At 45.7% G+C, this 57,671-nt stretch carries 46 protein-coding genes and 1 pseudogene (2 of these 47 running past the window's edge); 17 read left to right on the forward strand and 30 right to left on the reverse strand.

The window, feature by feature from the left end:
• From G9G57_RS18045 to G9G57_RS18065, 5 genes are all read right to left on the reverse strand, one after another.
• Window positions 1–691 carry the 5' portion of an ABC transporter substrate-binding protein gene (locus G9G57_RS18045; protein ID WP_016819394.1) on the reverse strand. The gene continues 590 nt to the left of window position 1, outside the view, so 691 of the gene's 1,281 nt are visible here — the first part of the coding sequence; it begins with the start codon at window positions 689–691; its stop codon lies off the left edge, out of view.
• Window positions 692–801: 110 nt separating this feature from the next.
• Window positions 802–1,869 carry a response regulator transcription factor gene (locus tag G9G57_RS18050; protein WP_038978264.1) on the reverse strand — a complete coding sequence of 356 codons (1,068 nt, stop codon included), beginning with the start codon at window positions 1,867–1,869 and terminating at the stop codon, window positions 802–804.
• Window positions 1,866–3,665, reverse strand: coding sequence for a sensor histidine kinase (locus G9G57_RS18055; RefSeq protein WP_017425738.1), 1,800 nt, complete (start codon window positions 3,663–3,665; stop codon window positions 1,866–1,868). The genes G9G57_RS18050 and G9G57_RS18055 overlap by 4 nt, the downstream gene beginning before the upstream one ends.
• 132 nt (window positions 3,666–3,797) lie before the next feature.
• Complete coding sequence (locus tag G9G57_RS18060) at window positions 3,798–5,804, reverse strand: beta-galactosidase (RefSeq protein ID WP_017425739.1); 2,007 nt, start codon at window positions 5,802–5,804, stop codon at window positions 3,798–3,800.
• A 100-nt stretch (window positions 5,805–5,904) separates the two neighbouring features.
• Window positions 5,905–7,299 (reverse strand): MFS transporter, encoded by a 1,395-nt coding sequence (locus G9G57_RS18065; protein ID WP_107734945.1) that lies wholly within the window; start codon window positions 7,297–7,299, stop codon window positions 5,905–5,907.
• A 173-nt stretch (window positions 7,300–7,472) separates the two neighbouring features.
• Here G9G57_RS18065 and G9G57_RS18070 point away from each other — a divergent pair, with 173 nt between their 5' ends.
• On the forward strand, window positions 7,473–8,387 hold the full coding sequence (locus G9G57_RS18070; protein ID WP_017425741.1) for an AraC family transcriptional regulator: 915 nt from the start codon (window positions 7,473–7,475) through the stop codon (window positions 8,385–8,387).
• Between the two features lie 153 nt (window positions 8,388–8,540).
• Here G9G57_RS18070 and G9G57_RS18075 read toward each other — a convergent pair whose 3' ends face one another.
• Window positions 8,541–9,629 (reverse strand): site-2 protease family protein, encoded by a 1,089-nt coding sequence (locus G9G57_RS18075; protein WP_025363980.1) that lies wholly within the window; start codon window positions 9,627–9,629, stop codon window positions 8,541–8,543.
• A 333-nt stretch (window positions 9,630–9,962) separates the two neighbouring features.
• On the opposite strand from G9G57_RS18075, the gene G9G57_RS18080 reads away from it, so the two are divergent.
• Together G9G57_RS18080 and G9G57_RS18085 are read left to right on the forward strand one after the other, a co-directional pair.
• Window positions 9,963–10,913 (forward strand): macrolide 2'-phosphotransferase, encoded by a 951-nt coding sequence (locus G9G57_RS18080; RefSeq protein WP_031462840.1) that lies wholly within the window; start codon window positions 9,963–9,965, stop codon window positions 10,911–10,913.
• A 165-nt stretch (window positions 10,914–11,078) separates the two neighbouring features.
• Window positions 11,079–14,444: a DEAD/DEAH box helicase gene (locus tag G9G57_RS18085; protein ID WP_164965351.1), complete on the forward strand. Its 3,366-nt coding sequence runs from the start codon at window positions 11,079–11,081 to the stop codon at window positions 14,442–14,444.
• A 114-nt stretch (window positions 14,445–14,558) separates the two neighbouring features.
• Here G9G57_RS18085 and G9G57_RS18090 read toward each other — a convergent pair whose 3' ends face one another.
• The 3 genes from G9G57_RS18090 to G9G57_RS18100 form a co-directional block, all read right to left on the reverse strand.
• Complete coding sequence (locus tag G9G57_RS18090; RefSeq protein ID WP_164965352.1) at window positions 14,559–15,518, reverse strand: ring-cleaving dioxygenase; 960 nt, start codon at window positions 15,516–15,518, stop codon at window positions 14,559–14,561.
• Between the two features lie 38 nt (window positions 15,519–15,556).
• Window positions 15,557–16,183 (reverse strand): nitroreductase family protein, encoded by a 627-nt coding sequence (locus G9G57_RS18095; RefSeq protein WP_019686089.1) that lies wholly within the window; start codon window positions 16,181–16,183, stop codon window positions 15,557–15,559.
• A 120-nt stretch (window positions 16,184–16,303) separates the two neighbouring features.
• On the reverse strand, window positions 16,304–16,675 hold the full coding sequence (locus G9G57_RS18100) for an MmcQ/YjbR family DNA-binding protein (RefSeq protein ID WP_016819405.1): 372 nt from the start codon (window positions 16,673–16,675) through the stop codon (window positions 16,304–16,306).
• 512 nt (window positions 16,676–17,187) lie between these two features.
• Here G9G57_RS18100 and G9G57_RS18105 point away from each other — a divergent pair.
• Window positions 17,188–18,117, forward strand: a complete 930-nt coding sequence (locus tag G9G57_RS18105; RefSeq protein WP_107734953.1) for a ketopantoate reductase family protein — start codon at window positions 17,188–17,190, stop codon at window positions 18,115–18,117.
• 91 nt (window positions 18,118–18,208) lie between these two features.
• Here G9G57_RS18105 and G9G57_RS18110 read toward each other — a convergent pair.
• Window positions 18,209–18,769, reverse strand: a pseudogene (locus tag G9G57_RS18110) (NADPH-dependent FMN reductase).
• A 129-nt stretch (window positions 18,770–18,898) separates the two neighbouring features.
• Here G9G57_RS18110 and G9G57_RS18115 point away from each other — a divergent pair.
• Window positions 18,899–19,435: a VOC family protein gene (locus G9G57_RS18115; RefSeq protein ID WP_107734954.1), complete on the forward strand. Its 537-nt coding sequence runs from the start codon at window positions 18,899–18,901 to the stop codon at window positions 19,433–19,435.
• Window positions 19,436–19,564: 129 nt separating this feature from the next.
• Here G9G57_RS18115 and G9G57_RS18120 read toward each other — a convergent pair whose 3' ends face one another.
• From G9G57_RS18120 to G9G57_RS18145, 6 genes are all read right to left on the reverse strand, one after another.
• Window positions 19,565–20,572 carry an AI-2E family transporter gene (locus G9G57_RS18120; protein ID WP_013369319.1) on the reverse strand — a complete coding sequence of 336 codons (1,008 nt, stop codon included), beginning with the start codon at window positions 20,570–20,572 and terminating at the stop codon, window positions 19,565–19,567.
• A 55-nt stretch (window positions 20,573–20,627) separates the two neighbouring features.
• Window positions 20,628–21,044, reverse strand: a complete 417-nt coding sequence (gene psiE / locus G9G57_RS18125) for a phosphate-starvation-inducible protein PsiE (RefSeq protein WP_016819410.1) — start codon at window positions 21,042–21,044, stop codon at window positions 20,628–20,630.
• An 88-nt stretch (window positions 21,045–21,132) separates the two neighbouring features.
• The gene (locus tag G9G57_RS18130; RefSeq protein WP_016819411.1) at window positions 21,133–21,627 is read right to left on the reverse strand and encodes a DedA family protein; all 495 of its coding nucleotides are present in this window, start codon (window positions 21,625–21,627) and stop codon (window positions 21,133–21,135) included.
• Between the two features lie 22 nt (window positions 21,628–21,649).
• Complete coding sequence (gene pssA / locus G9G57_RS18135) at window positions 21,650–22,159, reverse strand: CDP-diacylglycerol--serine O-phosphatidyltransferase (RefSeq protein ID WP_044787879.1); 510 nt, start codon at window positions 22,157–22,159, stop codon at window positions 21,650–21,652.
• A gap of 24 nt (window positions 22,160–22,183) precedes the next feature.
• Window positions 22,184–23,953 carry a sensor histidine kinase gene (locus tag G9G57_RS18140; protein WP_044787848.1) on the reverse strand — a complete coding sequence of 590 codons (1,770 nt, stop codon included), beginning with the start codon at window positions 23,951–23,953 and terminating at the stop codon, window positions 22,184–22,186.
• Complete coding sequence (locus tag G9G57_RS18145) at window positions 23,950–24,630, reverse strand: response regulator transcription factor (protein ID WP_016819414.1); 681 nt, start codon at window positions 24,628–24,630, stop codon at window positions 23,950–23,952. Before G9G57_RS18145 ends, G9G57_RS18140 begins: the two co-directional genes overlap by 4 nt.
• Window positions 24,631–24,843: 213 nt before the next feature.
• Between G9G57_RS18145 and G9G57_RS18150 the strand changes: the two genes are divergently transcribed.
• The 3 genes from G9G57_RS18150 to G9G57_RS18160 all read left to right on the forward strand — a co-directional run bounded on the left by G9G57_RS18150 (window position 24,844) and on the right by G9G57_RS18160 (window position 27,463).
• Entirely contained in the window at window positions 24,844–26,187 is a 1,344-nt protein-coding gene (locus G9G57_RS18150) for a glycoside hydrolase family 30 protein (RefSeq protein ID WP_017425752.1), read from the forward strand.
• 163 nt (window positions 26,188–26,350) lie between these two features.
• A complete protein-coding gene (locus G9G57_RS18155; protein WP_016819416.1) occupies window positions 26,351–26,746 on the forward strand; it encodes a winged helix-turn-helix transcriptional regulator in 396 nt (131 codons plus the stop codon).
• Between the two features lie 270 nt (window positions 26,747–27,016).
• Window positions 27,017–27,463, forward strand: a complete 447-nt coding sequence (locus G9G57_RS18160) for a hypothetical protein (RefSeq protein WP_044787847.1) — start codon at window positions 27,017–27,019, stop codon at window positions 27,461–27,463.
• A gap of 108 nt (window positions 27,464–27,571) precedes the next feature.
• On the opposite strand, the gene G9G57_RS18165 is transcribed toward G9G57_RS18160, so the two are convergent.
• Entirely contained in the window at window positions 27,572–28,063 is a 492-nt protein-coding gene (locus G9G57_RS18165; RefSeq protein WP_016819418.1) for a phenolic acid decarboxylase, read from the reverse strand.
• Between the two features lie 161 nt (window positions 28,064–28,224).
• Here G9G57_RS18165 and G9G57_RS18170 point away from each other — a divergent pair, with 161 nt between their 5' ends.
• Complete coding sequence (locus tag G9G57_RS18170; protein ID WP_016819419.1) at window positions 28,225–28,773, forward strand: PadR family transcriptional regulator; 549 nt, start codon at window positions 28,225–28,227, stop codon at window positions 28,771–28,773.
• A 75-nt stretch (window positions 28,774–28,848) separates the two neighbouring features.
• Here G9G57_RS18170 and G9G57_RS18175 read toward each other — a convergent pair whose 3' ends face one another.
• Genes G9G57_RS18175 through G9G57_RS18185 form a run of 3 tightly spaced genes read right to left on the reverse strand, consistent with a single transcriptional unit; the run spans window position 28,849 to window position 32,862 of the window.
• The gene (locus G9G57_RS18175) at window positions 28,849–30,048 is read right to left on the reverse strand and encodes a Ger(x)C family spore germination protein (RefSeq protein WP_017425754.1); all 1,200 of its coding nucleotides are present in this window, start codon (window positions 30,046–30,048) and stop codon (window positions 28,849–28,851) included.
• On the reverse strand, window positions 30,045–31,139 hold the full coding sequence (locus tag G9G57_RS18180) for a GerAB/ArcD/ProY family transporter (RefSeq protein WP_017425755.1): 1,095 nt from the start codon (window positions 31,137–31,139) through the stop codon (window positions 30,045–30,047). Before G9G57_RS18180 ends, G9G57_RS18175 begins: the two co-directional genes overlap by 4 nt.
• Window positions 31,140–31,161: 22 nt before the next feature.
• On the reverse strand, window positions 31,162–32,862 hold the full coding sequence (locus tag G9G57_RS18185; RefSeq protein WP_019686083.1) for a spore germination protein: 1,701 nt from the start codon (window positions 32,860–32,862) through the stop codon (window positions 31,162–31,164).
• Window positions 32,863–33,107: 245 nt separating this feature from the next.
• On the opposite strand from G9G57_RS18185, the gene G9G57_RS18190 reads away from it, so the two are divergent.
• The 3 genes from G9G57_RS18190 (at window position 33,108) to G9G57_RS18200 (ending at window position 39,301) form a co-directional block, all read left to right on the forward strand.
• Window positions 33,108–33,449: a phage tail protein gene (locus tag G9G57_RS18190; protein ID WP_016819423.1), complete on the forward strand. Its 342-nt coding sequence runs from the start codon at window positions 33,108–33,110 to the stop codon at window positions 33,447–33,449.
• Between the two features lie 49 nt (window positions 33,450–33,498).
• The gene (locus tag G9G57_RS18195; protein WP_019686082.1) at window positions 33,499–37,389 is read left to right on the forward strand and encodes an immunoglobulin-like domain-containing protein; all 3,891 of its coding nucleotides are present in this window, start codon (window positions 33,499–33,501) and stop codon (window positions 37,387–37,389) included.
• 211 nt (window positions 37,390–37,600) lie between these two features.
• Window positions 37,601–39,301: an exosporium glycoprotein BclB-related protein gene (locus G9G57_RS18200; protein WP_164965353.1), complete on the forward strand. Its 1,701-nt coding sequence runs from the start codon at window positions 37,601–37,603 to the stop codon at window positions 39,299–39,301.
• Between the two features lie 68 nt (window positions 39,302–39,369).
• Here the strand turns inward: G9G57_RS18200 and nirD are convergent, their stop codons facing one another.
• Both nirD and nirB read right to left on the reverse strand, forming a co-directional pair.
• A complete protein-coding gene (gene nirD, locus G9G57_RS18205) occupies window positions 39,370–39,699 on the reverse strand; it encodes a nitrite reductase small subunit NirD (protein ID WP_017428677.1) in 330 nt (109 codons plus the stop codon).
• Between the two features lie 39 nt (window positions 39,700–39,738).
• Entirely contained in the window at window positions 39,739–42,168 is a 2,430-nt protein-coding gene (gene nirB, locus G9G57_RS18210; RefSeq protein ID WP_016818403.1) for a nitrite reductase large subunit NirB, read from the reverse strand.
• Between the two features lie 318 nt (window positions 42,169–42,486).
• Here nirB and G9G57_RS18215 point away from each other — a divergent pair, with 318 nt between their 5' ends.
• The 3 genes from G9G57_RS18215 to G9G57_RS18225 are packed head-to-tail and all read left to right on the forward strand — an operon-like array spanning window position 42,487 to window position 46,464.
• Complete coding sequence (locus G9G57_RS18215; RefSeq protein ID WP_019686080.1) at window positions 42,487–44,142, forward strand: spore germination protein; 1,656 nt, start codon at window positions 42,487–42,489, stop codon at window positions 44,140–44,142.
• Window positions 44,143–44,168: 26 nt separating this feature from the next.
• The gene (locus G9G57_RS18220; RefSeq protein WP_016818401.1) at window positions 44,169–45,272 is read left to right on the forward strand and encodes a GerAB/ArcD/ProY family transporter; all 1,104 of its coding nucleotides are present in this window, start codon (window positions 44,169–44,171) and stop codon (window positions 45,270–45,272) included.
• Complete coding sequence (locus tag G9G57_RS18225; protein ID WP_164965354.1) at window positions 45,265–46,464, forward strand: Ger(x)C family spore germination protein; 1,200 nt, start codon at window positions 45,265–45,267, stop codon at window positions 46,462–46,464. Before G9G57_RS18220 ends, G9G57_RS18225 begins: the two co-directional genes overlap by 8 nt.
• Window positions 46,465–46,585: 121 nt before the next feature.
• On the opposite strand, the gene treR is transcribed toward G9G57_RS18225, so the two are convergent.
• The 4 genes from treR to G9G57_RS18245 form a co-directional block, all read right to left on the reverse strand.
• Window positions 46,586–47,335 (reverse strand): trehalose operon repressor, encoded by a 750-nt coding sequence (gene treR / locus G9G57_RS18230; protein ID WP_019686078.1) that lies wholly within the window; start codon window positions 47,333–47,335, stop codon window positions 46,586–46,588.
• A 75-nt stretch (window positions 47,336–47,410) separates the two neighbouring features.
• Window positions 47,411–49,375 (reverse strand): PTS system trehalose-specific EIIBC component, encoded by a 1,965-nt coding sequence (treP, locus tag G9G57_RS18235; RefSeq protein WP_102999254.1) that lies wholly within the window; start codon window positions 49,373–49,375, stop codon window positions 47,411–47,413.
• A 105-nt stretch (window positions 49,376–49,480) separates the two neighbouring features.
• Window positions 49,481–51,208, reverse strand: a complete 1,728-nt coding sequence (gene treC, locus G9G57_RS18240; protein ID WP_164965355.1) for an alpha,alpha-phosphotrehalase — start codon at window positions 51,206–51,208, stop codon at window positions 49,481–49,483.
• 277 nt (window positions 51,209–51,485) lie between these two features.
• Window positions 51,486–52,067, reverse strand: a complete 582-nt coding sequence (locus G9G57_RS18245) for a LysE family transporter (RefSeq protein ID WP_016818396.1) — start codon at window positions 52,065–52,067, stop codon at window positions 51,486–51,488.
• A 112-nt stretch (window positions 52,068–52,179) separates the two neighbouring features.
• On the opposite strand from G9G57_RS18245, the gene G9G57_RS18250 reads away from it, so the two are divergent.
• Window positions 52,180–52,734: a helix-turn-helix domain-containing protein gene (locus tag G9G57_RS18250; RefSeq protein ID WP_019686075.1), complete on the forward strand. Its 555-nt coding sequence runs from the start codon at window positions 52,180–52,182 to the stop codon at window positions 52,732–52,734.
• Window positions 52,735–52,855: 121 nt separating this feature from the next.
• Here G9G57_RS18250 and G9G57_RS18255 read toward each other — a convergent pair whose 3' ends face one another.
• The 4 genes from G9G57_RS18255 to G9G57_RS18270 all read right to left on the reverse strand — a co-directional run bounded on the left by G9G57_RS18255 (window position 52,856) and on the right by G9G57_RS18270 (window position 57,117).
• Window positions 52,856–53,425: a sugar O-acetyltransferase gene (locus G9G57_RS18255; protein ID WP_019686074.1), complete on the reverse strand. Its 570-nt coding sequence runs from the start codon at window positions 53,423–53,425 to the stop codon at window positions 52,856–52,858.
• Window positions 53,426–53,438: 13 nt separating this feature from the next.
• The gene (locus tag G9G57_RS18260) at window positions 53,439–54,635 is read right to left on the reverse strand and encodes an MFS transporter (RefSeq protein WP_019686073.1); all 1,197 of its coding nucleotides are present in this window, start codon (window positions 54,633–54,635) and stop codon (window positions 53,439–53,441) included.
• Window positions 54,636–54,932: 297 nt separating this feature from the next.
• Window positions 54,933–56,618, reverse strand: a complete 1,686-nt coding sequence (gene lpdA / locus G9G57_RS18265; RefSeq protein ID WP_164965356.1) for a dihydrolipoyl dehydrogenase — start codon at window positions 56,616–56,618, stop codon at window positions 54,933–54,935.
• Between the two features lie 58 nt (window positions 56,619–56,676).
• The gene (locus tag G9G57_RS18270; RefSeq protein WP_016818391.1) at window positions 56,677–57,117 is read right to left on the reverse strand and encodes an OsmC family protein; all 441 of its coding nucleotides are present in this window, start codon (window positions 57,115–57,117) and stop codon (window positions 56,677–56,679) included.
• Window positions 57,118–57,320: 203 nt separating this feature from the next.
• On the opposite strand from G9G57_RS18270, the gene G9G57_RS18275 reads away from it, so the two are divergent.
• Window positions 57,321–57,671, forward strand: the 5' portion of a protein-coding gene (locus tag G9G57_RS18275; RefSeq protein ID WP_164965357.1) for a MarR family winged helix-turn-helix transcriptional regulator. It continues 75 nt past the right edge of the window; the window shows 351 of its 426 coding nt (coding positions 1–351); it begins with the start codon at window positions 57,321–57,323; its stop codon lies beyond the right edge, outside the window.

Genomic DNA, 57,671 nt, shown 5'->3' on the forward strand with positions numbered 1-57,671 from the left:
TGTCCTGATTCATCCGTTCGATAAAATCCTTATTCTGTGTGTTCATCATTGCACCTGCAGTGAGCGGCACGAACAACTGTGGAATCCAGGATTCCTTGTAGGACAACAGGAACGGTTTCACATGATTCGCTTTCAGCTTCTCGACGACAGCCTTCATTTCGGTCAACGTTCCCGGCGGCTTCAAATCCAAATCCTTAAATATCTTTTTATTGTACAAATAGCCCCAGGAGATCGTTTCCAAAGGAACCGCTACAACCTTGCCGTCTTGAGTTGTCACCGAGGGCTTAACGCTGTCCATCAATTTGCTGACAAATGGCTGACCGGACAAATCCTCCAAGTATCCCGCTTTGTAAAACGGTGGAATTTCATTCACCGCATGCAGTGCGAATACGTCCGGTGCATCGTTGGATGCGAGCCTTGTCTTCAAAATTTGTGCGGCATTGTCAGCAGGCGGCATCTCCAGTTGAACGGTAACGTCGATATTTTTATCTTTCTTCTCTTTGGCTACAAACGCATTAATGTATTTATCGTAGTGTTCTTTCAAACGGGGCTGGGCAATAAACATTTTGAGATTTACGGTTTTGCCGTCTCCACCGGAACCGCTGCTGTCACTGCCTGAAGAATTCGCTCCACATCCGGCCAACAACGTGCCAACCAGCATCGTACTCAATACACCTTTCCACATCTTCATGCAAAATGACCTCCCCTAAGTTGAAAATAACGATTTTGTATACGCTTTCATTATAGGATGGGAAGCCACTTCTGCCATTGGACACCGTTAGCATATTGAATTGGATTTTTTTAAACTTCCTTTCTCATTTCACCGGGGGCCATGCCAAAATGCTTTTTAAATACCCGATAAAAATAAGACACATCCTCGTACCCAGCCATCTCTGCAACGGCTTTAATTGAAATCTGTTTATTGGCCAGCCATTCCCGCGCCTTTTCCATTCTCCGTTCTACAATGTAGTCCGTTACATTCTGACCGTACTCCTGCTTAAATACCTTGCTCATATACTCTTTGCTCACAAAAAAGTTTTTCGCCAACTGCTCCAGTGTGATCGGCCCAGCATAGTAACTATCGATATACCGCCGTACCTCCTCCAAATTCAGCTTGTTTTTGTATTTCCGCTGCCGAATCAGCTGATCCAGTTCCTGAACATAGCATGACGATACGAATTCCAGCGCATGTTCTACAGAGGATAGAACAGCCTGCGAAAGCGGAAATCCACCCTTTGCCGTAGAAGTATTCAGCCCGTTATCCGCTGACAGCTCTTTCAGCAGAGAAAGCAGCTCCTGCACCAGCCTGCCCAGCATATGTGGAGTTGGTGCTCCATAACTCTCCAACTCCTGCACAACCTGTCTGCATGTTAAGTTCACCCCGTCACGATTCAGCTCATTAAAATAAAGACGCAGCAGTTGCTTATACCGGGTTAACTTGTGAAAAAACTCATAATCCAGTTCTGTTGCTTCTGGTTGCTGTTCGGCCAACTTGACCTCCAGATCGTTTTTGCATTTGAGCAGCACCGCATTCAGCTCGACAGGATTGACAGGCTTTAGCAAATAATCAACAGCCTTATAACGGATCGCATGTTTGGCATACGCGAAGTCATCATATCCGCTCACGACAATGATTTTCACATCAGGACATTGGTTATTTAGCGCTTGCAGCAGCTCCACTCCGTCCGCACCTGGCATGTGCATGTCCGTAATCACAATGTGGGGAGCTAACTCCCCGACCAGCCTGAATGCTTCATCTCCGTCCTCTGCCTCACCCACCACCACCATTCCAAGCTTTTCCCATGTGCCAAATGTCTTCAAAATATCGCGGTTCCACGGCTCATCGTCAACGATTAATACCTTGATCATACTTTGCCCTCCTCTGCTGAGGTGAATGGAATACGAATAGTGACACATGTACCGACTCCCTGCTCACTATCTATCGTCACTCCGTAATGCACTCCAAAATTCATCCGTATACGTGAAGACACATTGCTTAATCCAATATGACTGCCCTGCGCCCAAATTGGTTCCTCCGATGCGTTTTCCAGCCTAGCTCGAACTTTTTCCAGCTTGTCGGGGGGCATACCGTTACCATTATCGCTGACCGTAATGCACACATCTTCTTTCATAATCTCCACGCGGATTGCCATTTTCCACGCCCCTGCCTTGCGATCAAGACCATGCTGAAATGCGTTTTCCAACAATGGTTGAAGCGATAGCTTCGGCAAACGAATATCCATTGCCTGCTCTTCTGTCTCCACCTGAAATACCAATCTTTGCGGAAAACGACGCTGCTGGATGCGCATATAATGTCCCACATGATCGAGCTCTGCGCGCAGAGAGGCCATATCCTGAGGCTCCCGTACCACGTAACGGAACATCTCACTCAGCGAACGAATGACTTCATAGGTATCCTCCGGCTTTTGGGAAAACACCATACTTCCAATCATTTGCAACGTATTTTGCAGAAAATGAGGATGAATCTGCGCCTGGAGCGCTTTCAATTCAGCCGTCTTTTTTTGCAAATTGATACTGTATTCTGTCTGGATATGTTCGCGTATTCGGCCTGCCATCCCATGCAAACTTCTTTCCAGCAACCCAATCTCATCCGGTCGTATACTTGGTTCTCCAACCGGTCCCTTGATCATATCCAGTTCCTGCACCGAACGCGCCAAACGGACAATCGGGCGTGCGGTCCGCCATGCGATGAAAATAGCGATGCAGATGGAAACCAGGATTGAAATTACACCTACGACAATACCATACAGCATGGTTGAAAAGGCACTGTGGTTAATGGAGGAAGTCGGTATGATTTTGACCAGTTTCAGTCCAACCACATCCAGATCATTGTAGAACACATAATGCTCGGCAGTTTGAAGCATCCCGGGACCCGGTTTAACGTCACGAAGAGCAGCCAGCACTCCTGCAGGAGGAGGCGATTGCCGAGCCTGCACTGGATACATAACTCTGCCATCCCTATCTGTAATCAACACTTGATGCTGATCCCCTCGTCCCAGCAGACCCAGCGTCTGATCGAATTGTGACCACAGCACCTCCAATGAAATAGCCCCCGTCTGCTTCTGGTCTTCAAAACGCCGAATACTGCGTGTCAGTGTAAAGCGTTCCGGGTCAGCGGAGCTTGGTCGAATCGAATAATCCTTATTCGCTTGCCACATCTCAGCATACTGCGGGGGAATACCGCCCACTGTCGTAATTTCATTTTGCATACTATTGAAGGTAAACAGGGTTTGCGATTGCTTCAAATACAACTGAATACCGATGACATGACTCCCGGCTGAATAATACACATTCGCCAGCGTATTCAGCATTTTTCGCTGGGCATTAAATTGGCTTGAAAGATTGTCGGGTTCTCGTTCATTTAAATAATCGCTTAGATCAGGGCTGATCTGAATGCTGTAAATCAGATGATTCAGACGATCTAACTGGTCGCTGGTATAAATGCCCGTCCATTTCATATTGGACATGTTCGTCTCGACCACTTCGGTTTCCATAGACGATCTGCTTTTCTCCGCAGCCAGCACCGTGACAGCAATGACCGGCAGCACAGATAGAACAATCATCGTCAAGACTAGCTTGAGCTGAATGCTACGTCGATACGGGGCCATCAGCGCCTGGAACCAGCGGATTGCTCGGGTTGGCATAGCGATGCACTCCTCTATTCAGCCATATGCGAAAACGCCCCGCAATTCGCAGGGGCGCTTCACTTGCCGGATACTCCCGGCCGATACTATATAAAATGATTCGTACGTCGGTTTCAGCTCACTATTCATCATTTACGCTTCTTCGATAATTATAACACCCCAAGGCTCCAACTGGAGCATTTGTCCTTGGATAACCCTCTGCTCTCCGATCAGCTCCTTGCCGTCTCCGTGCGGATATATCACCGAGCCTGCTTGTTCGGAATAGTTAAAATAGTACCGGATCGTTCGCCCCAAATCATTCGTACCGGATTTGACAATGATCGGATAAGAAGCTTCCTGATCTAGTCCCCATACGCCTGCCTTTTTGGCTACAGAGCTTAATAATTCGCGGATGACCGCCGAACTGACAATACAGCCGATATAGGTCGCCGTTCCCTGACCATAGCGATTTTGCGTAATCGCGGCATATTTGCCCCAATGCGGGTGATCATAATAAGCCAATACTTCCGCTGTCGTCGGCGTAATCAGCTCCATCCACGTATCTACCTGATTGTCCTCTGCTGCCACTTTAAAAGGATTATCCTTAAGCGTCACGTTCTTTGGCTCCACAAACAAGCTGTAATGAATGCCGCAGGCTTCGCTAATCACACCCGGCTGACGGGATGTTCTCACCTGTACATGCTCGTCGGTAAATCCACTGCGGGATGTGTAAACTACATGACCGCCTTGTTCGACATAGCGGTTCAGCTTCTCCAGCAGTGTATCTGGCGCAGAATAGAGGCTCGGGACGATCAAGAGATCGTAGTCATCAAACGATTCCGTACCCGGATGGATGATATCCGTCCCGATATTCAGCTTGTACAGCTCGTCATACAAACGGCGTACGATATCGTTGTAATTCAATGGACTGTTCATATTAAACTTGAACCAGCTAATGGATGTCAACGCTTCGTTGCTGATCAGGATGGCTGTTTTATTTTTCTTTTTCAAATTGACCAGATGTGGGGATAATCTCGCAAAATCCTTCCCTATCGTCTGTGCTTCCTCATACACAGGATTCGGTTCAAAATCATGGCTGAGCAGACCTTTCCAGTAGGTTTCGAAGGAATTATGAATGGAATGCCAGTGCCAGTAAGCTACCATATTGGCCCCGGAAGCCAGATGGCTGAACGCTTGCAGTCGCAATTGTCCCGGATAAGGAACCCAGTGTGTAAACGCCTGCGCCTCCGTTTCCAGCACCAGGTAATTATTCTGTTTTGTTGAACGCGCCACATCACCACCAAAGGAAATCTCAATTCCAGTCAGATCATCTTGGGATGGATGATAAATATCTACACCTGTCACATCAAACGCTTGAGATGCAGCAAAGTGATCCACATCCGGCTGAATCCCAAAGGAATGACCTCTCCACTCAAAATCAAAATTTTGCGTAACAAATTGGTCTGCCCGCTTATATTCATTGACAAGCGCAACCTGCCAGGCTAGGAAATCCGTTACCAGCTTGCGCTGGAATTGGGAAAAGGCTGCACCCAAGCTTCCATTAATCGTTCCGACCACCGAAGGGAAGTCCTCCCAGCTATTGATGCGATTGCTCCAGTAATCCAAGCCAAATTTGCGGTTTAGCTCATCCAGTGATTCAAACCGCTCCCGCAAATACTTCACAAATTGTAATTGCACATTGGGACCGCTCGTATGGTAATGCTTCGTCTCATTGTCTGTCTGAAAGCCGATGACCGCCGGATGCTGACTCACCCGTCCAATCAGCTTGCGTATGATTCGCTCAGCATGGAACAGGTACACCGGGTTCGTAATGTCCATAATCTGGCGAGCTCCGTATTTGCCCGGCCCCTGAGGCGTTGTCGCCAATACATCGGGATGCTCCTTCACCAGCCAGGTGGGCACAGCATAGGTCGGCGTGCCCACTATGACCTCAATACCGGCTTTATGCATAGCGTCCAGCACCCGATCCACGGAGGTGAAATCAAACACGCCATTTTGCGGTTCATGTGTACTCCAAGTAGATTCGGCTATCCGCACCACGTTAATTCCCGCATCCTTCATCATTTGGATATCCTGGTCCAAACGGTCATAAGGCATATATTCATCATAATAGGCAACACCGTACAGCAGCTTTTTCATCGAGTCGTCCTCCTATAAGTTCATGGTAATTGTCATATCCCATTTCGCCTACTCCGTTTTCCATGGGATTTTTTTCGTGTTCAACTTATATAGCTTTGTTTCAAATACCGTGGCTGTTATGCGGCTTTTTCAGGGATGGAACAGATATCGTATTACCAGCAACTTCCTGCTTCGTGAGATCCGTCTGCTGTTGATTTTTTTTCGCACTTGCCAGCCAGCCCTCTACGTCTTTTTCCTTAATCTTGTACAGCCATGCGAACAGCCCTGCCGTAATTAAGGCCCCCACACCAGGCACTACCGCATAAAGCGCAAATATCCACGTAAGCACCTGTCCGGTCTGCGGTACATTCGGAATGTAGCCGGCAAAGGCAAGCGCATAGGCCACAATTCCACTGGCTGCTGCTCCCCCCAGTTTTCCTGCAAACGTTTGGGTAGCAAAGGCGGTTCCGCTGGCACGCACCCCTTTTTTGAATGCGCCATATTCCACGCAATCGGCGGTAAACATCGGTACCATAAGCTGCGGCGCGGAACTGAACAGGCCAAAAAGAACTGCGAATACACACACAACAATAGGGTTGCTGTAACCGATTGCAAATAAGGACAGGCCTGTAGTAAACAATCCAAGCAAGCTGATAACATTCACTTTCCACTTGCCAAATCTTTTAATAATCGGCGGTAAAATTAATGCGGTGAGCAGCTGCACACCTAAGGAAATGAACATGAGAATTGAAATATAGATAGGATTTTTCAAGTTATATAAGGCAAAATAGCTGACGACAATCCCTTGCAGATTGGTCATGGACAGTGTCATAAACGACATCAGGTAAAATAAAAGCTGCTTGTTTTGCATGGGATACGTCATAATCTGCTTGAGCGTAACCTTCTCTGCCTTGTTGGAATAACGCTCTTTGACATTAAAGCGAGTAAAGTTCATTAAAATCAAACCTGCTACAGCAACGATTAGCGCCAAAATTGGCCAGGAGATCTGATTGGCTACGGCTACCGAAGAGGAGGAGATGACCATAAATGCCAAGAAAACCATCGTTCGGCCTCTGGACATTAATAGATCACGTTCATGCGTATTTTTCGTCATCAGTGTAGCCAAGCCAAACCCAGGCGCATCGCTGATCGTGTAACACATTTCCCATACCAGATACGTGACAGCAATATATATCACCTTGACGGTGAGTGACGCGTCACTCGGAACGAGAAAAATAAGTACAGTAAGTATTGGCAAAATAATAGAAGCCAGATTCGTCCAGGGTTTGAACAAGCCACCCCTTAGGTTGGCCCGGTCTATGATCACACCGAAGATCGGAGCACTAAGCGCATCCCATATACGGGCTAGTACGAATAAAGTACCAATAATAGAAACAGATATGCCAACATAATCCGTATAAAATAGCATTGCAAAAGAGGCAACCAGACAGAGAATTGCGTTACTCCCCAAAAAGTAAACGTAATATGACACACGTTCTTTCGATGTTGTTTCCATAGCTCCTCCTAATTACAATATGGCATCGCTTTCAAAATCGCTACATATAAGCGATTTTTTTATGTAAAGGCTTATACTAGAACACTTGTAAGCGCTCTTTTATTATAGATAAATGTTAGGTACAATGAGATTGTCTAAGCGGTGTAAAATTTGCCCTAATCGAAGGTGATCTGATGATATTAAATCCAGATGTTGATCCAGCTCTATTCCATGGTTGCCAATGGTTGCCCATTATTGATTGGAATGTGAAGTTTTTTGGTGCCCATATTCACCGGGTCAAAGCGGATTGGTGCATGCCTGAGGAGTCCCATATCGGTTTTGAAATTGCACTCATTCTAGAAGGTCGTCAGGAAACGATGATGGAGAATAACGTATACTCGGTGGGGGAAGGCGATATTTTAATTATTCCGCCGGGGTTCAAGCATGTGAGCCAGTGTGTATCCCCTGATGGAATGTATTATTTTAGTACCCATTTTAATGTCGATGATCCATTGTTCCGTCAAGAGATGATTAAAAGCAATCAGCTCTTTTTCCCGGCAGGCACTGAAACCAATACCAAGCTGCAGAAAGTTGTCCATAGCTGGATCAGCATGGTGCGGGAGAACGGAGAATATACGACAGCGGACCGCTTTCGCATGCAGATTGCTTTGTTCGAGCTATTCGGAATATTCTCGCAAATGATTTCTACGGGATTGGAGCCGAGAATTGCACCTTCATCCGTTCAATATGCCAAGGCCATTATGGAAGCTATTCAATCGAGGTTCAAACCTTATCGAGAGGATGAATCTGGCGAGCAGACGTTCCGGCTTGAAGATGTGGCGGCTTCCCTTGGAATCAGTCCGGGCTATGCCCAGGAAGTGTTCCGCAAGGTTTACGGCTATTCACCACGTCACTATCTATCGGAAACCAAGCTACATGAGGCTAAGGTGCTGATCCAGCAGCCCAATCTACCGCTAAACAAGGTAGCTTCCCTACTGGGATACTCCAGTCTGGCTCATTTCAGCAGACAGTTCAAGCGCTGGACAGGCACCAGCCCACTTAAGTACCGCCAGACGTTAAAACCGATTACTGATGAGCAGAGGAGCTAGAATAAGGAAGGATAGCAATGGCTCCACTGCGTTAATCATATGAAAAAGAGCGCGACACCGTATATTCGGCTGTCGCGCTCTTTCTATTTTATTTTCTAATGAGTTTCATTGCCTTAATAATCTAAATTGATGGTGAAGTTCCTATCCTGCGAATCATAGCCTGATATCTCCTATGTGCTGGTGTACAACATACATCATCCCTATCAGGAATAAGGCCAAGCCCATATAACCGATACCGAATTTCCAGCGTGATGATGCGGGTACTTCGTAATATTTATCATTTTCAAATGGAATGTAGTCAATCCCACATAGCAATCTGAGCTGATACGCATCTGGGGTAGGTATATGTTCTACACCGTTCAGCCATACATGCTGGACAAGACACTGCTGTGGCAGCAGAAGCGTATGCTCCACATCCAAACTCTCCATATATACCGTTACATATTGCTGCCCTTCCAGATCCGAGTAGGTATTAAAGGATAATCTGCGCGTATGCTCCGGTCCAGGCAGCGGATATCCTTGCTCATATAAATGCTGTACGTTAACCAGCGGCTTCTGTAATAACGACTGAACTTTGACGCCTTCTTTATTGCGTTTGACATATTTTTTGTATAAATCATAGGCAAATAGTGCCCAAATAAAGAAAAATAGAATGGATTTCAAATACACGATCACTACAATCCCACCCAGTAGACCCACCAGCCATAACCAGCGTGTCACTGCTGTAGAAATCCGTCCTCCATCAAGCGGATGAATCGGCAGCAAATTGATCAGGTTCAGGAAAAAACCGATATATGCTAGTGCATACAAAAGTGGACTGTCTGTTGCATACGCTCCTGCGTATACGGCCATAGCCCCAACTGTCCCCAATAACGGGCCGCCCATGGCCACGTAAGCCTCTGTCTGGGCATCCAAAGGCTGTCGTTTCATGGTGATTAACGCACCGAGAAATGGAATAAATAACGGTGTCGACACCGGAAGCCCCTTGCGTTTGGCAGCCAATACATGCCCCAACTCATGCACGAATAACAACAACACGAACCCAACCGCAAATCCCCACGGGTATATAATCGCATACGTGCCAATCGTAAACGCCATAGATATCAGCGCACCGCCAAATTTACTGAATTTTAAAAGGGCAAGTAACGATTTGCCTTTCAGCAGGAGCAATGCTGCTGCACTACCAAGATACCATTTGGATGAGCCGGATTTGGAATCGGTCTTATTGTCTTCTTTTTGCAAACGTATCCGTCTCCTTTCTCTAATACTTCCATTGTATCCTGCAATGTGCAGCTTGTAAAAACTTCTCTAGTCCACAGATAAGCGAACTGGGGAAGCTATGTACATTATCCCGTATATTGTAGACATCCTCGAATGTCGGATGGTATATTAGGGCTGGGTTAGATACCCTATTTTGTAAAAGGAGGTTTGCTCATTCATGTGTACTCACTACATGCGTCTCAGATAAAAGGCTAGGCTTCTCAATGAAGCTCAACCCGTTTTTCACATGAAGGGTTGAAGCTTGTTTAAGTTACCTTTTTTAAGACCAAATCTGAACAATGAGGTGTGTTTCATATGACTGAAAAGCGTCCCTTGACTAACCCGAATGACGTTAGCGATATATTGGCCCTTGCCCAAAACAATGGGCTTCACATACAACATGAAGGATTGGAACTCAATGAATCCGGGCTGGATTTCCGAGCCGTATTCGCCAAAGACATCCACGATACCCCTTGGGTTCTACGTACACCGCGACGAGCAGATGTGATTCAATCTGCCGCTTACGAGCATAAGGTGCTTCGGATGATTCGTGATACTCTTCCTATAGCGGTACCTGATTGGCAAATATATAGTCCGAAGCTCATCGCCTATCCTCAGTTGGGGGGAACTCCCGCTGCTACTATTGATATGGAAACAAAAAGCTATGTATGGTTCATCAACCCTGACGCTCTGACGGATAGATTCGTTGCTTCACTCGCTAAAGCCTTAGCCGCGTTGCACCGGATAGATTACCAACGGGCAGCTGATTTCGGTGTTCGCGTAAAGCAGCACGACGAAGTTCGGCAATTAATGGCTCAGCGAATGGAAGAAACACGGCGCGTCTTTGGTGTATCTGAGGAGCTGTGGCAACGATGGCAGACGTGGCTAGCTGACGATAGCTACTGGCCGGCATATTCCGCATTTGTGCACGGCGATCTGCACCCAGGTCATATTCTGGTCTCTTCGAATACAGAGGTTACTGGAATACTAGACTGGACTGAGGCCGAAGTAGCTGATCCGGCAATTGATTTTACGAGTTACTATACTTTATTCGGAGAAGTAGAGCTTGCTCGTTTATTGAAGCTTTATGAGACAGCAGGCGGACGTGTGTGGCCGCGTATGAGCGATCATATCGTCGAATTAACTTCAGCTTACCCTGTGCTTATCGCCGAATTCGCCCTTAAGTCTGGTCTGGAAGAGTATATGGATATGGCACGTAATGCGCTGGGAGTTCATGAGCAAGGAGAAGGGTTGCCCGACATATAATATAGCTGTAGCCACCTGGCAGACTTTGGTTCAATGACGGACCAAGGCCTGCTTTTTTTCTTCTCTTCTTTTTCCTAAAGTTACGTTCCGCACTCAAGTGTCCTTCACCCGGTCTGTTCTGTTATCATGTAGAAAACGGAATAACTCAGGAAAGGATTACGAACCATGAGTTTTGAACTTACCCGGCGAGCGATCAGACAACTATGCAGTCAATCTGCTTATGACGACGGGGATGCCTATTATCGGGCCAAAAAGGTGGCCTTTACACAAATAGATCATAATGAAGGTGTGTATGAAGCTACAGTCAAAGGAAACGGCTTTTATGCCGTTGCTGCAATGATCCGGCCCAACGGCAGTATCCGCGCGGAATGTACCTGTAGCTCATTTCAGACCACCGGACGTTATTGCAAACATATTGCTGCTGTTCTCCTTAACGCCTATGATATACGACGTGGAAAAAGTCTATCCGTACGCTCCTATGTCTCCAGACTTCATCCCGGCACTGCCCCAGATCCAGCGGGGAGCATGGGTTCAGACGGGATGTACACATCTACAGATACCCCCAATGAACACACTGCTAGAATTTCACGATCCTCTGGCATCACACAAGGGGATCTCCAGTTGACCGACAGTATGTTAAAACTATTCGGCCGCAAGAGACCGCTTCGCAGCACTCCTACGCTGCTGGATACTCGTGCGATCTTGGATTTTCAATTCGTCATCCGGCCTTTTGCCTACGGTTACCAAAAATATATGTTTGGATTGGAAATGAAGGCTGGACCCAAACGATTATACATCGTTCAGAAAATCCGTCCGTTTCTGGACAGTATCGACCGTGGGAATAGCTACATGTTCACGAAGAGCTTCTCTTACGAGCCTGAGCTGTACCGCTTCCGAGCTGAACATGATGCGATCCTACAGCAATTATCCCAGGTATGCCATCAGGAGCGCATGATTCGGGAAACCTCAGGCACGTATTCAGCCTCCGGCAGTCATATGAGTGGCGAGCGAATGCTTCTCATCCCGCCTGCCGCTTGGGATAGGCTGTTCCCCTTGCTGACAGCAGCACAGGGCGTCTATTTTGAAATTCACGGTAACATGAGCGAAGGTATTCCTCAGTCCGACCTGATGCTTCCGCTGCAATTTGAATTTGATGAGGCCGAATCCACAAGCGAAGGCTACCAGTTAAGCATTCAAGGATTAGATGACTTGACCATCATGGAGGACTACGGTGTCGTCATTGCCGATGGCAAGCTTGTCAAGCAGAAGGATGATTCCTTACGGCGTTTGTCCGAGCTAAAACGAATGGTCGAGGTACATCACAGACGAGCAGTCCAGATCGCACCAGAACAGATGGAAGCTTTTATGGATAAGGTCGTGCCCGGGTTAATGAAGCTCGGACGTGTCCATATGACCCGTTCTGTCTCAGAGCGGGTCGCCCAGCATCCGTTGAAGGCCAAGCTGTATCTGGACAGGGTAAGAGACAAACTACTGGCAGGATTGGAATTCCAATATGGAGACATCATCATCAACCCGTTGGAAACAGATGCACGAACGCCAGGTAACGACCGGATTCTGATACGTGATGGGGAACAGGAGCAACGGATTTTGGAACTGATGGAGCATAGCTCCTTTGCCAGAACAGACAGCGGATATTTTATGGAAGATGAAGATGCAGAGTATGACTTTTTGTACCATACGGTTCCACAACTGGAAAAGTTGCTGGACGTCTATGCCACGGGTGCAGTCAAATCGAAAATCAATAATACCCTGCCTGTCCCAAGAATACGGGCGGAGTGGGATGAACGTACGGATTGGCTTGAATTTAAATTTGATATTGAGGGTATACCGGAATCGGAAATTCGCAAGCTGCTCCAATCATTGGAAGAAAAACAGAAATATCACCGTCTGCCGAATGGTGCCCTGCTGCCACTGGAAACAGAGGAGTACAAGGAATTAATTCGGTTCATGAACGAAACAGGTATCCGCAAAAGCAATCTGGATGCAGCGCAGATTCGAATCCCGGTCACGCAGGGTCTGTATTTAATTGATCCTCACGATCATGTAAAAAGCCTGACCTTGGGTAAAACCTTTCGCCAGCTGCTAGAAAATATACGCAATCCTGACCATCTCGACTTTCCAGTACCCGTCACGCTTGCTCCAATCTTGAGAGATTATCAGGTCTATGGTTTTCAATGGCTTAAGACCTTAGCACATTACCGTTTTGGAGGTATTTTGGCAGATGATATGGGGCTGGGCAAAACACTGCAAAGCATTGCCTTCCTCGTCTCTGTATTGCCGGAAATTCGCAGTCAGCAGCTTCCAGCCATGATCGTGTCCCCTGCATCACTGGTGTACAATTGGCGGAATGAACTGGAGAAATTCGCCCCGCATATCCGCGTCATTATTGCTGATGGCAGCCCGGAGGAACGGAGCCGAATTATACGGGATGCTGCCAGCTATGACGTTATTATTACTTCCTATCCGCTGCTGCGACGCGATGCGGATGTGTACAGCAAGCCATCGTTTCATACGCTCATTTTGGACGAAGCGCAGGCGTTCAAGAATCATGCTACCCAGACGGCACAGGCCGTTAAGGATGTACAAGCCCGTTACCGTTTTGCCCTGACAGGAACGCCAATCGAGAATACATTGGAAGAACTTTGGTCCATCTTCGACGTTGTATTTCCTGAGCTATTTCCCGGCGGAAAAAGAGCGTTTCACAACCTGCCTCGAAATGTGATTGCCAAGCGGGTTCGTCCGTTCCTGCTGCGCCGTCTGAAGAGTGATGTTCTTAAGGAACTGCCGGAGAAAATCGAATCCGTGCAGGTATCACGCCTCCTGCCAGAGCAAAAAAAGCTGTACACGGCTTATCTGGCCAAGCTCCAGCATGAAACGTTGAAGCATCTTAACGAAGAAGGATTTCAGAAAAACCGGATCAAAATCCTCGCAGGTCTGACCCGACTTCGGCAGCTCTGCTGTCATCCGGGCTTATTCATCGAAGGATATACGGGAAGCTCGGCCAAATTTGAACAACTGCTGGAGATTATTACGGAATGTCTCAGCTCCGGGAAGCGGATGCTCATTTTTTCACAGTTCACTACGATGCTTCAAATGGTCGGACGCGAGCTTTCCCGTGAAGGGGTTCCCTACTTTTACCTGGATGGACAGACTCCTGCCCCCGAACGAGTCGAGCTGTGCAGTCGCTTCAACGAAGGAGAACGCGAGCTGTTCCTGATTTCCCTCAAGGCAGGAGGTACGGGTCTGAACCTCACCGGCGCAGATACCGTCATCCTATATGACCTGTGGTGGAATCCCGCTGTAGAGGAGCAGGCTACCAACCGCGCACACCGAATGGGCCAGAAAAAAGTTGTGCAGGTTATTCGGCTCGTCGCCCAAGGTACGGTAGAGGACAAAATGTATGAGCTACAGCAAAAAAAGAAAAACCTGATCGACCAGGTCATTCAGCCGGGGCAAGAAAGCCTTTCAGCACTGACCGAGCTGGAGATTCGTGAGCTGCTCATGATCTAACCAGCTCTTCCACGCTTATTTTTACACTTATGACATTTAGAACCCAAAAGGTCCAATGAGGGTGGAAATCTTCCCGCATTGGACCTTTTAATGTTCTATATGTGATTGTCCTGCTCAAACCGATTCATCCTGTTTGAGCACTCTAGGCTCAATGGGAACCAGATTAGATTCAATCTGGGCGCGCTGAGGCTCATACCATTCAGGCAGCATCAGCTTGTGCCCCAACTCATTCAATTCCTCATCCACCGTAAATCCGGGCGGATCGGTTGCGATCTCGAATAATATACCGCCTTGCTCGCGGAAGTATACGGCATTGAAGTATTGGCGATCTACAATGCCACTGGTCCCAAAACCATGCTGACGAACCCATTCGTTCCACGCCTGATGTTCGGTATCATCCTGCGCGCGCCACGCAATATGGTGAACCGTACCGGCGCCGCCGTTCCCCCACGGTACATCCTTGACTGGAATGTCGATCAGGTTGCCCAAATCCCCAGTCGTCTGATAACGGATATAGCCCGCATCTGCGTCTTCACCGATGGGAGTCATGCCCAGAACATTCTCCAGCACGCCTTGGGTGTGCTTGGAATCCGCACTGTAGAGCACTGCTCCTCCAAAGCCCTTGATCGCTTTATCTGTAGGTACGCCTCCAGCTGTCCACGTGTTCACCGGGCCTTCCTCGCGCTCCACCAATTCCAGATGCAAGCCCTCATTGTCTCGGAACTGGATGAATGACTCGCCAAAGCGAGTAGCCTTTGTGAAGGATACCTTCAAGCTGTGCAGACGGTTTTCCCAGTAATCTAGCGAGCCCGGCGGCACAACATACGTCGTAATCCCGACCTGTCCGCCTCCAATTTTACCCTTGCGTGTACCCGGAGCCGGAAAAAAGGTAATGATCGTGCCCGGGCTGCCTTTTTCATTCCCAAAATACAAGTGATATACTTCTGGAGCGTCAAATTTAATTGTCTTTTTGATCAATCTTAAACCAAGCACACCTGCGTAAAAGTCAACATTGCCCTGTGGATCGCCTGCAAAGGACGTAATATGGTGAATTCCAGCGGTTTTCAAAGACATCTCAATCACTCCTTAATGAACATGAAGATTTACAAATTTCAAAATCCATTGTAGCTAACAAACTGTCCAACCGGCTTGCGATATCCTCTTGCCCGTTGCCCCGATTCGTCCTCTTTCCCCAAGGTGATCATCATCACAGGCACAAATTGCTCGGGGATATTCAATACTTCCTGCACCTTCGCCGGGTCAAAACCGATCATTGGGCAAGTATCCCAGCCTTTGTCCTTGGCAATCAACATAAATTGCATAGCCGACAGGCTGGCATTACGAATCGCTTCTTCCCTCTGGAAGACAGGTCCTCGCTCGCGATAAAACTGAGTTACTGATTCTACGGTGCTATCATATTCCTGCTTGCTCAGAACACCCAAATTCAGGAACCCTTCGTTAAGGTCAGCTACCTTGGTATAAGCCTCTGTATCACCCAGCACTACAATGGTAGCCGAAGCGGTTAATATTTTATACTGCTTACTTGCCTCATCATGCAGCCTTTGTTTGATCTCTGCATCCTGCACTACGATATAACGCGCATGCTGTAAATTAAAAGCCGATGGAGCAAACTTCACCAGCTGAAATATCTCTTCCAGTTCTTTTGCATCTATAGTAACATCAGGAATAAATTTAGAAGCCGATCTTCTCTCTTGAATAACATTCACCAGTTCGCTCATATTCAGTTCCACTCCTTGATATTATTTTCAAATAAATTATCTTTAAATTAAGAATATATCTTTAGTGGTTTTCTGTCAAGTAAAACTATAAAAGTGTTACTAAGGGCTTCACCAGCCCTTTTACAGATCTGTTGCCCGTATCCTCATCGTAATCGCTTCGCGTTGCGCTTTGGTTAAGCTTTTGAAGACCAGCTCATACGAATGGTCGATCATGCTGTACAAATCCTCCAACGGAAAGCTATTATCAACCTCTACCGTATTCCAATGCTTTTTATTCAAATGATAGCCTGGCTTAATTGCCTTATTCTGCTGACGCAGGTTTTCTGCAATGACCGGATCACATTTCAGGGATACGTGGCTAATGCCATCTTTTTCAGTCAGGAGAGCAAACATCTTGCCCCCTACCTTTAGTACCAGGGGATCAGCTCCAAATGGATAATCCTTAACGGCCTCTTTTTGGCTCAGACCATACGCTACAATTTGCTCAAACACCAGCCTTCTCTCCTCTGCTCCAAGTTATTTGTTCTATGAACCTACCTATTTGCGCCCTATTATATCACCTTCATTACGCTACATATACACTAAGTCCGTGCTACATTTAGGGGAACTGTGCTAAAGGTAAATCATTATGGATACCGTCACACACTGTTCGGATTGGCTTTATATGGGACAGGAACCTGATATTCTGGTATACTTCCCTGAGAGGCTGTATCGATATATTCGAACGGTACTCTGGTAAGGTGTAATTTAATAAGTATAAGCGTGACCCTATGGAGGTGAACTCGTTGGATTTTGCTCTGATCCGAAAGGACCGAGACAAAAGAACGGTCGCAAATTGACTCTTTTTTTTGCCTTTCGGACCTTTTCAGCAATGTGCTGGAAGGTTTTTTGTTTTTCCAAAACCAAGGTAGGAAAGGATTTGAATGTATCATGACAAACTCGAAGGCGCTTAATGTTTTGCAACTAAAGGAAATGAAACAAAAAGTAAAGGCAGGTACCCTAGGATGCGGTTTCTAGTTGTGGGTGCAGGAGCTATTGGAGGCTATTTTGGGGGACGCCTGGTTCAAAAGGGGGAAGATGTAACCTTTCTCGTGCGCCCTTCCAAAAAGCTTCATTTGGCAGAAAACGGTCTGACGATTCAAAGTGTGCACGGAGATTTTCAGACACCGATCCAGGCTATTACCTACGGTGAAGCTGCTGAGCCATTTGACTGTATTATTCTCGCGGTCAAAGCGTACCATCTGCCTCTATTGCAGCCCGACCTTGCGCCTTATATCGGCAAAGATACCATGATTCTTCCTTTACTTAACGGTTATGAACATTTTGAATCTTTGCGCGAATATTTCGGAGCTGAAAAAGTGCTGGGTGGGCTTTGTTATATCGAAACGACGTTAAATCACAAAGGCTCTATCGTTCAGACAAGCCCGTTTCACCGCATTGTTTTTGGGGAATGGGATGGAGCAAATTCAGAGCGTGCGCAACTACTATGTAGCCATCTTGATCATGCAGGCTTCACCGTCACACACAGTCATGACATTCAGCGTGAAATTTGGCAGAAGTATATATTTATTGCCAGCATGAGCGGAATCACAACCCTCATGGGTAGCTCCGTCGGAGCTATACTCGCCACGCCCGAATCGCGTGCAATCTATGAAAGGCTACTGCATGAGATCGTCACACTCGCACGCAACGCCGATATGCCTATTCATTCAGAAATGGAAGCACATACACTAAAAACGATGGATTCCTTAAAGCCTGAGATGATGTCATCCATGCAACGTGATATGCAGAAAAATCTACCGGTTGAAGCAAGTCATCTGCACGGTGCACTTCTGGCATTGGCTTCTGGCAGTAATGTCTCATATCCGATACTTGAAACGGTGTATGCCCGTTTAAAGGTCTATGAGAGCTTATTGAACACTTCTAACATTTAGATAACTGATGAATACCTGCCGTTGAATACATAGTAGGTGGCCATCCGAAAAAGCAGATCCTTCTATGATGAAGGATCTGCTTTGAATTTTTCTATGCCTGTCCTCTGCATGCTTGCTCAAGCCCTTGAAGTAATGCTTCCAGCTCCTGTCTAGTTTCAGCATTTGTTATGGTGCCCTCTTGATTCAACTTCAATGTGATATGCGGAATAATGACCTTTCCATTTTCCACAATCTCTGCATTGATCATTTGCAATGTGAGCAGCAGCGAAGCATGAGCCAGGTTACCGCCCATAGGGGACGGCGAAGCGCTAATGACCGCTGTAGGCTTATTTACAAATTCACCTGAAGATACGAGCCAGTCCAAGGCATTTTTCAAAGCACCCGGCACACCATTCCCATATTCCGGCGTACAGATCAGCACTCCATCGGCTTGTTTCAATTGCTCCCGTAGCTCTCTTACGGAAGCTGGCCCCTCCTCTACATCCAAGTCAGGATTAAAATGGGGCAGATCCCCCAATCCATCATAAACTATGAATGATATATTTTCAGAAGCCAATTAAATAGTAGCCTTCATAAGCGCGGTGTTGGAAGACTTTTGACGAAGGCTCCCCGATATAGCCAATACCTTAATCTTTTGTTCCATCCATCTCATCTCATTTCTTTTCACTTGATCTAATCTTGATACTCAGTGTACTACAGTTAACTAGAGAATTAAAAATTTGGTGGGTAAACATTAGATTATGGGTAAAAACAATAGATACGAGAAGGAGGAGACGTATACATGACCCCAAAACAACATCCCGTACGCGGAATAGATCATATTGGAATTACGGTACCTGACGTGGAACAGGCAACGACCTTTTTACAGAACGCCTTCGGGGCTGACATCTGCTATGATGCCCTCAACAAGCCGCAGCCTCCACAAAAAGGAGAACAAACAGAACAGCAATTAGGACTAAAACGAGGCGCACGTATCATTCATATTCGTCTGCTTCGCATCCATGAAGGACCTGGAATTGAGCTATTTCAGTTGGAAAACACCCCGCAAAACTTCGCTATCCAATTAGCAGACTATGGCCTACAGCATTTTGCTGTCTATGTGGATGACATGAACGCGGCGACGGCACGTTTTCAACAAGCAGGAGGAACACTCTTGTCCCCTCCGCATGCGCTATCCGGTATTGAAGCAGGTGCAGGCAACCAGTTTGTATATGGAAGATCACCCTGGGGAACGATTATCGAGCTGATAAGCTACCCTGACGGTATCCGATACCCCCAAGAAAGTGAAGCGTACCGTTGGACTCCTCCTGAACGGTGATGAGCGTCAGCCAGCTTTTCCATGAATAAAATGAGGAATACCAGGAAATCAAAAAATGCCTGCGGCTTCGCAGGCATTCGTCATGAAAAATCAATGGTCACTACTATGTTCGTATCTGTCGTAAATAGATTAGGTATCCTTCTCTTGCTTGCGTTGTACCCCGATCAGGTCAAGGAAGAAAACAAACAACGGAATACCTACAATCAAGCCCCACACCCCAATCAGATGCTCAGAGAAGATCAATACAACAAAGGTAAAGAAGATCGGTAAATTAGTTTTGGATGACATCAGCTTCGGGTTCAGGAAATAGGCTTCAATCGCATGAATAACTACGATTAGAATAACCAAGTAAATCACATAATTGATTCCCCCGACGCTAAAAGCAATCAGACCGAGCGGGATCAGGGAAATGAATACACCCGCCACTGGCACCAACCCCAACAAGAATATAATGAGCGCGAGGCCGAGCAGATTGGGAAAACCCATAATCCAAAGAGCCGTCGTCGTCAATATACAGTTGATGAGTGAAATCAATAATTGGGCTTCCAGCACCTTCCCGAATGTACCCAGAAACATTCGTCCAAAATGGCCTACTTCCTTGAAGAACCAACCCAGCTTACTATCCACAAATGTAGCTGTAAAGCGTGTAATATAGGATTTTTCCATCAGGAAGAACAAGCTCAGAATAATTGATACCAGCAGTTGTGTTCCCAGCTGGCTAATTTTCATTACCGCATTCCAGCCAGGCTCAAATAACCGCTGAACATTGAGCGTGTCCATAAATTCAATAATCGTTTCATTCCATTGGTTACGATCAGGATACATGTAGGCTTGCTGAATCATGAGATATACCTGCTTGACCTGTACGCTGATTAGCGGCACCATTCGGTAAACTCCCCACACAATAATCAGAATCAGCAACCCGTATACCAGTAGCAGCACAATCATAGGCGGCACATTGGCGAACCGCTTGATCAGCTTATTCACACCGTTATATATGCTGCCAATCAAAATCGTAAGCAGCAGTGTTAACAAAATAATATTCATCATGCTTCTTAACATGAAGAGCAGTAAAACGATTATCGCAAGGACGGCTGCCCGCCTGACGCCCGCATGATTCATCCAGTTTCTTACCATTCGTCTTTATTCCCTCTCTCCCACTTGACTGTCACCCTTGCAATCTTCCTCGGCATCAACTTTCTCTCTTTAACAACTTACTGTTAGCAATCAATAGAGAACCTACCATGACTAGGATAGCAATGGACCACCAGAATGTATTTTTAGCATCATCATGGTCCACAATAATGAGCCTGATGACGGCCGTAATCCCAATATAGATGAAATAACGTAATGGAAAATGAAAATTGGTTTTAAAGTACTTAACGATTAATGCAATGAATTCAAAATACAAAAAGAATACAAGCAGTTCTTCCGTGAATTCATAGTAATTTTTGTCGTCTTCTGTAGACAAGAACACATATGAAAATATGGCCCATGTTTCTTTTAGAAGTAAGAAGCTTAAAATCAGCCCGACCAGAAACAGCGAGATATTCAAGATCATTTGCAGAAAACCAGGTAACTTTTCAATATACTTCATTAATGCATTCAATACAGATCCCCTCACTGGTTGTACAGGTTCTTTTATTTATATTATCGGTGCAATACGTGAAAAATGCTACATTACTTTTGCGGTTACCTTAATGAAAGTTTATATTGGCCCCAGCAATGTAACCAATGGAGATAAAGATCAGTGTCCATACCAGAGAACCGGCGCTGGCCACCAGCATATATTTTCGTACAGGCATCGCGCTAATCCCCGACAAATAGCTTGTCGCATGTCTGACTCCTGGAATAAAATAACCGAACAAAATGGTCCACAATCCAAAGCGCGCAAACCACCCTTTTACCTTTGCAAACCGCTTTGGTGTCAGTCCCACCCACTTGCCGTGCTTATCTACCAGCGGCTGACCCAGCTTTTTGCCTAACGTGTAGCTGATCATCATCCCTGTCATCGCCCCAATGAAACTGACTAATATAGACACGGAATAATTCAGTACCATGATAGAGGATAGGTAGCCGACAAACACCATAATAATTTCATCAGGAACGGGTAGCCCTATAATTCCAAGGGCAAGCAGTGCAAAAATAGCAATATATCCGTATTGTGTAATCATGCTGATGGCCCATTCCATAGAGGCGCCACCTCCTGACCGATTATTTTTTGAAGGACGGGAAGGGAATACGGCTAACCATCAGGAACGACAGCACCACCATGAGTGCCAGCAACAACCCCGGCTTCAAATGCTCACTCCATAAAAACATAAAGGACAAAACCACACCCGCAGCTGTAATGGGCATGCCCACAAAGCCTTTGCTAAAAGCCATTAGGTTGAATCTCGCCAACCTTACCGCACCGCATATCACAAACAACACGGCTACAAGCGGTCCTATCCAGTGGGTATCCCCCAGCCTGTACTGCAAGATTAGAAAAGCAGGAGCAACACCAAATGAGACCACATCCGCCAGTGAATCAAGTTGCTTGCCAAAATCACTGGAGCAATGCAGCAGCCTTGCCAGCAAACCGTCCAGTACATCCCATAAAGCAGCCACTACCACGAGGGTAAAGGCGGTCATATATTGCTCATGAATCGTGAAGTATAGGGATAGGACCCCTGCCCCCAGGTTTGCAAGTGTGCAAAGTGAGGGCAACCAATTCCATTTCATACTTGTTAACTCCTTTGCCATAGCTTAGCCTCCGAATATAACGACAAAACGGACGCCGTCCTTGGTATTCTCCGCCATATAGCGGAATTCGTGTAAATCCAGAATTCGTTTAACGATCGATAGCCCGAGTCCTGTCCCACCTGTCTGGCGGCTGCGGGAGAGCTCGGCCCGGTAAAAACGATTCCATATCAGCTCCAACTGATCGTCTGGGATGGTCTCCCCCTTATTTTCAATGGAAAACGTATTGACTTCCCCAGAGCCTTCGATACGAATCGTGATCGAGCTTCCTTCCTCGGCATGCCGTATGGCGTTGACAACAAAGTTGATAATCACCTGTTCCATCCATCCTATATCGGCATGAATCGGCAGCTCATTGGCAGGAATAATGACCACTTCCAGCTGCTTCTCCTTCAACAGATGGAATAGCTTATCCACAACCTCCTCCACCAGCTCGCTCAAAATAAAGGTCGTTTTGCGAAGCTTGAGGGTTCCAGATTCCAATTTGGCAAGGTCCAGCATATCCTTGACCAATCGCTCCATTTTGTCCGCTTCCTCTACAATGACTTTCATATAATGATCCTGCTTCCCGGCGCTGACTCCATCTTGCAATCCTTCTGCAAACCCTTTGATAATACTTAGCGGGGTTTTCAGCTCATGAGAAGCATTGGCAAAAAAGTCTTGTTGCACAGCCTCCATTCTCTGCTTCTGTTCCATGTCCTCAACCAATTGCTGATTGGCCTCCTGAAGCTCGCGCAAAGCTGTGTCCAGGTTCTGGGACAGGGTATACATGCTGTAGGACAGGCTACCCAGCTCATCATTCTGCCGGATTGGCGTATGGGCTGTAAAATCGAGCTTGGCCATCCGCTTGGCGGTATTATTCAAAGTAATAAGCGGGCGGGTTACCATTCGGGAATAGAACAGGGACAAAATCAGAATAAGTGCAAATCCGCCGATCCCCAGATACAGATAAAACCAGCGTAGAGCCTCATTCGTCTCACTGATTTCCTGCAACGATGTCACAGTGAACAAGAGGTCGATCTCGCCTGTGCTCTGACGAACAGGATGGACGATAACGGCATTTCGTACCCCTGTCCAAGGTTCCGTCCACTCTTCCTCCAACACCTCGAAATTTTTAAGTTTCTCCAGATGATCCTGGGATAAAGGAAACCATTCCTCCAGCGCACTATACAGCAGACCTTGGCGCTGACTCCATGTTTTCAGATCCGGCAGCACAATCTCTGTCACCGTACCGGACAGTCGTACACTGTCATCTGTGCTTGTCTCATCTGAAATTGATCCTATATTTTTGAACCCAAGCTTCTGTATGCCTGATGGATAAATTAAATAGGCAGAGGAGATGCCGTCAGTTCCCAACACCTCACCTTCAACGGTCACCGTGTCACCAGGCTGAATCCGGGCAGATCTCAGTTCATCTCCGTATTCGCTCATAAACAGAGACAACGATATTTTAACGATTTTACCATCTGCTTTTCTGAGATTGATATGAAACGCATCATCCAGCTTTACTTTGCCGTCCAGCGTTACAATCGCCAGCTGGTTTTTATTCTGGAGCATAAAACGAGCTGCCTCACGCGAAACCCTTCCCGATCCCCAAGCCTCCTGGACATAACTTTGACCGAAGCTTTGCAAACGGCTTTCCACACGCCCAATCTTCTGTTTCTGATAAAAATTTTCAAAAAACAGCAATTGACTTAAAATCACCATTCCGTAAAAACACAGGAAAAACACAACCGTCATAATGAACAACTTAAAGGTAACTCCCCGTTTGTTCATTCTTCCTCCTCGAACCTGTAGCCTGTACCAAAAACCGTGCGGATATGGCGTGATTCACGGCCCAGCTTACTTCTCAGCTTTTTGATATGCGTATCAACAACTCGTGTGTCCCCTTCAAAGTCGATACCCCACACCCGGTTCAGTATCGCCTCCCGTGAAACAACTATGCCTTTGTTATGTATAAGCAGCCGCAGCAGCTCATACTCCTTGGGCGTCAGCTCAACTTCCGCCTGATCCACTTCAAGCCGATGAGCCATCGTGTTGAGCATAGCACTGCCGAACCGCAAAATATGCGACTCGGGCTGCACATGTCCCTCTACCCGTTTCATCAGCGCGTTCGCGCGGGCAATCAGCACCTTGGGGCTGAAAGGCTTGGTCACGTAGTCATCTGCCCCCAGCTCAAAGCCCAATATTTTATCATCATCACCGGATTTGGCCGTCAGCAAAATAATCGGTACACCTGAATGGCTGCGTACCTGACGGCATACTTCCCAACCATCCAGCTCAGGCATCATAATATCGAGTATAATGAGTTCCGGCTGCACCGAATCAAACCAGAGGAGTGCATCTTTTCCATTGCCTGCTTCATAGACTTCCCAATTATTTTGTTTAAAATAATCCGCAATCACTTCACGAATACGTATTTCATCCTCCACGAGAAGAACTCTTTTATTCAAATCGACTTCCCTCTTTCGGTCATTCTAGGACAACAGCATATCAAAGAGATGTGTACTTTATGTGTTCTCGCCACTTCTTATTTACGGAAACTTCTCATCCGCAAATTTCACCTTGGATAAGGGCAAATTTGTCTTCGCTCAGACCATCTCTTCCCCTACGATCCTACCCTATAATAAGTAGAGATACAAAAAGATTGAACAGGAGGGGTACACATGAGCAATCAAACCATTCAGTGGTTTTCCACTTCCAAAGCTAATGCTTGGCAATCCCAAGCTCATCATTTGACCCAAACCCAAGAGAGTGCCAACCTAACCTTTACAGGAGAAACATATCAGCTTGTAGAAGGCTTTGGCGGCTGTTTTAATGAATTGGGTTATGTGGCCCTGAATCATTTGGACAGCGAAGAGCGGGATCAGGTGCTTCATGCTCTCTTTCACCCGGAGGGCGAGCACAAATTCACGATATGCCGACTTCCTATTGGAGCGAGTGACTACGCGCTGGAATGGTACAGCCATAATGAAACGGACGGCGACATAGAGATGAAGCACTTTTCCATTGAGCGCGATCAGCAATATCTCATTCCTTTTATTCGGGAAGCGTTACAACTCAATCCAGACTTGAAGCTGTTCGCCTCACCCTGGAGTCCGCCGACATGGATGAAATCACCGAAAGCCTACAATTACGGAACGCTGCGCTGGGAAAAGGATATCTTGAAAGCGTATGCATTGTACTTTGTCAAATTTGTTCAGGCATACCGCGAGGCAGGCATTACGATTCATCAGGTTCATGTTCAAAATGAAGTCATTGCTGATCAGAAATTCCCTTCCTGCGTATGGACCGGAGAACAACTACGTGAATTTATTCGCGACTATTTGGGGCCTGCTTTTGAAGAACACGGACTGGATACGGAAATTTGGCTGGGTACTATTAACGCCCCCGATCCGTGGGAGGAATTAATGAAGAAAACTTCAACTGGCTTCGATGAGTATGCCCATACCGTATTGAGTGACCCCGAGGCCTATAAATATATTAAAGGTGTAGGCTATCAGTGGGCAGGTAAAAATGCCATTCAGCGTACCGTAGCCAGCTATCCTGAGCTTCGTTATATGCAGACCGAAAATGAATGCGGAAACGGAGAAAACTCATGGGACTACGCCAAATATGTATATAATCTGTACCAACACTACTTCACCAATGGCGTGAATGCTTATATTTACTGGAATATGGTTTTGGAACCGCGAGGCAAGAGCACATGGGGCTGGGAGCAAAATTCGATGATCACCGTTGATCCAGCAGATCGAAAACCTATGCTGAACCCGGAATATTACGTTATGAAGCACTTTTCTCATTTTGTATTGCCAGGGGCCAGACGCATTGGAATTCAAGGTTCATGGGCTGGAAATGCGGTTGCTTTTCAAAATACAGACGGACAAAGGGCTTTGGTCATCGCCAACCCGTTCAAGGAATCTCGCGTGCTGAATCTGTCTGTCGGAGAAATAACACACCGTTTGGGGCTGGAGCCGGAGTCCTTTAACACCATCGTTATTCCTTCTTAAACGTCGTAGATTTCTGGAAGCTTCCAGCCTGGCACACATCATCAGATTGTGATTTCAGTCTATTCGTATCCCATCGTATGCATAGTTTCCAAAATGGATGTATCTCCTTTTGCGTACTGTAGTTATACATAGTATACTTGGAATAACTACGGACAGGAGGTCGATGAACATCACAACTGTAAAAGACCGGATTGATTTGAAGCTGATTAATTGTGATAAGGAATTGACTCTCGCGGTCATCGGTGGCAAATGGAAGCTGATTATTTTGTGGCATCTTGGTATGGAAGGCACCAAGCGGTTCGGTGAATTGAAGAAGCTGATCCCCCACATTACGCAAAAAATGCTGACCAACCAATTGCGCGAGCTGGAAGAAGATCAACTCATTCTGCGTAAAGTCTATCCTGTCGTCCCTCCACATGTGGAATATTCACTAACGGAGCATGGCGAAAGCCTGATTCCGGTACTGCGAGCGATGTACGATTGGGGATCTAACTATCGCGAGAACGTGATCTGGAAAGAGGAAAAAGAAGAAGCAATTCAGGATGTAACACCCGTGTGATTCAGCTAAACAAGCATTTTGCATAATGCAGATATATATTTCTCGTAAAGACGACCCTGGGGTGACCTGGGGTTGTTTTATGTAATATACAGACCATCGTCAAGATAATGAAAGAGACGGATACAAGTATCCGTTTCCATTGCCATTAAAATCCGTTTTCCGCTACATATTCTTGTTTTACGCTTATATTCATGATTTACATTACATCCGCTGTGACGTATGATTCTTCCATCCCTATTACAATGATCCCGAGAAGGAGGCCTTTCCAGTATGAGCCTGACGCTTGCCCAGCCCTCAACGCTGCAAACGACGCAATTATGCATTGGTTCCATAGCAATTATCCAATACGACCATCGTCAATTTCCTGATTCTGAACAGTATCAACACCATTGCTGCGGCTTGCTTACTATATCGTGTAACGGCGCTCAAGGCCTGGCGGAATATAAGCTGCCTGAAATTAAAGGCACCTTTGATCTCGTCCGCTGGGCTTCCGTATTTACTTTGCTCAAAGGTCTCTCCTTGACCGAGGCTGAACAATATATTAAGCACCGCGCTGATCACTGGGGACCTGTTAAAACAGAGCTGGCACTATCTGCCCTATCCGATCTGACTGCCCATGCGAATTCGTACATTCTCTCCCCAACAGCGACCATCCTCCCCCCTCGGATTAGTCGTTCATATCTTATCGAGCATGGACTGGTCTACTATTCATTCTAGATATCGTCCACCACTCCCATTAAGCAATCCACTCTCCAGTTTACGTAAAAAAGCCTGAGACTGCTTACCACAGGCTCAGGCTGCACAACTTCTATTAACCATGTTGGATTATGCTTGCAGCTTCCCTGCGCGAATGTCGTCTGTCATTCCAGCGTAAGGCGCTTGGGAGATTAATTGTTCGTTGTTCACACCTGCATTTTCGATGAACGTAATATCCGCAAATTCAGGAACCACATACTTCGGATAGGTTTCATACTTTTCACGCGATTCTTCCATCAGCGGAATAAAATCGTTTTGGTAGCGTACCGTGATTTCTGGATGCTCATGAACCCATTTAGGGAAGAAAATAATGCCATGCATCCGTTTTTCCTCAGGCATAAAGTTCAGGGAAACGTCTGTCCCTGTCGGTTCGGTCCACGATACTTTATACACATTCTCTACCAGCTTCACCAGATTGACCTTCTGATCACGTACCCAGCGTCCGCCTACCATACCACTATGAATGCGATAATCAATCGTATCCTCATTTTTAATATATATTTCGTACTCCCAACCATTCTCATAGGTGTAAATCATGTGACTGCCGATAAACTTGTCCATCTTGCATCCTTCTTTCCTTATTATGAGTTTATGAATTGAACAAGACACCAAAATAATAAACAATCATTCAAACATGTAAATATAAACATGTTTTAAGATACATATAAATTGTAGCGCTGTGATATACTATTGTCAAATACCCCATTGCGAGGAGAGCTACGTTGAAACGCACATTAAAATATGCCATTTTGGGTCTGGTTCACAAAGAGGAAATGAGCGGCTACGATATTACGAGCCAATTCAAGCAGGAAATTGGACAATTTTGGAGTGCTAAGCACAGTCAGATTTATCCCGAGCTCAAAAGACTGACCGAAGAGGGACTCATTGAATATCGCACCTCCATTACAGGAGCCAAGCTGGAAAAGAAGCTGTACTGTATTACCCCCAAAGGGACCCAAGAGCTGACCGAATGGCTGCTAAGCGCCAAAGAGTTACCGGAAACAGAAAAGGATGAGTTTATGCTCATGCTGTATTTCTCAGCAGCCATCCCCAAGGAAGAAAGTAAGCGCTTGTTCGAGGATCAGATTGCCAAACGTGAAGAAAAGCTGGAATACCTGTACGAAAGTAAAAATTCTCTCCAGCGGCTGGACGAGAACTTTCAAGTACCCGGCTCTAGTCAATTCGGTCATTATTTGGTGCTGAGCCGTGCCATTAATCGGGAAGAAAGCTATATTACGTGGCTGAAAGAAACACTGTCTCTGTTTAAATAGACTAAAAAACCTTCAATTCCACTTAGGTTCGTGGTATTGAAGGTTTTTCTATAACAGATACAAACGAAATTCCTTTTAGTCTGCCGTCGTAATCGAAGAGCCGTAATCTTCAATATGAATATCTGTGCTGAACCGTACAGGAATGGTGCTAAAAGTGGTATCCCAATCCTTTTTGACCTTATGCCAAACTTTAGGATGTTGAATCCTCAAGGCTTCTCCGAAACCTCCGACATCAACCTTCAGCTTTTGCATCTTAGCTACGGTTTGTTCAGCTAATGAATTCACTTTCTCCTGAAAGAGACTCTCTTCCTGTCCAAGCACATTGTTGTTGCGCAAATCTTCATTCTTTATATGCACCTCCGAAACACGTCCCTCTGAGGTCATTTTTACCTGAAAGAAAATGTCGTCCCCCTGGACGATGGCCTTGATCTTGCTTTTACCCGCTTTGATCTCATATGCTATGTTTTTACCGCTTTTCGGATCGCGGCTTTTCAGCACGCCTCCCTTCAGCTCGCCTTTGATCCACATAAGACCCTCAACCTCTGACTCATTCAGATAACCACCGTATGTTTGCGTCTTTCCCTTGATGATTCCCGCACCTGCGAGCTTGATTTCATTCTCCGCCGTAATGACATTAGGTAATATAAAGCTTCTTCCCCCCTTCATGGGTCCGATCACTTTAACCAAGGCCATAGGCTTTATCAACCGTGCGTTCCGTTTCCGGTTTTGGAAAATATCCTTTAAAATATAGGCAGGAATCTGACCAGGGATTTTCTCCTGGAGTGTATTTCCCGCCTTTTCTGTACTAATCAGCAGCAGTACACTCGGCCGAATGTCATTATCCCCCAAGAAAAAGTCCAGCAGCTCATACAACGGAATCTTGCGAAGCAGACTGGAGCTGATAATAACCGTTTTCAAATGTTGCCCAATGGGAGGTCGATTGGTCCGCAATGAAATTTCTCTTATCATTTCAAAAACGGAATCGCCTGTTTCCGTAACATTAAAAAATTTCTTTGCTTGTGGAGAGGAGGTGTTGGAGCCGCCGCTTTCCTCTGGAATGACAAATTGAAAGGTTCCTGTAATTAACTCCTTTTTTGGATAATCTCCCCCTTCCTGATTAATTTCCTTTTCTTGCGAGGATTCTTCCGCTACATCTAAAGCAATGCCTGTCTCCAGATTTAGATCCTCTACTGGGGAGCTGCTCCAGCAACCTGAAAGTGTGCTGCATATCAGGAAAACCATCAATCCGAGTAATCCTGACTGGACTCTTTTCATGACCCCACCCCTCTCCAGCGAGAAATAAGCAGCAGGGGCAGTGGAAGTAGCACGAATAAAGCGAACGCTACATTTCCGATAACCGTTCCAAAAGAAAATAGCTCATTCAGGTTTTTCGGTATTTGGGATAAGAGGTAGATAAACGGAAGCAAAATGAACAACATCTTGGAATAAGAGCTATTCAAAATTTGAGATACTCCGAGCGAAGCACAATAAAAAGCAATACTGAATGTGGCAAAAATCTGCATGATCCAAATGGTCAGCAATAAGGACTCGAACCGTTCCAACAACAGATACTCCACTTCAAAGCTGCGGGCCAAATCTAAAAATGGCCAGGTTCTGCTCAACACCCCTTCCATTGAAAAGGCGCCAATGCACAGGATCAACGTAGCTGTATAAAAAACGACCGCGATCCCAATCGCCAATCCGATTGCCTTGGTTGCTTTCTCCGGTTTTTCCATCCGACAAAGAATAAACAGCAAGGACTCTGTCCCCGTTAATGTCAGGATTGTAGTCTTGAGCGTTCTAAGCACTGGCATTCCCCCCTCCGACAAGACAGGACGCAAGTTATTCAATTCAAAAATATTTAAACTCAGCAAGCAAATCAGCAAAAAGATAGCCGCCGAAACCGGAAATATCAGTTGACATATCTTTCCTAATGAACCCACTCCCCCCATGCATAGGTACAGAGAGAGCCACATAAAAGGTGCTGAAATCGCCCACGCCGGAGTGCCTTCAAGCAGAAAGAACGACGTGACTTCCTCCACAGATCGAATTTCAAATGCGGCTATACAAACAAAATAAATAACAATCAGCATACCAATCCCTTTGCCAATGAATTTGCCTGTTATTTGCTGAACATACTGGTAAAAGGTATTTTCTGGAAATCGTGAGCTTAGTTTGACTATAACCCATCCGAACAGAAAAGTGCCCACCCCTGCTAAAATGACAGATATCCACGCATCCGGTGTTTTTGCAGCTTCAGTTGCTACTCTTGGAAGGGTAAGCAACCCGGCAGCCAGCATAAAGCAAACCACAATTGCCGTTGTCTGTAACGTTGTAATCTTATCCGCTTTTTTCCCACGGGCCATCTTGCTCCCTCCTGTGTTGAGCTCATCCTTGTCGCTTAGGGTCTTTATGCTTCAAAAGAATGGGTCTGTTTTTCATAAATTGCAACGGTGCTCGTACGAAGTAATCTTTCCAGTCTTTGAACGAACGGGGAGTCGTTAGACTAAGAAACGGAACACCAAAGCTGTGTAATTTAACCATATGAATACTCAGCATCAGAAAAAACATGATCACGCCATACAAGCCGAAGATGGACGCCGTGAACATGGCACCGAAACGAAGAACACGCATGGATATGCCAGCGCTGTATACAGGGGCGGAAAAGGAAGAAATCGCTGTGACTGCCACCACAATGACGAGGATCGGGCTTACAATCCCGGCGTCAACAGCCGCCTGTCCAATAATCAAACCGCCGACGATACCCATCGCTGGACCGATGGGTTTGGGGAGCCGAAGTCCTGCCTCGCGTAAAATTTCAATGGAAATTTCCATAATCAGGGCCTCAATCAACGTCGAAAACGGCACTCCCTGTCTAGCACTGATAATGGAAATGACCAGCTTGGTTGGAATCAGTCCGGGATGAAACGAGATAAAGGAGATATAGAGCGCTGGAGCAAATAACGATATGAAAGTTGCCATAAACCGAAGAAATCGAATAAGCGACCCCGGTAGCCATCGCTCATAATAATCTTCGGGAGACTGGAGCATCATCCCATACGTTACAGGCATAAGAAGCGCAAAAGGTGTACCGTCCAGCAGAATCGCGACACGTCCCTCCAGCAATGCAGCCATGACCCGATCCGGTCTCTCCGTATTTTGAATTTGCAGAAATGGGCTAAGAAAATTATCCTCAATAAGCTGCTCTACATAGCCCGACTCCAGTACCTCATCCATATCAATGGTTTGGACCCGCCGCTTCACCTCATCTACAAGCTCCGGGTCGGCAATATCTCTGAAATACACTACCATCAGCTGTTTTTCCACTCTTTTGCCGACTTTGAAGGACGACATGGCCAGTTCTGTACTTTCTCCATGCCTGCGCAGCATCGCTGTATTGTCGCTGAGGGTCTCTGTAAAACCGACACGCGGTCCCCGCAGCACCGATTCCGATATAGGATCTTCCACCCCTCGTGTATTTCCTTTGGGTGTACCCAGCACAAAAGCACCCGGTATGCCCTGAATCACGAGTATGACTGAACCAAACAGCACCTTTTGCAAGGAGAACTGCACCTCTAACGTATACTCCGTCTCCGATACCAGCATGACCTGGTGAACAATCATATCCCGAAGCTCTTTTCCTCGCGGAAGCTCTCCCCTCTCTTGCCCGGAGCTGCCCCAATCCATTAGCGGCTTTAAAATATTCTGATCCATGCCAACCTTGTCCGTTAATCCATCCACAAAAAAAAGTGTGCTTACAGCGTTCAGATTTTCCAGAAAAATCGAGCGTTCGTTTACGTCTGCCATGTCTGCAACTGCTTGTCTGATTTTTGCTATATTGGCTTCATAATCTTCGGTAAAGGTCCCCTTTTCCTTCTCTGCCTCACTGACAGATGGATTATGATCTGCCTGCTCCGAACGATCTTCTTCTTCCATAAGCTTTAATCGTTCCATACGTCTGCTCTCTCGACCATCCAACGCTTTAAGTTGTCGTACTGTCAGAAAAATAATCAAAGGTATGATGAACAAAAAGAAGGCTTCCACCCACACATTCCATTTGGGCGCATGAGTTCCGATGACCTGCCACACGCTGTTCACTCCTTCACTTCCATAGGATTTGTATATAGATTTACCTGGATTAGAAAAAAGATGCATGAAGGATTGAGGCAGATGGAACAAATTTCTTTGCTCATAAAAGGAATAAAAAGGTGAATTTGATAGATGAGCTGTATTGCAAAAATGGAAATCCATGATAATATCTATTCATTCTATGACTAATGTCACAAATTTGTTGAATTCGTGGTCCATTATTCGAATCTAAAGGAGTTGTAGGTATGAAGAATCATTTTTGGAAGAAAGCCGCCGTATTGAGTCTGTTGGCGGTCATTTTGTTAGGAGGAACAGCGATTAGCCCCAAACAGGCACACGCAGGTTATGAGCCTTATATGGGGGAAATTACGATGTACCCATACACGTTCGCTCCTAAGGGCTGGCTAAAATGCGAAGGCCAGCTGTTGCCCATTGCTCAGTATTCAGCATTATACAGTCTGCTGGGCACTAATTTTGGCGGTGATGGAGTGCGTACATTTGCATTGCCTGACTTGCGTGGAGCTTCCCCGTTGCCGAATGTAAACTACTACATCGCAATCGAAGGGGATTACCCGTCCCGCCCATAATATGAACACGCTCAAGTGGTGTGCTATTTAATAAAGAAGAGGTGATAGCGTGCTCGAAGGAAATAACTTCACACGCAACAAGTTAAAACCCTACCGTGTGCTGATTCCACTGCTGCCATTTATCAGCGGTGCGGCTTTGCTCATAGGGACGAATGAAACCAATGCTGCCGGCTGGGAAAATGTAGTGTTTAACAAACCAGCCACATCAAGTGGCTATAGCCAGCCCTATGACCCCAGCAGAGCTGTCGACGGGTCAATTGAACCGACAAGCCGCTGGTATCAAGCGAGTGACGGTGAAAAGTGGATTCAGGTAGATTTGAGAGACTGGTATATCGTGGATCGATACGTTGTTACAGGTATGGGTGTCTTTAATGGGTGGCAAGATCAGCGTGACCCGTATAGTTTCCGACTGCAGACGAGCAGCAACGGAATTAATTGGGCGACTGTGGATACTGTGCAGAATAATGTGAGTTCTAATTTTCAAAAGAGCATTACTCCTGTAACCGCAAGATATTTGCGATTATATATTGATCAAGGAAATGCCAGAAACAATCAATGGGCTTCCATCATGGAATTCGCTGCTTATGGGGAGCAATTACCCGTTCCACAAGCTCCGGGTCATTTTACAGGTACTAAAAATGGAAATACCGTGGAGTTAAGCTGGGATGCCGTTCCTTATGCAGCCTCATACAAAGTCATGCGAGATAGCGTAACGCTCTATACAGGCAGCTTAACCCAATTCATAGACACTTCAGCATTGCCGCCAGGTGAAGCAGTTTACACGGTTCAGGCCGTGAATGCTAAAGGGGAGAGCACTCCTTCAGAGGTCAAAGTGACCATACTTACCGATGCCGAGAGAGTTGCACAGGCAAAAGCCGCCCTTACTTTAGGCTTCTCTCCTGGAGATACAGTGGATTCGGTATCCCAAAAGCTGACACTGCCACTCACTGGGTTAAATGATACGACGGTGAGCTGGAGTTCGGATACCCCTGACGTCATTACGAACGAAGGCGCTGTAATACGTCCGCGATACGATTTGGGTGACCAAAAAGTAAAACTGACAGCAACGATTGCGAAAGGAACCGCCTCGGATACCCAAACTTTCGAAGTTACCGTTTCGAAGATGACTGCTCAAGATACATTGAATCAAGCAGCAGATACTCTATCGCTTGGCGATTTGTCTGCGGTACAAGAAAATGTATCTCTCCCTCTCTCCGGTTATGGTGGAGTGCAGATTGAATGGTCCTCGTCTAAACCTCTTGTCATTGCAGCAGATGGAACACTTACCAGACCTTCCTATAGTAGTGGAGATACGGACGTTACCCTAACGGCTACCCTGCAACTTGCAGGCTTAACGAAAACAAAGGATTTTACTGCACACGTACTCCGTCTGCCGATGAGCGACACTGAAGCCGTGGACGCAGCATACAGAGCACTGGAACTACCGCTAACGACAGTAACCGGAGACGTATATTTGGCAAAGGATGCGCTGAATGGTGTTCAGGTGTCATGGTCGTCGAGTCAACCTGAGTTCCTGGATCATACTGGACATGTAACATTCCCAACCTATGTACAGGGCGATCAGACCATCACGCTGGAGGCGGTTGTGTCAAGAGGTGGGGTTGAGCTTCGAAAAACCTTCAGTCTGCTCGTACCTGCATTGCCCGTAAGCGCTGATGAAGCAGTGAATTTGGCGGCAAATACACTGAATCTGGATTACCCGCAAGGGATTAAGGATTCCATCGCCCTGCCTCGTACAGGGGCATTTGATACCCAGATCGACTGGTCCTCGGATCAACCGGATATCCTCAGTGATAGTGGTCAGGTAAATCGGCCTAAATATACAGACGGTGATATGAATGTACAGTTAATTGCTATGATTTCTAAAGGCATAGCTTCTGTCCAAAGAACATTCACGATCACCGTGCTGAAAGCATTGCCGAATACACCTTATGTACGACTGAACGGCAATAATCCAATTGTTTTGGAAACCGGCGACAGCTTCACGGATCCGGGAGCCAGTGTATTGGACAGTGTATACGGCAATATCCTGGTCCCCGATCTTTCAGGGATCGGCAATGTCGATACGAATGTACCTGGTGTATACGTATTGAACTATGCTTATAGCGACAATGGAAGTTGGACCGCAGAACCGGCAGAACGCCGTATAAACGTCTTGCCCCGTGCTGTTGTAGCCGCAGCAGGCGACGAGGATATCGCCTCTGTAATCGTCACAGGCGCTTTACCGAGCGCACGGCTTGAGCTGTATAATGCCCAGCAGGAGCTTATAGCGGAAGGAATCGCTTCGAGTGAGGGAAAATATACATTTACACCTGTACCCGAAGGAGCCAGCTTCTATGTGCTGCAGAACGTAAATGGCATGAAGGGCGCTCCCTCAGGGCTAGTGTATCCGCAAGGATTAACCGCGCAGCGTGTCGCGGATTCCATCACAAGCATACCTGCCCCTACAACAAGTGATACACTGCTTAGGTTGCCTGCCGTACCTAATGGCTTCCGTGTGACCATCAGCAGCAGTAGTCAGCCAGACATTGTGCGTACAGACGGAACTATTGTTCAAGCAGACACCCCTTCCGTTGTCACTGTCATGCTGAATGTCATGAAGGTAAGTGATGGTTCTCATGCTTTGACGCAGGCCATAGAAGTCATCGTCCCTGCCAAAGTAAGTGTTGACACAGGCAAGTCTAATAAAGATAAAAATGAGGATCAGGATCTGTCTGCTGGCATACAACAGATAGGATTTTTAGAGCAAGGGAAAACAGTCTCCCTCTTTGTTCCTCCTGCGGCATTCCTGGATGAACAGATCCAACAAGCACTTCGTGAAGGCAAGGCATACGCTGACATTCGTTTGGAGCAGGAAAAGCAAATGAGTCGTGTTCTCCTCACTCATTCTGTACTAAATAAATGGGATCAGCTCGGAGCTTCAGTGATATCCCAATATGGGACGCTGATGGTATCCAGTGACACACTAACCAGCATGGCCGCCTCAGGTCAGCAGGACGTCACCATGTCATTCCAGCAGGCAGATCAGCAATTTCGCGATTGGGCCGAGCAGCAACCCAACCTGAAGCTGATAGGACCGGCTGTAGAAATTAAAGCTAACGTGACAGGGAATTCGTCCATCGTTCTGCCGCTGGATAGCGTATCCTCAAGTGAATTGCAAAATGTTGAACCTCAATTCTCCATTCTTGTGATGTATGAAAATGGTGAACGTGAGATTCTAAAAGGTACTGCTGTGGTGAATTCACAAGGGATTTTGTCGGGTGTGAGTCTGAATACGTCTCGATTAGGTACCTTTGCCGCTGCCATCTCTACGAACGCGTCTCAGGTAGATCAGACCCGTGTACAAAATGACCCACTCCATTCGTCAGATTCACAAGAACCAGCTCAGGTATGGCCGGACCTACAAGGTCACTGGGCAGCGAAGTCCTTACAATCTCTTGCAGCCAAAGGCTGGATGCAGGGCTATAAAGACGGCAACATGCGCCCTGAGCGTGCGGTGAGCCGTGCAGAATTTGTAGCCACATTGATCAGGGCTTTAGGAACTACTGGAGACGAGAGCCTGTCTACCTCATTTACAGATATGAAGGGGCACTGGGCTGGATCGGCCGTGGATGCCGCTTACCGTCAGGGATGGATTCAAGGGCTAACTGCTCAGACGTTCGGACCTAATGAGAGCCTTACCCGTGAACAGGCGATGGTGATCCTGTCACACGCGATGCAGAATCAGACATCCGTTTCCAGCCCTACTGGACTGCAATCCTATAAGGATGATCAGCAGATTGCTTCCTGGGCTTCCACAGCATTCGAGAAAGCCATAGGCTCGGGTTGGATTAGCGGGTATCCTGATGGAACGCTCAAACCGAAAGCCGCCATTAGCAGAGGCGAGATGGCTGAACTGCTGGTACGAATTTTCAAATAAATCTGCCGAAGACATATAATCTAATAGACTACACACTAAAGCGCGGTCCCAGGCATTTGGGAACCGCGCTTTTGTTATCAATATTTTATTAAGCTTTGCTTGTGTATTCACCCTTTTCACTTCAATAAATATATTATGAATATCTGTAAAACGGGGCGATTAACCATCTGTCACCTCTACAGTAGGCAGAATGAGGAGGAGATACTTGAGCATGAAACATAAAAGACCGTTCAGGTTCAGTGGTGCTTCAAAAAAAGATGAGGACTGCAAACCATCAAGAGATATTAGAAGTATCGAAACGCTTCTCAAGCTTATTAATGAATTGACCTCGATCATCCCACTTGTATTCGCAAACCCTTCTGCGGCTAATGTATCTTTATTGCAACAGATTTTAAGACAATTACTGTCTCTGGCGAAAAGTTTAAGACTTAGAGGCGGGGCTAGGGCAGATTTACTGGCGGCGTTGGAGCTTGCTATAGTAGCGTTAGAAGCCACGCCTTTCTCTCCGATCAGCGTAGGTACTACATTACAGCAACTGTTGGATGCCCTATTGTCCATCGTTCTACAGGAATCCCTCAGTCCAACTCTTAAAGATAGTTTAATCCGTGCAATCAGAACTGCGGGAACGACGGTTAGCAACGCACTAAGTGAACCGTATTTGTCAGGGGAGCCCGGCCCACAAGGGCCTCCGGGACCTGTGGGGCCTGGTGGTGCGCCTGGTCCAGCAGGTGTGCCGGGCCCTCCAGGACCTCCCGGGTCTCCAGGACCTGTAGGTGCCGCTGGGCCTGTCGGAGCTGAAGGACCTGCTGGACCTGCTGGGCCTCCGGGAGCTGCTGGACCTGTAGGTGCCGCTGGACCTGCCGGGCCTGTCGGAGCCGCAGGGCCCATCGGGGCCGCCGGACCTGAAGGGCCTGCTGGACCTCCCGGAGGTGTAACAGGCGCTACGGGACCGACCGGCGCCGATGGGCTGCCGGGTGCAGTTGGCGCGGTCGGTCCTGCTGGAGCCACGGGACCTACCGGCGCTGATGGCCTGCCGGGCGCGGTGGGCGCGGTCGGGCCCGCTGGACCCACTGGACCGACCGGGGCCGATGGGCTGCCGGGCGCGGTGGGTGCGGTCGGGCCTGCTGGAGCCACGGGACCGACTGGCGCCGATGGGCTGCCGGGCGCGGTGGGCGCGGTCGGTCCTGCTGGAGCTACGGGACCGACTGGCGCCGATGGGCTGCCGGGCGCAGTTGGCGCGGTCGGACCCGCTGGACCCACTGGACCGACCGGGGCCGATGGCCTGCCGGGCGCGGTGGGCACGGCAGGACTCGCCGGAGCCACGGGCGCAACAGGTGTTGGCGGAGCTACCGGAGCCACAGGGGTTACAGGCGTTACTGGAGCCACTGGTTCGGGGGCAATCATCCCATTTGCTTCGGGTGGACCAGCAATTTTGACAACCATTGCCGGCGGACTGGTTGGAACCACAAGTTTAATCGGCTTTGGAAGCTCAGCAACAGGCATTAGTCTCGTAGGCGGTATCATTGATCTCACAGGTACGCTTGTAGGATCAGTCATTAACTTTGCTTTCTCCGTTCCACGGGGTGGTGTAATCACATCCATTGCCGGATATTTCAGTACAACTGCTGCTCTAACCCTCTTGGGATCATCCGTTAGCATTACTGCCCAGTTGTTTAGTTCCCCGACACCTAATAACACCTTTATAGCCGTTCCCGGAGCTACCGTTACATTGACCCCCCCGCTAACTGACATCGTTGCATTAGGAACGACTTCTAGTGGTATTGCTACTGGGTTGGCAATACCCGTAACCGCACAAACCCGTCTGCTTATGGTTTTCTCTGCCACAGCTACAGGAATTTCTCTCGTTAATACCGTGGTGGGCTACGCAAGTGCAGGCGTTACCATTACCTAATCCAAAACGAAAAGGGCCCACAGGATTATTCCTGTCGAGCCCTTTTTATTTTCATTCCTTCAAATAAATTAAACCGTTTCGAGCGATATTTTCACTTCTTCTCCCTCTTCACAGACGGCGAACGTTTTAATTTGCCCGTGATCGGGCTCTTGAACGGTACCCGTGCGTAAATCAATTTTCCAGTCATACAAAGGATCATAAATATAATGTCCCGATACTATCGCCTCTGTAAGAGGACCTCCTTTGGGATGAGGGTTGGTATTTTCAACAGCATAAAGCTCATTCTCCGAAGTGCGGAAAACAGCAATTTCAGTCCCTTTAATGTGGATGGTACGTCCTATTCTAGTCGGAAAATCCTTACTGTGACCGACGACAAGCCATTCGGCATTCTTGATCATTTGCTTGATTGCTCCCTTCCTCAGGCATTTTAGATACAATTACACAATAGATGGAGTGACAACTTCAAATAGATTTTTACGTGTATCCTCATCATTGATGATCTTTTTCCACGGGTCTTCGACCTGTTGTAGTGCAAATTCAATACGTTCTACTAAAGCTTGTCGATTAGCGGTATCGTGAACGACAACCTTCTGAATCTCTTCCAGACCGATCCGTTCCACCCACTCCGAAGTACGTTCCAGATATTGCCCTGTTTCCCGATAGAACTGCATCACGGCTCCTACAATATCAATCAGTTCAGCGTCCGTTTTTACTTTACAGAGTGAATCAGCCAACCGTGCTTTAATACCGCCGTTTCCACCGATAAAGATCTCCCAGCCCCCGTCATTGCCTACGATTCCGATATCTTTTGTACATGATTCCGCACAGTTGCGTGGACAGCCATTAACTGCTAATTTGAATTTTGCTGGGAAATCCAGTCGTTCAAATTTCCGTTCCAGCACTTCTCCCATTCCCATCGAATCCTGTGTACCAAAACGGCAAAATTGCGATCCAACACAGGTTTTAACCGTACGAAGTGATTTCGCGTAGGCATATCCTGAAGGCATATCGAGTTCTTCCCACACTTTAGGCAGATCTTCTTTACGGACACCAATCAAATCCAGCCGCTGTCCCCCAGTTACTTTAACGACTTTAACGTTGTATTTAAGAGAAACATCAGCTATTTTCTTCAGATCCTCTGGAGTCGTTACACCGCCGTACATTCTTGGCACCACTGTAAACGTTCCATCCTTTTGAATGTTCGCATGCAATCGCTCATTTACAAAGCGGGAATCTCCCTCATTTTCATAGGTATCTGGGTTAATCATCCCTAAATAATAATTCAGCGCCGGACGGCATTTGGAGCATCCTTCATCATTATGCCAACCCAGTACATTCATCACTTCACGCGTAGTTGTGAGCCCTTTGGTTTTGATCGCTTCCACAATCTCATCCCGGCTCAATGTTGTACAACCACATATTCCTTGCTTGGCTGACGTCTTGAAGCTGTCTCCAAGAACATATTGCAAAATTTGTTCAACAACTGGCTTACATCCACCACAGGAACGCGTAGCTCCGGTACATGCCTTAATTTCATCGACTGTGGTTAATCCATTTTCATTAATTGCATCCACAATCGCCTTTTTAGTTACACCGTTACAGCCACACACAATTTCGTCATCGGCCATCGTTTCAGCGGATGATGTTTTCGCCCCGTGATTGCTGCATCCGGTACCCATCAGCTGTCCATATATCTCATCTGTCATTGGCGTTTGCTGACGCACATATTTTTGAAGACTAGCAGATTCGCTCACATCGCCGAACAGTACAGTCCCCACAATTTTATTATCACGAAGCAGCACTTTTTTGTATGTGCGCTTCCACTCATCCTTTGCTACAATCACCGTATGTTCAGGCTGGGTTATGAATTCGCCAGCTGAGAAAACATCCACCCCTGAAATTTTGAGCTTGGTTGAAACTACCGATCCTGCATAACCTTCGGTATCCGCGCCTGCCAAATGTTTGGCAATTACACTTCCCTGTTCAAACAGCGGAGCTACCAGACCGTAGCAGACCCCACGGTGTTCAACACATTCCCCTACGGCATATACATCCGGCAAGGATGTTTTCATCAAATCATCGACCACAATCCCACGGTTCGTTTCCATACCACTTTCCACAGCTACCTGGATATTAGGCTTGATTCCGACGGCCATTACCACCAAATCCGCTTCCAGCTCACTTCCATCCGAGAAGCGCAGTCCTTGTACCCGATCTTGACCGTACACCTCCGCAGTTTGCATTTGCATAGCAAACTTGATTCCCTGGCGTTCCAGTTCTGCCTTCAACATCGCAGACGCTTCCCGGTCCAGCTGACGTTCCATCAAATCTTCCATTAAGTGAACGACCGTAACATCCATTCCTAGGTTGACCAAGCCTTTAGCTGCCTCCAGCCCCAATAGACCTCCGCCAATGACAGCAGCCTTTTTATAGGTCTTTGCCGCTTCCAGCATGGCCGAGCAATCGGCGATATCCCGGAAACCAATAACGCCTGGTAATTCTTTACCCGGAATAGGCAGAATAAACGATTGTGAGCCGGTAGCTACCAAAGCCACGTCGTAGTCAATTTCCAGTCCGTCTTCGGTGCGAATCTTCTTGTGCTCACCGTCGATGCTTTTAACCATTTTTCCTGTATATAAAGTAATTCCTTGATCCGCATACCATTGCAAATCGTTCAGTATAATATCATCTATTGTTTTACTACCTTCCAACACATAAGAGAGCATGATCCTGTTATAGTTCGGATGCGGCTCACTTCCCAGGACTGTAATTTCATATTTATCTGTTAATTTTAAAATTTGTTCGACCGTATTGATACCAGCCATCCCGTTCCCTATAACCACAAGCTTCTTTTTACTGTTTATCATATACCGGTTCCTCCATTCATTCGACGATACTCCCTATCCGACGACATCTCCAACGTTCCTATGAAATTCTGTTTATGCTTCTATTTTAATACAGCAGATAGGTCTATATGTGATTTCAATCACAATGTAGTTAAAATTATGAATATTCAGGGATTTCCCTATTCTATTTCAAGGGATTAAGGTAAGGACCGGAAATCATAGCAGCGTCATCGAATGAATCTTTCCAATTCATGCGTAAATACAACCGTTATAAGGAATACTTTATGAACAACTTGTATCTTAAGGGAGAATGAATTGAATTGCTTGGAGGTAATCATCATGTGGTCTAAAATCATTTCTTATTTTCCTAGCTGGAGTACACTCTTTCAAGCCGGTCTCGCGTTGATTATTCCTTTAGGAATTTATTATATTAACACCTCGATTTATTCGTTTGTCGGCAGTAAAGGAGCCAAATCCAAACATAACGAAGGTCCCATGGATCAGCAGCATGAACCGAGCTCTAAAATTACAGGAAATTATGATTCCGACTTACAGGCAATTCGTGAAGCTATAGGCGAAAATAGTGATGTGCATTTTCGTGAGTTTATGGTGAAGAAATTTCATGCTCGGTCCATGTTAGTCTTCATAGATGGTATGCAGGATGAAAAGCTTATGAGCGAGCAGGTATTAGAGGTCTTGATGTTTGAGGGCCAGCAGGGTCAGGATCAACAGGAACAACCGGAAGGGTTAAGTAACTCTTTTATAAAAGAAAGCCTGATGCCACTTACGCAAATTAGTGAAGTTACCCGTATGGAGGAACTGTACGAGTTCATCCTTTTAGGTCATACCGCCCTATTAATTGAAGGAATGAAGGAAGCGCTACTGGTGGGCCCTCCTAATGGCACTATTCGCTCCGTCAATGAGCCAACTTCTGAAGCATTGCTTCGGGGTCCCAGAATCGGTTTTACGGAAGTATTGAGTGAAAACACTTCGATGCTTCGACGCCAAGGCTTAAATAAAAGTCTGGAAATGAAGAAATTCCAAGTGGGAAGCAGAATCAAAAAGGATCTGGTTATCGCGTATATAAAGGATATTGTGAATCCGGATCTGCTTGAAGAAATAAGCCGCAGAATATCAAAAATAGACATGGATTTTTTACCTGAATCTGGGTATGTGGAACAACTTATCGAAGACAATTATTTAAGTCCATTCCAACAGGCTCATAACACAGAGCGTCCCGATCGTGTCATTAATGCTTTGTTGGAAGGAAGAATTGCGATCTTACTGGATGGTACCCCCTTTGCACTTATTGTCCCGGTGACCTTCAGTATGCTGCTTCAATCTCCCGAGGATTATTATGAGCGATGGATTCCCGGGACACTATTACGTCTGCTACGATTTAGCGGGGCTTTTATAGCGCTTATGGGGCCTGCTCTGTACATTTCTTTTATATCGTTTCATCCCGGTTTAATTCCGACCAAGCTGGTCATTAGCATTATCGAAACCCGTGAAGGCGTCCCATTCCCATCCGTTATAGAGGTCATGATTTTGGAAATCTCTATCGAAATTCTACGAGAGGCCGGCATTCGCCTGCCCAAACCCATTGGCCCTGCGATGGGCATTGTGGGAGGCTTGGTCATCGGCGACGCAGCTGTAAATGCGGGCATCGTTAGTCCATTCCTAGTGATTGTGGTTGCGGTTACTGCCATTTCATCGTTTTCGATACCGACATACAGTGCGGGCATTACCTTGCGTCTTTTGCGTTTTGTCGGAATGCTCTTTGCAGCAATCCTCGGCATGTTTGGGACCATATTGTTCTTTCTGTTAATTTGTATCCATCTAACGAAGTTGAAAAGCTTTGGCGTGCCGTATGTAACTCCCTTTTCCCCTATGCGACCAAGCGATTGGAAGGATTTATACATCCGGGCTCCTATATCTCTGATGAAACGAAGACCTGTCATGATGAAAACGCAGCAACGCAAACGCAGATCATGATGCCCAATAACGAAGGAGGAGCTACTGTGTTTAGACGCTCTGATGATAAGATCACAACGAAGCAGGGGGCTGTATTCCTGACCAATACCGTATTGGGCGCAGGGATCTTGACACTGCCGAGAGGTGTAACTGAACAGGTACAGACTCCTGATGCATGGCTTTCTGTCCTCATCGGTGGAGGTATTGTCATATTCGTCGTCTGGATTATGGTGAAATTAAGTCAGCAGTTCCCCGGGAAAACCGTGTATCAATACTCCAGAAGAATCGTGGGCACAATTCCGGGTGGAATTTTAAGCGTGCTACTGATCCTATACTTTATAATCATAGCTGGCTTTGAGATTCGGGTTTTAGCTGAAGTGACCATGTTTTTCCTACTTGAAGGAACCCCCGTTTGGGCGATTGTGATTCCATTCATCTGGGTAGGGAGTTATTTGGTTTTTGGAGGCATTAATCCCATCGCGCGGCTGTACCAAATTGTACTTCCAATCAGTCTCTTCTTTCTGCTTTTCTGTTTTCTCTTTAGCTTAAGAATCTTCGAAATTGATCACCTTCGCCCCGTATTGAGTGACGGAATATTACCCGTCATCAAGGGGCTAAAATCAACTATTCTTGTCTTCTCTGGATGTGAAGTTGTCATGACACTGGTCGCTTTTTTGCAGCACCCCGAAAAAGCATTTAAGGCCATGGTAGTGGGCATCAGTATCCCTTTAGTTTTGTATTTTTTGACTGTAGTTATGGTAATCGGCGGGCTATCAGTAGATTCTACTGTGACAAGTACTTGGCCTACCATTAATTTGATGCGCAGTTTTGAGATCCCCGGATTTCTTTTTGAACGTCTGGAGTTTCCACTGCTGGTAATCTGGGTGATGCAAATGTTTTGTAATTTCTGCAGTTTTTTCTTCAATGCTTCCTTAGGTGTCTCAGAGGTGTTTGGTCTTAAATATCGTTATGCGATTTTCGGTTTAATCCCGCTTATCTTTATTTCCACGATGACTCCTGTTCGTATGACTGAAGTGTTTAGTCTTGGCGATGAGATCGGATACATGGGAATCGTATTATTTTTTCTGATCCCTGTATTTCTCTCCATCGTGTTCATGATCAGGAAGAAGGGGTTGAAGCAAAATGTGTAGACAATCTACCCTATCCTTACTGCTTGCCTTCATTCTTCTGGTGACTCAAGTCGGCTGTTGGAGTAGCAAGGAAGTGGAGGAGCTTAGCATATATACAGGATTGGCTCTCGATCAGGGAGAGCTCAGTCCATTGGAACAGGATTTGGAGAAGAAAGGCAGCCGTTATTTCAAGAAAAACAAAATTACGGCCAGCGTACAAATCGTCCCCAAGAAATCATCTGGAAGCACAAACCAACAAGGCAGCGGCGGTGGACAAGAACTAAACTATGTAAATATAGCTAGTACTGGAGATTCTTTGATTGAAATCTTCCGACAGCTCTCTCTTCGTTTGGATCGTCCCGTTATTGGTCACCACCTAAAAGTCATCGTGGTTTCCACCGAACTGGCAAAACAACAGACGATGCAGCAATTGATGGATTTTGTGCTACGTGATAATGATATTCGTCCGAGTTGTATGGTTTTCTTAAGTAAGGAACGAGCAGCCAAAACCTTAGTTACCAAATATACGGGCGAAATCCCATCCATTCATATTCTGAACATGCTTCGTAACCATTTCAGAACCAGCAAGGTAATGAAGGGAGTCAATCTGTCTGAATTGGATGGGTTAATGCACTCCAAAAAAAGCTACATACTGCAAAACATTATTGAGTCTGAGGGTGAATTAGAATTTTCAGGGGCTGGTATTATTAAAGGAGAAACTGGCCACTGGATCGGTACTTTGGGACAACAAGACGTGGAAAGTATTGGATGGATTAAGGGTGATGTTGAGGGCGGAGCTGTCAAAACGTATGACAAGCGAAATGAAGCCATAACTTATGAAATCAAATCGGTAAAGAGCAAAATAACAACTAAAGTGGCCGATGACGATGACATCTCTTTTCACGTAAAAATTGAATCCAAAGGACGTTTAATCGAAAACTGGGATGAGAAGGTAGACCCAACTGAGACGCGAAACATGAAAGAAGCTGAGCTAGAGTTTGAAAAACAAGTGACTAGAAGGGTTAAATCTCTTATGCACAAATTACAATCCGAATATAAAGTCGATGTTGCTGGTTTTGGTGATCACTTGAAAATTGAAGAACCACAGGTGTGGAAAAAAGTAAAAGATGATTGGGATTATAAATTCAGTAAAATCCCTGTAACCTTCGATGTTAAGCTAACCATTACGGATTTAGGTTCCTCAGCCGAATAGTCAACATCTACTCAAATTTGTCCTGGATTCAAAAAAGAACCCCTCTTCTTTAGAAGAGGGGCTTTCCACCACATTGAACTATTCCAATTTAATCACTCGTTCTTGGGTCAACTCTAATGGGTCAGCTTAAAAACTCAGATTTTCTCTCTTCACCATGAGAACGTCTGGCAAAATCGACGAATTGAAATTTATCCAGCCGATGCCTTGATTCGGTATACTGGAACAATGTGGTGTCTTCCAAATAAACATAGTTACGGACTACAACCACATGAGTATAGTTTTGGAGGTCCATCAGCTTACGGTCTTCTTCATCTGCATCTTCTACAGAAACGATCTTTTTAGCATAACTGATTGGAAGATGGAGCTCCCCTTCCAGGTACTCGTAGATAGATTCACGACTAATTTCCTCGGTAAGCACGGGGACAATGTCTGATCGAAAGTAGTCTTTATCCAGTATGACACATTCACCTTCTATTTCACGTGCACGAATGACTTTCCAGACCAAATACTTGTCTTTGTCAATCTCAAGATGAGTAGCTATGTCATCTGGAACGGGAATCAACTGATTTTCATGAACAATCGTTTGTGATTTACGCCCAATACGCTCAGACATTTCTTTGAAACTGACCAATCCCCCTATGGGAAAATCCATCCGTCCTATATCCAGAACAAAAGATCCTTTAGCCTTTATTTTATGGATATACCCATTTTGTGCAAGCAAGTGAAGTGCCTTACGCACGGTCTCACGAGAAGTGTCATACTCCCGGGCCAATTCATTTTCAGAGGGCATTTTCGAACCAGGAGCCAATTCGCCTGTCTGGATTCGTCCCGAGTACTCTTGATAAATTTGCAAAAATATATTCTTAGTCAATTTTCATCACCACGTTTATTGTAGCATTCTTTCACTGACCAGGTTACTAAAATAGGCTAGCAGGATGAATCTGACTTAATCCGTTTTGTTTGATGAAGAATTCAAATGAATTCTCATTAAGATATATTGCAAATCATTCGCCTCACCCGGCAATTCCTCAACTGATTCAATCATATTCTGCCCATCGGGGACAATAACCGGTGTAATGATGGGATATCCCGATTTCTGAATCAGCTCACGGTCAAATTCCATCAGTAGCTGGCCCTGCTCCACGGTTTGACCTGTCTCCACATGCATGGTGAATCCTTCTCCCTTCAATGACACCGTGTTGATTCCTACATGGACCAGTATCTGTACACCTGTTGGATGCTCCAAAATCAAGGCATGCTTGCTTTTCACCATGATGTGAATGACTTTTCCACTGAAAGGGGCAAGAATCCGACCATCCCTCGGTTCCACGGCAATACCTTGCCCCATCTGCCGTTCGGCAAAAGCCGGATCAGGAACCTGCTCCAATGGCACCACATGCCCCAATACCGGGGTCTTTACTTCAAGCACATCCAGTGCAGAATTTTGACGGCCCGAATCTTTCTGTACGGAGTCGTTAGCTGGTGTAGCAGGAGTCTGACGGCGTTTACTTAGCAGTTTCCCATACATGAAGGTTAAAGCAAACGGTACAATCAATACAATTGCCATCCCGATGAAGAATACGCCCCAGTTGTTTGGGAAAATGGATAGGAAGCCTGGAATCCCTCCTACACCAATGGAAGAAGCCAACACATGATTTACGGTGAGCAGTATACCTGCGATACCGGAACCGATCATTCCAAATACAAACGGATATTTATACCGGATATTCACTCCGAATATGGCAGGTTCGGTCACACCCAGAAACGCAGATACGGAGGAGGTAAGAGCCAATCCTTTTCCCTTTTGCTCCTTCAATACCAGCATCATGGCCAGTGCTCCGGCCCCCTGAGCGATATTGGACAGTGCCAGCATCGGCCATAGGAACGTGCCACCCTGCGTACCAATTAATTGCACGTCCACCGCCAGGAAAGTATGGTGCATTCCCGTAATGACCAGCAAGGAGTAAAAGCCTCCATAAATCAAGCCACCCAGCGCAGGAGCCAAATCGAAAACGTATACAAGACCAGACGTAATTGCATTACCAATCATAAAAGTAACCGGACCGATCACTGTAAAAGCAAGAAATCCTGTAATTAACAATGTAATCGGAGCTACGAGCAACAGCTTAAATGAATCCGCTATCTTCTTATTGAGGAATTTCTCAATTTGTGCGAGCACGTAAGCGGATACCAAAACGGGTAGAACCTGTCCCTGATAACCAATCTTGTTCACGTGCCAGCCAAACAAATCCCACACCGGAACGGTTCCTTTGGTAACGGCATCCGCATAACTGTATGCACTTAGCAGATCCGGATGAACCAGAATCAAGCCTAGTACAATCCCGAGTAAAGGACTACCGCCAAACCGGACAACAGCCGACCATCCAATCAAGGCAGGTAGAAATGTAAAAGCAGTGCTGGCAATGGTATTAATGATTGCTGCAAAGTCGGTCCATTGAGGGTAGACCTGAACCAGAGACATTCCTTCGAAAAAGATTCCATTGCCTGTCAAAATATTATTGATCCCAAGTAATAAACCTGCAGTCACGATCGCGGGCAAAATCGGAATAAAGATATCTGCCAGCGTCTTGATGGCACGCTGAATCGGGTTTTGTTTTTTACTAGCGGCGTTTTTAACATCGTCCTTAGAAGCCCGACTGCCTCCTGTAATGGAGATCATTTCGTCATATACCTTATCGACCAGACCTGGACCAATCACGACCTGATACTGTCCTTGTGAAGAAAATTGGCCTTTGACCAGATCATTTTGTTCGAGTGCTTCTTTATCGACCAGCTTATCATCATAAAGGGCAAATCGCAGACGAGTTACGCAATGCGTAGAGGCCTCTATGTTGTCTTTACCACCAACGGCTTTTATAATGTCTTCCACCTGTGCTCTTTCAATCGCCATCTAGTCCACTCCCTCGACGTTTGCTCATTTTTAAAGCAGTACCCCGGCTTATAAATAAATGTACTACCGGGGTACTACTAGATGTTTCCATACTATTCACTAAGGTTAACGAACAATCCACATATAGGAAGCATACGGAGTCAAAGAGACCACCTGATTTAGCTGCGGAGCGTGCTGGGTATTACCGATTAAAAGCTCAGCCGCAACCCCTGCTTGATTATCTAATGATGAATAAAATGAATCCGGTATACGGAACTGTACATCCTGCCCGCTAAAATTAGAGATGACGACCAAAGTCTCCTGTTCATTGCTGCGTTGATAGGCATAGACCTGAGGGTGGGCTTCATCCAAGCGTTGATAATCCCCATCGGTGATGGCCTGTACCGTCTTACGCAGATGAATCAGCTTTCGATAATGATTGTAGATCGAGTCCGGGTCCTCTAACTGGGATTGAACGTTGATATGTGGATATCGTTCATCTACCTTAATCCAAGGCGTGCCTGTAGTGAAACCTGCATTGCGGGTGTTATCCCACTGCATCGGTGTCCTCGAATTATCACGGGACCGCTCTCGAATGATATCCAATGCTTCCTCTGCACTTTTGCCTTGCTCCTGTAAGATACGATACATATTCAGCGATTCAACATCACGGAATTCTTCAATATCTGACCACTGCGGATTGGGCATTCCAATCTCTTCACCTTGAAATATATAAGGTGTTCCCTGAAGTCCATGTAGCGTGGTGGCCAGTAGCTTGGCGCTTTCCACATGGTATTCACCATCATCCAAAAAGCGAGAGATCGCTCTTGGCTGATCATGATTGTTAAAAAACAATGCACTCCAGCCGCCACCCTGTTGCATGCCAATCTGCCAATCCGAAAATAGCCTTTTCAGCATTTCAAAATCATAAGGCATGAGTTCCCACTTTTGCCCATTAGGATAATCCACCTTCAAATGGTGAAAATTAAAGGTCATAGATAATTCTTTTCTCTCTGGATTGGAATAACGGATACAATGATCCAGTGAGGTGGAGGACATCTCCCCTACAGTGACGCTGTTATATGTTGAGAATACTTTCTCATGTAATTCATGAAGGTATTCATGCACATGCGGACCATCCGTATAATACTTACGCCCGTCCCCAGGAGCCGTGCTTCCATCATCGTCCGAGAATTGCCGATCCTTGGAGATCAAATTAATGACATCAAGTCGGAAGCCACTAACTCCCTTCTCAGCCCAAAACTCCAGCACATTAACAACTTCTTGCCGAACTTTGGGATTTTCCCAGTTTAAATCCGCCTGCGTCTTATCAAACAGTGTCAAGAAGTATTGGTTTGTCGCCTCGTCATACTGCCAAGCTGGTCCACCAAACTTGGAAATCCAGTTGTTCGGAGGTCCTCCATCGGGTGCTGGGTCACGCCAGATATAATAATCCCTGTACTCATTATCCTTAGAAAGCCGCGCCTGCTGAAACCAGACATGTTCTGTGGAAGAATGGTTAACCACGATGTCGATCATCAAGTGCATCCCACGCGCCCGAATTTCCTGGCTCAATTCTTCAAAATCCTGCATTGTTCCATAATCAGGATTAATCCGGCAATAATCGGCTACATCATACCCGTTATCGCGCTGTGGCGAGACATATACAGGCTGCAACCAGATAATATCAACACCCAGTCCTTGCAGATAATCCAGCTTTTGTGTCAGACCTCTTATATCACCGGTTCCTTTGCCCGTCGTATCGTTAAAGCTTTTGGGATAAACCTGATAGACGACCGATTTGCGCCACCAGTCTTGATCTTGAGGAATTAAAGCCTTGTTCATTGCTTCCATTCATGCTCATTCCTTTCTTACGAAATGAAGTAGCGTAAAAGAATTTAATATAACGCTTTCAACTTCTTGTATATACAAGATTAAATCATGTATATACAAGTTGTCAATATACTTTATGTATTAAGGTAATACCCGTTTTACAGCTAAATGACCAGGAAACCCATCCATTCTGTCCGATTGTATTTCATGACTCTTTCAATAAACTCTATTTCACACGAAAAAGGCTCCTGCTTATAAGTCAGGAACCCATCTTTTAAATCGTGAATACGGTATTTATTTAAATCCATATAGATAGTGCGCTATAAAGGAGCAATAAGGCCATTATGATATTGAAGGAGCGCTCATACTTATTCAAAAAGCGTTGAAACATGGCGCCGAAAATCGCCCAGCACATGACAGCTACAAAACCAATACAGGTCAGGATTAACGAGATCGTTATCATTGTCATATATGACACATCATACGGCATTACAAACGTTGAAATGACCGTAATACCATACAAAATGATTTTTAAATTGATAAATTGCAGCAGCAGTCCCGATTTGAAGGAATATCCTTCATTGTGGTCATTATCCTCCGAAGTAGATTTGCTCTTTGCTATTTTTACTGCCAGGTAAAGCATGTACAGACTACCAAGAACATTCATCCAGATTTTAACCCGAGGCAAGAAATGATATAAAGCTAGATTAAAATAGCAGGCTAACAGCATAATAGCGAAACAGCCTGCTGTTATTCCCAGTAAGAATGGAAAAGCTCTCTTCAAACCTAACCGCCTGGCACTGTCCAATGACATAATATTGTTGGGGCCTGGCGTAAAGCTAGTAACCAGTACATAAGATAAAAATGGAATAAACGGCATGCAACAATCAACTCCAGTGTGTTATAATTGAATAAAATGTACGTTGAAACGCACATTTGTACTTCATGATTGTACATCATGTTCTTTATATAGCACAATAGGGAGCGGAAAAATGATGGAGAATATTAATTTGATTTTAAGTAAAAATCTAAAGCATCTAAGAAATGAAAGAAAATTGAGTTTAGATAAATTAGCTGACCTGACGGGGATCAGTAAAACGATGCTCGGCCAGATTGAACGCGGAGAATCTAATCCTTCGATTACAACGGTATGGAAAATTGCGAACGGTCTGAAAATATCATTCACTGCTCTGATTAGCGAACCGCCTGCCGATGCCATAGTCGTTCCTAAAAGCAAAGTACAAGTGCTTGAAGAAAGCAATCACTATCGCTTGTATCCGTTTTTCCCCTATGAAGGAAATAGAAATTTTGAGATCTATACCGTAGAGATTGAACCAGGTGGGGAACTGAGTTCTGCCCCACACCGTGAGGGTACTGAAGAATTTATTACCGTATTTGAGGGTGAAATGGTGGTAAAAGTCAGCGAAGAAACGTACACGGTGAAAGCCGGAGATTCGATACGCTTTAAAGCAGACCGTCCGCACATATACTATAATTTAGGAGAAACCCTGGTAAGGATGAATATGATCATTTATTACTCTGTATAATAGTTCAATTCTTGAAGAGCATATATGTAAAAGTCCTTAAATATAAAAGATCCTATTAAAATAAGTGGCTCTTTTAATAGGATCTTTGGTACAAATCATAAATGATTAACCTGTTTGTTGTTTAGGAGATTTCAACTTGCTTGATTATTCGTGCCGGATTCCCAGCTACAATCATATGATCTGGAACATCTTTGGTTACGACTGCTCCTGATGCCACTACGACGTTATTACCTATCGTAACACCGGGATTAATAACTGCCCTGCCGCCAATCCATACATTATTGCCAATTGTTACAGGCTTTCCATACTCTGGACCAGCAATTCGTTCAAATGGATCAATGGGGTGAGTCGCTGTGTAAATATGGACTCCCGGAGCCAGAAAACAATTATCTCCAATACGCACCTCACATACATCCAAAATGGTACAGTCAAAGTTGGCATAGAAATTTTGCCCAACATGGATGTTGTATCCGTAGTCACAGCGTATGTTGGGTTCCATGCTTATATTTTCACCTGTGGAACCGAAAAGCTCCTTAAGTAACTTTTCACGGTACTCACTATCCGCCTCAGTCGTCTGATTAAAGAGACGTACACATCTTCTCGCATACTCTCTTTCACTCGTTAATTGAGGATCAGCTGCTACATACAGTTCCCCATCCAGCATCTTTTGTTTTTCCGTTTTCATAGACATGCGACAATCTCCTTTATATTTTAATCTCATTCTTTTCATTCGTCCCCACGGGCCGGGCAGCACCCGATATCAAACCAGCAACAATAACGCCAATGAGCACTACAATTAAAGCATGCAGGAGACCCACATGTTCACCTAAAAGCCCTAATCCCGGAGGTCCCACTAAAAAGGCAATATAACCTATTGTGGCTACGGCTCCTACCCGGACAGCTGCACCACAAGGATTATCTCCGGCAGCAGACAAGCCTACAGGAAAACCAAGTGAAGCTCCAAGCCCCCACAGCAAGATACCCAATCCAGCTAAGAGATCATGCTGCCCCCAGATCACTAGAGTAATACCCACAGCAGCCAGGACAGCACTTCCTTTCAACACAGGGACGCGGCCGTATTTATCCAGTATAAATCCACCCGTGAAACGTCCAATGGTCATCGCTGCCACAAATAGCCCATACATATAGGAGCCTGTTAAGGAGTCCACGCCATAACCATCTACCATCGTTAGCGGCAGCCAGTCATTCGCGGCCCCTTCTGCAAACGCCATCCCGAGCACGATGATACCAATCAGTAGGATTCGCCTTTCTTTCCAGACAGCAAGCTGAACCTTGATATTAGATCCAACCTTGTGCGTAGAAGTAACCTTTTCTTTACCTGTATCGTGGGGCAAATAACGATACAAATACAAAGTTACCGTGGCAATCATGGCAGCCATAGCTCCAAAATGAATCACAACAGGTATGTGTAGTGCAGCTGCTCCAGAACCGATGACAGCCCCTACAAGGGTCCCCAAACTAAACGAACCGTGAAAGGCGGGCAAGAGCGTTTTATTCAACTGATTTTCTACCGCAGAACCTTCGACGTTAAGAGCTACTTCTGCTGTGCCATAGCCACCACCAAAGATGACCAAACCAACAAACACGATGCTCGTGAGCGAAAATGCAGTTCCCAACCCTACAATGACAAAACCAATCACAATCAAAAGCGCACTTCCCAGAATGACCGACCGTCCACCTATACGAGAAATAACATTGCCCGCACTAAGTAATCCCAATAAGGAACCCGCGGCTAATCCAAAAATAATAATACCCATTTCGGCAGTCGAGACATGCAAAATATCCCGTATGACAGGCGTGCGGGACACCCAGGAAGCAAAAGCTACACCCGGTAGAGCGAATAACAAAAATAAAATATTACGAACTATCCTAGGATTCATGGAGGGTTCTCCTGTCATCAATGAGCTCCTTAGCAAGACTTTTTATAAATCTTTTAATAAGTAGTATTATAATATATTATTCTGATCGCATCCAGCACTTTTTTGTCAAAAATACCTGGGCAGTATGATAAGCTGAGGGCAGCGGCCTCCAGTTTTTAGTGCTTCATCATTACAAGCTTTTTCTCCATCCCCCAGGGCCAGTTTCGTATATGTACCTTACATGAACATCCAATAATAAAAAAGGAATGCTTCCTTGTCCGCTTACTCAGACTAGAAGTATTCCTTTTATTTTTGATATTACGCTTGATGGAGCGCTCCAATGCTAAGGCCAAACGCGGCTTCGTGAATCACTTCTCCTGTCGTTGGATGAGCAAAAACGGTTTGCATGATTTGCTGCTCCGTCAGTTCATTGGCAATCGCCAATGTCAGGCTACTGATTAAAGATGATGCATCTGGACCAATGATCGATCCACCCACAATTTTTTGTGACACATTATCCTTTATCAATTTAATAAAGCCTTCCGATTCATTCATCGTTAATGCTTTCCCATTGCTGGAGAACGAAACTTTGCTTACACGGAAATCCATTCCCTCTTGCTTGCATTGATCCTCTAATATACCAACACTTGCGATTTCGGGTGAAGTGAAGATGACATTGGGAATGGCAGCATAGTGCATACCTTCCGATCCACCCATGATGGCATCAATAGCCGTGATCCCCTGATGGGAGGCGACATGGGCAAGCTGCATAATATCCGTCACATCACCAATCGCATAGATATGTTCGACGTTTGTACGCATATATTCGTTAACAGTAATGCCTTTCCCACGCTCATTGCGCTGGATACCCGCTTGTTCAATATCCAGTCCGTCCAAATTGGGCTCACGTCCGATCGCAACAAGCACTTTCTCGCTAACTAACAAATGCTCACCTTGTTTGTTTTCATAGGTGACAATAGCCTGTCCATTGTCCGCCTGTTGGATCTTAGATATCTTGGATTGGGTATGGATATGAATCCCAGCATTCTCTGCCGATTGTTTAATTTCTTCTGAAATGTCACTGTCAACCATGGTCAACAAACGATCCATAAATTCTACTACATGAACCTCTACGCCGAAATTGCGATAGATGAAAGCAAACTCCATACCAATCACACCACCGCCAATAATCGTAATACTTTTTGGTAGTTCAGTAGAGGCAAGGGCATCGGTGCTATTCATTACAAAAGGAAGATTGATGCCGGGAATATTCACTTTGGTAATTTTGGAGCCTGTCGCAATAATGATATCTTTTGCTGTAACCTGGTAATGTCGTTGTCCTTTGACGCTTACTTGTGTGGCAGATAAAAAGGCTGCTTGACCGCGAATGATTTCAATATTATTTTTTTCCATTAAATAATCAATACCCGAAATCAACTTTCCTTTGATCTCATCTTTACGACGAATGACTTGTTTCATATCGACTTGAATATCTGTTCCCGCATGAATACCAAACAAAGACGATTCCTTGATGTGGTGACAAATCTCAGAAGACTTCACCAGGGATTTAGTTGGAATACAACCTACATTAAGACAGGTGCCACCCAATTCCTCTTTTTCCACCAAGGCCACCTTTATTCCTTTTTTAGCGGCATAAATCGCTGCCACATACCCTCCAGGTCCGGCTCCAATAATTAGCAAATCCACGTTCTTATCCACTGTAGGTTGTTCCACCTTGATAGCCTGTGATTCTACTGTAGACGTCCCCTCTTCGGTAGCAGCTTCAATTGTAAATAAGGCCTGATTAGAGGATACTTCGTCGCCTTCTTCAAAGTGGATTTTACTAATACTTCCTTCGACATTTGCTATAATTTCTCGAACACCTTTGCCTGTCTCAACCTCAAGAAGTACATCCCCAAAGGAAACGTTCTGTCCGAGCTGGACGTAATTTTTGCTAGCTTTCCCTTTTTTTCCTCCAGGGATCATTGACATTTTAACTTCCATAATTCTCAAACTCCTTCACGACCAAAAGAGAATTCCTTGAGCCCTTTTAGCGAAAAATTTAATGTCTGACTACGCCTGCTTGTACCAATTTAACCCCATTAGCCAAACAATCCCCAACCGGACAGGTCTTTTCGACAAACGCTGCAAAAGCTTCTGCTTTTTCTTGGCTCTCTGTCGTTTTAAAGTGCATGGCAAAACGTATTTCCTGAAATCCACATCGAACATCCGCTAACCCCATGAACCCATCCGGGTCCAAATCTCCTTCCAGCTCTACATGGAATTCTTCATATGAGAACCCAAAGCCTTCGGCAAAAGCAGCAACAACGATCGACTGACATGCACCAAGCGCACACAGAAGTGCTTCAACCGGATTCATCGCTTTGTCGGTTCCACCAAAATCTTCAGGCTCATCCATCACAATTTTGAACCCTCTGGATTGAGCTTCCACTTGCAACCCTTCAGGTAGTTTTTTTGCAGTAGCTTTAAATGTAGTTAACATAAATATAACCTCCCGTTTACTTTGTGAAATAAATAACTTTATTCAGGGAAATTGTAGCACTCTTAGTTTCAAAAATCAATAGTTAGCTAAGTAATTTATTTTAACTGTTAAGAAAGTATCTGATATGATGAAAAGTACAAAGGTCTGTTATACTTAAGTTGATGTATAAGAAATATAGTTTAGTTGAATGGGTTGGTGTGGCCATGTTTAACTTAGAGAATTGTCTTGCTTTTATTACCAATCGTAGTGGAAAAATCTTTTCGGAAGCCTTGGAGAAAAAATTTCGGCCTTATAACATTACTAGGAGTCAATGGATTGCGATGTATTATATCTATACACATAAATCCATGACTCAACGAGAACTTGCAGAAGAATTGTCGATTAAGGAGCCAAGTGTAGTGCGGCTGCTACAAAAACTAGAAGCCGAAGGATATTTACTTCGCAGTATTGATGATGCAGATAAACGAATGAAACAAATTCAATTATCCGATCTTGGTACGCAGGTTTGTCTTAAGCTTCTGCCGATTGCTGAGAAGTTTAAGCAAGACACCATT

Source organism: Paenibacillus sp. EKM211P (assembly GCF_011066175.1).
Lineage (GTDB): Bacteria > Bacillota > Bacilli > Paenibacillales > Paenibacillaceae > Paenibacillus > Paenibacillus polymyxa.

Bases quoted from the DNA above. Each gene is read 5' to 3' on its own strand.
- G9G57_RS18160 (WP_044787847.1), top strand. From the start codon at position 27,017: ATGAGCCTGACGCTTGCCCAGCCCTCAACGCTGCAAACGACGCAATTA.
- pssA (WP_044787879.1), bottom strand. From the start codon at position 22,159: ATGAAATGGAATTGGTTGCCCTCACTTTGCACACTTGCAAACCTGGGG.
- G9G57_RS18270 (WP_016818391.1), bottom strand. From the start codon at position 57,117: ATGTTAACTACATTTAAAGCTACTGCAAAAAAACTACCTGAAGGGTTG.
- G9G57_RS18180 (WP_017425755.1), bottom strand. From the start codon at position 31,139: ATGGCCCGTGGGAAAAAAGCGGATAAGATTACAACGTTACAGACAACG.
- G9G57_RS18085 (WP_164965351.1), top strand. From the start codon at position 11,079: ATGAGTTTTGAACTTACCCGGCGAGCGATCAGACAACTATGCAGTCAA.
- G9G57_RS18140 (WP_044787848.1), bottom strand. From the start codon at position 23,953: ATGAACAAACGGGGAGTTACCTTTAAGTTGTTCATTATGACGGTTGTG.
- G9G57_RS18130 (WP_016819411.1), bottom strand. From the start codon at position 21,627: ATGGAATGGGCCATCAGCATGATTACACAATACGGATATATTGCTATT.
- G9G57_RS18070 (WP_017425741.1), top strand. From the start codon at position 7,473: ATGATATTAAATCCAGATGTTGATCCAGCTCTATTCCATGGTTGCCAA.
- G9G57_RS18260 (WP_019686073.1), bottom strand. From the start codon at position 54,635: ATGAATCCTAGGATAGTTCGTAATATTTTATTTTTGTTATTCGCTCTA.
- G9G57_RS18095 (WP_019686089.1), bottom strand. From the start codon at position 16,183: ATGAGCGAACTGGTGAATGTTATTCAAGAGAGAAGATCGGCTTCTAAA.
- G9G57_RS18245 (WP_016818396.1), bottom strand. From the start codon at position 52,067: ATGCCGTTTATTCCATTTTTATCTTATGTACTGGTTACTAGCTTTACG.
- G9G57_RS18165 (WP_016819418.1), bottom strand. From the start codon at position 28,063: ATGGACAAGTTTATCGGCAGTCACATGATTTACACCTATGAGAATGGT.
- G9G57_RS18225 (WP_164965354.1), top strand. From the start codon at position 45,265: ATGTGTAGACAATCTACCCTATCCTTACTGCTTGCCTTCATTCTTCTG.
- treP (WP_102999254.1), bottom strand. From the start codon at position 49,375: ATGGCGATTGAAAGAGCACAGGTGGAAGACATTATAAAAGCCGTTGGT.
- nirB (WP_016818403.1), bottom strand. From the start codon at position 42,168: ATGATAAACAGTAAAAAGAAGCTTGTGGTTATAGGGAACGGGATGGCT.
- G9G57_RS18090 (WP_164965352.1), bottom strand. From the start codon at position 15,518: ATGTCTTTGAAAACCGCTGGAATTCACCATATTACGTCCTTTGCAGGC.
- G9G57_RS18115 (WP_107734954.1), top strand. From the start codon at position 18,899: ATGACCCCAAAACAACATCCCGTACGCGGAATAGATCATATTGGAATT.
- G9G57_RS18080 (WP_031462840.1), top strand. From the start codon at position 9,963: ATGACTGAAAAGCGTCCCTTGACTAACCCGAATGACGTTAGCGATATA.
- G9G57_RS18065 (WP_107734945.1), bottom strand. From the start codon at position 7,299: ATGGAAACAACATCGAAAGAACGTGTGTCATATTACGTTTACTTTTTG.
- G9G57_RS18250 (WP_019686075.1), top strand. From the start codon at position 52,180: ATGATGGAGAATATTAATTTGATTTTAAGTAAAAATCTAAAGCATCTA.
- lpdA (WP_164965356.1), bottom strand. From the start codon at position 56,618: ATGGAAGTTAAAATGTCAATGATCCCTGGAGGAAAAAAAGGGAAAGCT.
- treC (WP_164965355.1), bottom strand. From the start codon at position 51,208: ATGGAAGCAATGAACAAGGCTTTAATTCCTCAAGATCAAGACTGGTGG.
- G9G57_RS18050 (WP_038978264.1), bottom strand. From the start codon at position 1,869: ATGATCAAGGTATTAATCGTTGACGATGAGCCGTGGAACCGCGATATT.
- G9G57_RS18175 (WP_017425754.1), bottom strand. From the start codon at position 30,048: ATGAAAAGAGTCCAGTCAGGATTACTCGGATTGATGGTTTTCCTGATA.
- G9G57_RS18055 (WP_017425738.1), bottom strand. From the start codon at position 3,665: ATGCCAACCCGAGCAATCCGCTGGTTCCAGGCGCTGATGGCCCCGTAT.
- G9G57_RS18120 (WP_013369319.1), bottom strand. From the start codon at position 20,572: ATGGTAAGAAACTGGATGAATCATGCGGGCGTCAGGCGGGCAGCCGTC.
- G9G57_RS18200 (WP_164965353.1), top strand. From the start codon at position 37,601: ATGAAACATAAAAGACCGTTCAGGTTCAGTGGTGCTTCAAAAAAAGAT.
- G9G57_RS18150 (WP_017425752.1), top strand. From the start codon at position 24,844: ATGAGCAATCAAACCATTCAGTGGTTTTCCACTTCCAAAGCTAATGCT.
- G9G57_RS18215 (WP_019686080.1), top strand. From the start codon at position 42,487: ATGTGGTCTAAAATCATTTCTTATTTTCCTAGCTGGAGTACACTCTTT.
- nirD (WP_017428677.1), bottom strand. From the start codon at position 39,699: ATGATCAAGAATGCCGAATGGCTTGTCGTCGGTCACAGTAAGGATTTT.
- G9G57_RS18060 (WP_017425739.1), bottom strand. From the start codon at position 5,804: ATGAAAAAGCTGCTGTACGGTGTTGCCTATTATGATGAATATATGCCT.
- G9G57_RS18255 (WP_019686074.1), bottom strand. From the start codon at position 53,425: ATGTCTATGAAAACGGAAAAACAAAAGATGCTGGATGGGGAACTGTAT.
- G9G57_RS18190 (WP_016819423.1), top strand. From the start codon at position 33,108: ATGAAGAATCATTTTTGGAAGAAAGCCGCCGTATTGAGTCTGTTGGCG.
- G9G57_RS18155 (WP_016819416.1), top strand. From the start codon at position 26,351: ATGAACATCACAACTGTAAAAGACCGGATTGATTTGAAGCTGATTAAT.
- G9G57_RS18105 (WP_107734953.1), top strand. From the start codon at position 17,188: ATGCGGTTTCTAGTTGTGGGTGCAGGAGCTATTGGAGGCTATTTTGGG.